The organism is Thauera butanivorans NBRC 103042 (assembly GCF_001591165.1).
In the GTDB taxonomy this organism is placed as follows: domain Bacteria; phylum Pseudomonadota; class Gammaproteobacteria; order Burkholderiales; family Rhodocyclaceae; genus Thauera; species Thauera butanivorans.
Genome location: NZ_BCUG01000014.1, coordinates 1 through 54,087 on the forward strand (window position 1 = coordinate 1; position 54,087 = coordinate 54,087).

At 67.8% G+C, this 54,087-nt stretch carries 56 protein-coding genes, 4 tRNA genes and 2 riboswitches (1 of these 62 only partly in view); of the genes, 27 read left to right on the forward strand and 33 right to left on the reverse strand.

Annotated elements, in window-relative coordinates; genetic code table 11:
- Window positions 1-177 precede the first annotated feature (177 nt).
- The 5 genes from TBU01S_RS06215 to TBU01S_RS06235 form a co-directional block, all read right to left on the reverse strand.
- Complete coding sequence (locus TBU01S_RS06215; RefSeq protein ID WP_068635777.1) at window positions 178-894, reverse strand: ABC transporter ATP-binding protein; 717 nt, start codon at window positions 892-894, stop codon at window positions 178-180.
- Window positions 891-1,640 carry an ABC transporter ATP-binding protein gene (locus TBU01S_RS06220; protein ID WP_068635778.1) on the reverse strand — a complete coding sequence of 250 codons (750 nt, stop codon included), beginning with the start codon at window positions 1,638-1,640 and terminating at the stop codon, window positions 891-893. Before TBU01S_RS06220 ends, TBU01S_RS06215 begins: the two co-directional genes overlap by 4 nt.
- Entirely contained in the window at window positions 1,637-2,584 is a 948-nt protein-coding gene (locus TBU01S_RS06225; protein WP_068635855.1) for a branched-chain amino acid ABC transporter permease, read from the reverse strand. The genes TBU01S_RS06220 and TBU01S_RS06225 overlap by 4 nt, the downstream gene beginning before the upstream one ends.
- A gap of 82 nt (window positions 2,585-2,666) precedes the next feature.
- Entirely contained in the window at window positions 2,667-3,587 is a 921-nt protein-coding gene (locus TBU01S_RS06230; protein WP_068635779.1) for a branched-chain amino acid ABC transporter permease, read from the reverse strand.
- A gap of 149 nt (window positions 3,588-3,736) precedes the next feature.
- The gene (locus TBU01S_RS06235; RefSeq protein ID WP_068635780.1) at window positions 3,737-4,897 is read right to left on the reverse strand and encodes an ABC transporter substrate-binding protein; all 1,161 of its coding nucleotides are present in this window, start codon (window positions 4,895-4,897) and stop codon (window positions 3,737-3,739) included.
- Between the two features lie 269 nt (window positions 4,898-5,166).
- Between TBU01S_RS06235 and ruvA the strand changes: the two genes are divergently transcribed.
- From ruvA to TBU01S_RS06250, 3 genes are read left to right on the forward strand one after another with little or no spacing between them, the layout of a single operon-like run.
- Entirely contained in the window at window positions 5,167-5,766 is a 600-nt protein-coding gene (gene ruvA / locus TBU01S_RS06240; RefSeq protein WP_068635781.1) for a Holliday junction branch migration protein RuvA, read from the forward strand.
- A gap of 9 nt (window positions 5,767-5,775) precedes the next feature.
- On the forward strand, window positions 5,776-6,831 hold the full coding sequence (ruvB, locus tag TBU01S_RS06245; RefSeq protein WP_068635782.1) for a Holliday junction branch migration DNA helicase RuvB: 1,056 nt from the start codon (window positions 5,776-5,778) through the stop codon (window positions 6,829-6,831).
- Window positions 6,832-6,843: 12 nt separating this feature from the next.
- The gene (locus tag TBU01S_RS06250; RefSeq protein WP_068635783.1) at window positions 6,844-7,203 is read left to right on the forward strand and encodes a hypothetical protein; all 360 of its coding nucleotides are present in this window, start codon (window positions 6,844-6,846) and stop codon (window positions 7,201-7,203) included.
- 60 nt (window positions 7,204-7,263) lie between these two features.
- On the opposite strand, the gene TBU01S_RS06255 is transcribed toward TBU01S_RS06250, so the two are convergent.
- The 7 genes from TBU01S_RS06255 to TBU01S_RS06280 form a co-directional block, all read right to left on the reverse strand.
- A complete protein-coding gene (locus TBU01S_RS06255) occupies window positions 7,264-7,857 on the reverse strand; it encodes a helix-turn-helix domain-containing protein (RefSeq protein ID WP_245650862.1) in 594 nt (197 codons plus the stop codon).
- Window positions 7,858-8,001: 144 nt separating this feature from the next.
- The gene (xerC, locus tag TBU01S_RS06260) at window positions 8,002-8,943 is read right to left on the reverse strand and encodes a tyrosine recombinase XerC (RefSeq protein WP_418647507.1); all 942 of its coding nucleotides are present in this window, start codon (window positions 8,941-8,943) and stop codon (window positions 8,002-8,004) included.
- A 21-nt stretch (window positions 8,944-8,964) separates the two neighbouring features.
- On the reverse strand, window positions 8,965-9,600 hold the full coding sequence (locus tag TBU01S_RS06265; protein WP_068635858.1) for a DUF484 family protein: 636 nt from the start codon (window positions 9,598-9,600) through the stop codon (window positions 8,965-8,967).
- A gap of 5 nt (window positions 9,601-9,605) precedes the next feature.
- A complete protein-coding gene (locus TBU01S_RS24960) occupies window positions 9,606-9,728 on the reverse strand; it encodes a hypothetical protein (protein ID WP_281178411.1) in 123 nt (40 codons plus the stop codon).
- Window positions 9,729-9,825: 97 nt separating this feature from the next.
- Window positions 9,826-10,659 carry a diaminopimelate epimerase gene (dapF, locus tag TBU01S_RS06270; RefSeq protein ID WP_068635784.1) on the reverse strand — a complete coding sequence of 278 codons (834 nt, stop codon included), beginning with the start codon at window positions 10,657-10,659 and terminating at the stop codon, window positions 9,826-9,828.
- 92 nt (window positions 10,660-10,751) lie between these two features.
- Entirely contained in the window at window positions 10,752-11,624 is an 873-nt protein-coding gene (locus tag TBU01S_RS06275; RefSeq protein WP_068635785.1) for a lysophospholipid acyltransferase family protein, read from the reverse strand.
- A complete protein-coding gene (locus tag TBU01S_RS06280; protein WP_068635786.1) occupies window positions 11,621-12,487 on the reverse strand; it encodes a lysophospholipid acyltransferase family protein in 867 nt (288 codons plus the stop codon). Before TBU01S_RS06280 ends, TBU01S_RS06275 begins: the two co-directional genes overlap by 4 nt.
- A 315-nt stretch (window positions 12,488-12,802) precedes the next feature.
- Between TBU01S_RS06280 and metK the strand changes: the two genes are divergently transcribed.
- Window positions 12,803-13,966, forward strand: a complete 1,164-nt coding sequence (gene metK, locus TBU01S_RS06285; RefSeq protein WP_068635787.1) for a methionine adenosyltransferase — start codon at window positions 12,803-12,805, stop codon at window positions 13,964-13,966.
- Between the two features lie 67 nt (window positions 13,967-14,033).
- Here metK and TBU01S_RS06290 read toward each other — a convergent pair whose 3' ends face one another.
- Window positions 14,034-15,668, reverse strand: a complete 1,635-nt coding sequence (locus tag TBU01S_RS06290) for a methyl-accepting chemotaxis protein (protein ID WP_068635788.1) — start codon at window positions 15,666-15,668, stop codon at window positions 14,034-14,036.
- A gap of 263 nt (window positions 15,669-15,931) precedes the next feature.
- A riboswitch (S-adenosyl-L-homocysteine riboswitch) is annotated at window positions 15,932-16,033 on the forward strand.
- Window positions 16,034-16,145: 112 nt separating this feature from the next.
- Here TBU01S_RS06290 and ahcY point away from each other — a divergent pair.
- The 5 genes from ahcY to metF all read left to right on the forward strand — a co-directional run bounded on the left by ahcY (window position 16,146) and on the right by metF (window position 20,082).
- The gene (gene ahcY, locus TBU01S_RS06295) at window positions 16,146-17,555 is read left to right on the forward strand and encodes an adenosylhomocysteinase (protein ID WP_068635789.1); all 1,410 of its coding nucleotides are present in this window, start codon (window positions 16,146-16,148) and stop codon (window positions 17,553-17,555) included.
- Between the two features lie 64 nt (window positions 17,556-17,619).
- Window positions 17,620-17,958, forward strand: a complete 339-nt coding sequence (locus TBU01S_RS06300; protein ID WP_083953498.1) for a FitA-like ribbon-helix-helix domain-containing protein — start codon at window positions 17,620-17,622, stop codon at window positions 17,956-17,958.
- Complete coding sequence (locus TBU01S_RS06305; RefSeq protein ID WP_068635791.1) at window positions 17,955-18,401, forward strand: type II toxin-antitoxin system VapC family toxin; 447 nt, start codon at window positions 17,955-17,957, stop codon at window positions 18,399-18,401. Before TBU01S_RS06300 ends, TBU01S_RS06305 begins: the two co-directional genes overlap by 4 nt.
- Window positions 18,398-19,252 carry a TlyA family RNA methyltransferase gene (locus tag TBU01S_RS06310; RefSeq protein ID WP_068635792.1) on the forward strand — a complete coding sequence of 285 codons (855 nt, stop codon included), beginning with the start codon at window positions 18,398-18,400 and terminating at the stop codon, window positions 19,250-19,252. The genes TBU01S_RS06305 and TBU01S_RS06310 overlap by 4 nt, the downstream gene beginning before the upstream one ends.
- Window positions 19,249-20,082 carry a methylenetetrahydrofolate reductase [NAD(P)H] gene (gene metF / locus TBU01S_RS06315; protein WP_068635793.1) on the forward strand — a complete coding sequence of 278 codons (834 nt, stop codon included), beginning with the start codon at window positions 19,249-19,251 and terminating at the stop codon, window positions 20,080-20,082. Before TBU01S_RS06310 ends, metF begins: the two co-directional genes overlap by 4 nt.
- 4 nt (window positions 20,083-20,086) lie before the next feature.
- Here metF and TBU01S_RS06320 read toward each other — a convergent pair whose 3' ends face one another.
- The 3 genes from TBU01S_RS06320 to TBU01S_RS06330 all read right to left on the reverse strand — a co-directional run bounded on the left by TBU01S_RS06320 (window position 20,087) and on the right by TBU01S_RS06330 (window position 22,921).
- Window positions 20,087-20,770 carry a DNA-3-methyladenine glycosylase I gene (locus tag TBU01S_RS06320; RefSeq protein ID WP_083953496.1) on the reverse strand — a complete coding sequence of 228 codons (684 nt, stop codon included), beginning with the start codon at window positions 20,768-20,770 and terminating at the stop codon, window positions 20,087-20,089.
- A gap of 142 nt (window positions 20,771-20,912) precedes the next feature.
- Entirely contained in the window at window positions 20,913-21,329 is a 417-nt protein-coding gene (locus TBU01S_RS06325) for a hypothetical protein (RefSeq protein WP_068635794.1), read from the reverse strand.
- Between the two features lie 92 nt (window positions 21,330-21,421).
- Window positions 21,422-22,921 carry a helicase HerA-like C-terminal domain-containing protein gene (locus tag TBU01S_RS06330; protein ID WP_068635795.1) on the reverse strand — a complete coding sequence of 500 codons (1,500 nt, stop codon included), beginning with the start codon at window positions 22,919-22,921 and terminating at the stop codon, window positions 21,422-21,424.
- Window positions 22,922-23,062: 141 nt separating this feature from the next.
- Between TBU01S_RS06330 and TBU01S_RS06335 the strand changes: the two genes are divergently transcribed.
- Both TBU01S_RS06335 and TBU01S_RS06340 read left to right on the forward strand, forming a co-directional pair.
- Entirely contained in the window at window positions 23,063-23,788 is a 726-nt protein-coding gene (locus TBU01S_RS06335) for a YebC/PmpR family DNA-binding transcriptional regulator (RefSeq protein WP_068635796.1), read from the forward strand.
- Between the two features lie 88 nt (window positions 23,789-23,876).
- A complete protein-coding gene (locus TBU01S_RS06340) occupies window positions 23,877-24,770 on the forward strand; it encodes a DMT family transporter (protein WP_068635797.1) in 894 nt (297 codons plus the stop codon).
- Window positions 24,771-24,783: 13 nt separating this feature from the next.
- Here TBU01S_RS06340 and TBU01S_RS06345 read toward each other — a convergent pair whose 3' ends face one another.
- Genes TBU01S_RS06345 through TBU01S_RS23790 form a run of 3 tightly spaced genes read right to left on the reverse strand, consistent with a single transcriptional unit; the run spans window position 24,784 to window position 27,534 of the window.
- Window positions 24,784-26,142 (reverse strand): sensor histidine kinase, encoded by a 1,359-nt coding sequence (locus tag TBU01S_RS06345; RefSeq protein ID WP_068635798.1) that lies wholly within the window; start codon window positions 26,140-26,142, stop codon window positions 24,784-24,786.
- The gene (locus tag TBU01S_RS06350) at window positions 26,135-26,809 is read right to left on the reverse strand and encodes a response regulator transcription factor (protein ID WP_068635799.1); all 675 of its coding nucleotides are present in this window, start codon (window positions 26,807-26,809) and stop codon (window positions 26,135-26,137) included. The genes TBU01S_RS06345 and TBU01S_RS06350 overlap by 8 nt, the downstream gene beginning before the upstream one ends.
- Window positions 26,809-27,534 (reverse strand): PepSY domain-containing protein, encoded by a 726-nt coding sequence (locus TBU01S_RS23790; RefSeq protein ID WP_169802955.1) that lies wholly within the window; start codon window positions 27,532-27,534, stop codon window positions 26,809-26,811. Before TBU01S_RS23790 ends, TBU01S_RS06350 begins: the two co-directional genes overlap by 1 nt.
- Before the next feature lie 135 nt (window positions 27,535-27,669).
- Here TBU01S_RS23790 and TBU01S_RS06360 point away from each other — a divergent pair, with 135 nt between their 5' ends.
- From TBU01S_RS06360 to TBU01S_RS06405, 10 genes are all read left to right on the forward strand, one after another.
- Window positions 27,670-28,332: a PepSY domain-containing protein gene (locus TBU01S_RS06360; RefSeq protein ID WP_068635801.1), complete on the forward strand. Its 663-nt coding sequence runs from the start codon at window positions 27,670-27,672 to the stop codon at window positions 28,330-28,332.
- Window positions 28,333-28,437: 105 nt separating this feature from the next.
- Window positions 28,438-28,755, forward strand: a complete 318-nt coding sequence (locus tag TBU01S_RS06365) for a heavy metal-binding domain-containing protein (protein ID WP_068635802.1) — start codon at window positions 28,438-28,440, stop codon at window positions 28,753-28,755.
- On the forward strand, window positions 28,752-29,306 hold the full coding sequence (ruvC, locus tag TBU01S_RS06370; RefSeq protein WP_068635803.1) for a crossover junction endodeoxyribonuclease RuvC: 555 nt from the start codon (window positions 28,752-28,754) through the stop codon (window positions 29,304-29,306). The genes TBU01S_RS06365 and ruvC overlap by 4 nt, the downstream gene beginning before the upstream one ends.
- 96 nt (window positions 29,307-29,402) lie before the next feature.
- Window positions 29,403-29,478 (forward strand) — tRNA-Lys (locus TBU01S_RS06375).
- Between the two features lie 77 nt (window positions 29,479-29,555).
- Window positions 29,556-29,630, forward strand: a tRNA-Thr gene (locus TBU01S_RS06380).
- Window positions 29,631-29,661: 31 nt separating this feature from the next.
- Window positions 29,662-29,737, forward strand: a tRNA-Gly gene (locus tag TBU01S_RS06385).
- 185 nt (window positions 29,738-29,922) lie between these two features.
- Window positions 29,923-30,297, forward strand: a complete 375-nt coding sequence (locus TBU01S_RS06390; protein WP_068635804.1) for an antitoxin Xre-like helix-turn-helix domain-containing protein — start codon at window positions 29,923-29,925, stop codon at window positions 30,295-30,297.
- Window positions 30,294-30,995, forward strand: coding sequence for an RES family NAD+ phosphorylase (locus tag TBU01S_RS06395; protein WP_217999577.1), 702 nt, complete (start codon window positions 30,294-30,296; stop codon window positions 30,993-30,995). The genes TBU01S_RS06390 and TBU01S_RS06395 overlap by 4 nt, the downstream gene beginning before the upstream one ends.
- A gap of 112 nt (window positions 30,996-31,107) precedes the next feature.
- Window positions 31,108-31,827 carry a glutamine amidotransferase gene (locus TBU01S_RS06400; RefSeq protein WP_068635805.1) on the forward strand — a complete coding sequence of 240 codons (720 nt, stop codon included), beginning with the start codon at window positions 31,108-31,110 and terminating at the stop codon, window positions 31,825-31,827.
- A gap of 53 nt (window positions 31,828-31,880) precedes the next feature.
- The gene (locus TBU01S_RS06405) at window positions 31,881-32,213 is read left to right on the forward strand and encodes a hypothetical protein (RefSeq protein WP_068635806.1); all 333 of its coding nucleotides are present in this window, start codon (window positions 31,881-31,883) and stop codon (window positions 32,211-32,213) included.
- A 7-nt stretch (window positions 32,214-32,220) separates the two neighbouring features.
- On the opposite strand, the gene crcB is transcribed toward TBU01S_RS06405, so the two are convergent.
- From crcB to TBU01S_RS23795, 4 genes are all read right to left on the reverse strand, one after another.
- A complete protein-coding gene (gene crcB / locus TBU01S_RS06410) occupies window positions 32,221-32,604 on the reverse strand; it encodes a fluoride efflux transporter CrcB (protein WP_068635807.1) in 384 nt (127 codons plus the stop codon).
- Between the two features lie 68 nt (window positions 32,605-32,672).
- Window positions 32,673-32,739: riboswitch (Fluoride riboswitch) on the reverse strand.
- Between the two features lie 68 nt (window positions 32,740-32,807).
- Complete coding sequence (locus TBU01S_RS06415) at window positions 32,808-33,467, reverse strand: cysteine hydrolase family protein (protein WP_068635808.1); 660 nt, start codon at window positions 33,465-33,467, stop codon at window positions 32,808-32,810.
- 202 nt (window positions 33,468-33,669) lie between these two features.
- The gene (locus TBU01S_RS06420) at window positions 33,670-34,170 is read right to left on the reverse strand and encodes a MarR family winged helix-turn-helix transcriptional regulator (RefSeq protein WP_068635809.1); all 501 of its coding nucleotides are present in this window, start codon (window positions 34,168-34,170) and stop codon (window positions 33,670-33,672) included.
- Window positions 34,171-34,186: 16 nt separating this feature from the next.
- Window positions 34,187-34,570 (reverse strand): hypothetical protein, encoded by a 384-nt coding sequence (locus tag TBU01S_RS23795; RefSeq protein ID WP_157659109.1) that lies wholly within the window; start codon window positions 34,568-34,570, stop codon window positions 34,187-34,189.
- Window positions 34,571-34,663: 93 nt separating this feature from the next.
- On the opposite strand from TBU01S_RS23795, the gene TBU01S_RS06425 reads away from it, so the two are divergent.
- A tRNA-Asp gene (locus TBU01S_RS06425) sits at window positions 34,664-34,740 on the forward strand.
- A 72-nt stretch (window positions 34,741-34,812) separates the two neighbouring features.
- Here the strand turns inward: TBU01S_RS06425 and TBU01S_RS06430 are convergent.
- The 6 genes from TBU01S_RS06430 to TBU01S_RS06455 all read right to left on the reverse strand — a co-directional run bounded on the left by TBU01S_RS06430 (window position 34,813) and on the right by TBU01S_RS06455 (window position 45,506).
- Window positions 34,813-35,625, reverse strand: coding sequence for a proteasome-type protease (locus tag TBU01S_RS06430; protein WP_068635810.1), 813 nt, complete (start codon window positions 35,623-35,625; stop codon window positions 34,813-34,815).
- Window positions 35,626-35,698: 73 nt separating this feature from the next.
- Window positions 35,699-36,646, reverse strand: coding sequence for an alpha-E domain-containing protein (locus TBU01S_RS06435; protein WP_068635811.1), 948 nt, complete (start codon window positions 36,644-36,646; stop codon window positions 35,699-35,701).
- Window positions 36,647-36,716: 70 nt separating this feature from the next.
- Window positions 36,717-38,147: a circularly permuted type 2 ATP-grasp protein gene (locus TBU01S_RS06440; RefSeq protein WP_068635861.1), complete on the reverse strand. Its 1,431-nt coding sequence runs from the start codon at window positions 38,145-38,147 to the stop codon at window positions 36,717-36,719.
- A gap of 148 nt (window positions 38,148-38,295) precedes the next feature.
- Window positions 38,296-39,294, reverse strand: a complete 999-nt coding sequence (locus TBU01S_RS06445) for a transglutaminase family protein (RefSeq protein WP_083953497.1) — start codon at window positions 39,292-39,294, stop codon at window positions 38,296-38,298.
- Window positions 39,275-41,998 (reverse strand): circularly permuted type 2 ATP-grasp protein, encoded by a 2,724-nt coding sequence (locus tag TBU01S_RS06450; protein ID WP_068635812.1) that lies wholly within the window; start codon window positions 41,996-41,998, stop codon window positions 39,275-39,277. The genes TBU01S_RS06445 and TBU01S_RS06450 overlap by 20 nt, the downstream gene beginning before the upstream one ends.
- 7 nt (window positions 41,999-42,005) lie before the next feature.
- The gene (locus TBU01S_RS06455) at window positions 42,006-45,506 is read right to left on the reverse strand and encodes a transglutaminase family protein (protein ID WP_068635813.1); all 3,501 of its coding nucleotides are present in this window, start codon (window positions 45,504-45,506) and stop codon (window positions 42,006-42,008) included.
- 234 nt (window positions 45,507-45,740) lie between these two features.
- Between TBU01S_RS06455 and TBU01S_RS06460 the strand changes: the two genes are divergently transcribed.
- The 3 genes from TBU01S_RS06460 (at window position 45,741) to TBU01S_RS06470 (ending at window position 47,911) form a co-directional block, all read left to right on the forward strand.
- Window positions 45,741-46,844: a VanZ family protein gene (locus TBU01S_RS06460; RefSeq protein WP_068635814.1), complete on the forward strand. Its 1,104-nt coding sequence runs from the start codon at window positions 45,741-45,743 to the stop codon at window positions 46,842-46,844.
- Window positions 46,845-46,928: 84 nt separating this feature from the next.
- Window positions 46,929-47,249, forward strand: coding sequence for a (2Fe-2S) ferredoxin domain-containing protein (locus TBU01S_RS06465; protein ID WP_068635815.1), 321 nt, complete (start codon window positions 46,929-46,931; stop codon window positions 47,247-47,249).
- Window positions 47,246-47,911 (forward strand): alpha/beta hydrolase, encoded by a 666-nt coding sequence (locus TBU01S_RS06470; RefSeq protein ID WP_068635816.1) that lies wholly within the window; start codon window positions 47,246-47,248, stop codon window positions 47,909-47,911. Before TBU01S_RS06465 ends, TBU01S_RS06470 begins: the two co-directional genes overlap by 4 nt.
- Window positions 47,912-47,951: 40 nt before the next feature.
- Here the strand turns inward: TBU01S_RS06470 and TBU01S_RS06475 are convergent, their stop codons facing one another.
- Together TBU01S_RS06475 and TBU01S_RS06480 are read right to left on the reverse strand one after the other, a co-directional pair.
- A complete protein-coding gene (locus TBU01S_RS06475) occupies window positions 47,952-49,379 on the reverse strand; it encodes a sensor histidine kinase (protein ID WP_068635817.1) in 1,428 nt (475 codons plus the stop codon).
- Complete coding sequence (locus tag TBU01S_RS06480) at window positions 49,376-50,053, reverse strand: response regulator (protein WP_068635818.1); 678 nt, start codon at window positions 50,051-50,053, stop codon at window positions 49,376-49,378. Before TBU01S_RS06480 ends, TBU01S_RS06475 begins: the two co-directional genes overlap by 4 nt.
- A gap of 81 nt (window positions 50,054-50,134) precedes the next feature.
- On the opposite strand from TBU01S_RS06480, the gene TBU01S_RS06485 reads away from it, so the two are divergent.
- Entirely contained in the window at window positions 50,135-51,208 is a 1,074-nt protein-coding gene (locus TBU01S_RS06485; protein ID WP_068635819.1) for an ABC transporter substrate-binding protein, read from the forward strand.
- 46 nt (window positions 51,209-51,254) lie between these two features.
- Entirely contained in the window at window positions 51,255-52,322 is a 1,068-nt protein-coding gene (locus tag TBU01S_RS06490; RefSeq protein ID WP_068635820.1) for an AbrB family transcriptional regulator, read from the forward strand.
- A 28-nt stretch (window positions 52,323-52,350) separates the two neighbouring features.
- Here TBU01S_RS06490 and TBU01S_RS06495 read toward each other — a convergent pair whose 3' ends face one another.
- Both TBU01S_RS06495 and TBU01S_RS06500 read right to left on the reverse strand, forming a co-directional pair.
- Complete coding sequence (locus TBU01S_RS06495) at window positions 52,351-52,785, reverse strand: acyl-CoA thioesterase (protein WP_068635821.1); 435 nt, start codon at window positions 52,783-52,785, stop codon at window positions 52,351-52,353.
- Between the two features lie 193 nt (window positions 52,786-52,978).
- A protein-coding gene (locus TBU01S_RS06500; protein ID WP_068635822.1) for a CoA-binding protein crosses the window boundary here: on the reverse strand, window positions 52,979-54,087 show its final stretch. Its footprint extends 1,594 nt past the window's final position; only the last 1,109 of its 2,703 coding nucleotides appear in the window; its start codon lies off the right edge, out of view; its stop codon occupies window positions 52,979-52,981.

Below are 54,087 nucleotides of genomic sequence, written 5' to 3' on the forward strand. Positions count from 1 at the left end.
GGGTCGTAGGAGCGGGTCGTAGGAGCGGGTCGTAGGAGCGGGTCGTAGGAGCGGGTCGTAGGAGCGGCTTCAGCCGCGAACAGGGGCTGGTGGTGGTTGCCCAAGCGTTGTTTTCGCGGCTGAAGCCGCTCCTACGGGGTGCCGCGAGACACCTGCGGGGGGTTGGCAGTGCACCGCTCAAACCCCCAGATAACGGCTCCACAGCTCCCGCTGCGCATCCAGCTCGGCCGAGTTGCCCTGCCAAACGATGCGCCCACGCTCCAGGATCAGGTTGCGGTCGGCGAGCGGCAGCAGCTTTTCCACGTATTTGTCGACCACCAGCGTGGTCTGGCCCTGGGCTTTCAGCAGGGCCAGACAGCGCCAGATTTCGTCGCGGATCACCGGCGCCAGGCCTTCGGTGGCTTCATCCAGGATCAGCAGCCGCGGATTGGTCGACAGCGCACGGGCGATCGCCAGCATCTGCTGCTCGCCGCCGGAAAGCTGGTTGCCCATGTGGCCGGCGCGCTCGGCCAGGCGCGGGAAGAGTGCGTAGAGGCGGTCCAGCGTCCAGGGCTCGGCTGCACCGTTGCGCCGGTCGGCGAAGGCAATCAGATGCTCACGCACGCTCAGGTTCGGAAAGCACTGCCGGCCTTCGGGCACGATCGCCACGCCGAGGCGGGCGATGTGGTCGGAGCGCGCGGCATGGATGGGCGTGCCGTCGAACAGGATCTCGCCCTGGCGTGGGCGCAGGCCGCCGACCAGGGTCTTGATCGTGGTGCTCTTGCCCATGCCGTTGCGGCCCATCAGGGCGACGACTTCACCCGGGCGGATGTCGAAGTCGAGCCCGAACAGCACCTGGCTGGCGCCATAGCCAGCCTCCAGGCCGCGGCAACGCAGCAGCGGCGTCGTACTCATGCGTGCGCCTCCGTGCCCAGGTAGACCGACTGCACTTCGGCATGCCCCCTGACGTGGGCGGCGTCACCCGAGGTCAGCACCCGGCCATAGACCAGCACCGAGATGCGGTCAGCAAGGCGGAACACCGCGTCCATGTCGTGCTCGATCAGCAGGATGGCGGTTTCGCTGCGCAGCCGGCCGATCAGCTCGATCATCTGCACCGAATCCTCCGGCCCCATGCCGGCCATCGGCTCGTCGAGCAGCAGCAGCCGGGGGGCTGCAGCCAGCGCCAGGGCGAGATCGAGCCGCTTCTGCATGCCGTGCGGCAGCACGCCGGCGGGGCGGTCGAGCACCGCGCCGAGGCCGGTCCTGTCGGCCAGCGCCAGCGCCGCATCCGCCAGCGCGGTCTCGGCTTCGCGCCGCCGCAGGCAGCGGAAGCTGGAGCCGGCCTGGGCCTGCACCGCCAGCAGCAGGTTGTCGCGCACCGAGTCGTTGCGGAACACGCTGGTGATCTGGAAGCAGCGTGCCAGACCGTGGCGCACGCGCTGGTGCGGCGCCAGCGTGGCCAGGTCGACGCCGTCGAGCACGATACGGCCGGCGTCGGCCGGCAGCAGGCCGGAGATCAGATTGACCAGAGTCGACTTGCCGGCGCCGTTGGGGCCGATCAGGGCGTGGATCTCGCCCCGTTCCACCGCCAGGTCGACATGGTCGGTGGCGAGCAGGCCGCCGAAACGCTTGACCAGGCCTTCGGCCACGAACAGGCTCATCGGTTGGCCTCCCGGCGCTCGAACAGCGCCGCCAGGCCCTGCGGCGCATGGAACACGGCGAGCAGCAGCAGCACACCGAGCGGCCAGTGCCAGTAGTCGGTGTGCATCTTCAGCGCCTCTTCCAGCACCAGCCACAGCGCCACGCCGAGCGGCGCGCCCCAGCGCCGGCCGAGGCCGCCGAGCATCACCATCACCAGCAGCAGCGCCGACTGCGTCCAGTGCATGATCGCCGGGCTGACGAAAGCGTTGTGGCTGGCGAGCAGGCCGCCCGCCAGCCCGGCCACCGCGCCGGCGGCGACGAAGCCGGCGAGCTTGAGCCGATACACCGGGTAGCCGAGCGCGACCATGCGCGTCTCGTTGTCGCGGATGCCGCGCAGCGCATGGCCGTAGCGCGAATGGGCGACGCGGCTGAAGCCGGCGAACACCAGCGCGGCGATCGCCAGCACCACCCAATAGAAGACGTCCGGATGCACGCCGTCCAGCCAGGCACCCATCTCCAGCGAGGTATACAGTCCGTAGCCGTCGTCGCCGCCATAGGTACGCAGCGACACCGCCAGGTAGTACAGCATCTGGGCGAAGGCCAGCGTGATCATGATGAAATACACCCCGCGCGTGCGCAGCGACACCGCGCCGATGAGGGCGGCGGACAGACCGGCTACGACCAGGGCGCCGCCCCAGGCCAGCCAGGCGGACGAGAAGCCGGCCTCGACCAGCGCGACCACGGTGTAGGCGCCGACGCCGATGAAGCCGGCGTGCCCGAGCGCGGCCATGCCGCCGTAGCCGAGGATGAAGTTGAGGCTGCTGGCGGCGATGGCGACGATCAGCAGCCGGCGCACGAAGCCGACGTAGTATTCCAGCCCCAGTGCCGGCGCCAGCAGCGGGAACAGCGCCAGAATCGCCAGCACCAGCCACGGCAGGCGGCGGACGAAGCCCGGGAAGCGCACCGCGAAGGGCTGCCGCGGATGTTCGGCTGCGGCGGAAGCAACACGGGATGGAGCGAAAACGGGACGATTCACGCTGCGCACCTCAGGCCCGGGCCGGGAACAGGCCCGCCGGCTTCAAGGTCAGCACGGCCGCCATCAGCACGTACATGGCGATGCCGGCCAGCGCCGGCCCCAGGTCCGCCGCCACCGCAGGCGGCAGCACCGCGCGCAGCGCCGGCGGCAGGAAGGCGCGCCCGGCAGTATCGACCAGGCCGACCAGCAGCGCGGCGACGAAGGCGCCGCGGATCGAGCCGATGCCGCCGATGACGATGACCACCAGCGCCGGGATCAGGATCGCTTCGCCCATGCCGATCTGCACCGAGCTGATCGGCGCCATCAGCGCACCGGCCAGCGCCGCCAGCGCGGCGCCGAGCGCGAACACGAAGGCGAACACCGTGCCCACGCGCACCCCCATGAACTCCGCCATCTGGCGGTTCGAGGCGCCGGCGCGCACCAGCATGCCGATGCGCGTCCTGTTGACCAGCAGATAGAGCCCGAGCGCGACCAGCAGGCCGGCGCCGATCAGCAGCAGGCGGTAGGACGGATAGGGCAGGCCTTCGGCCAGTTGCACCGGCCCGGCCAGCACCGCCGGTGTCGAGGCCATCAAGGGCGCGACGCCCCAGATCGCCTTCACCACATCGTCGGCGATCAGGATGATGCCGAAGGTCGCCAGCACCTGCACCAGATGGTCGCGCCGGTACAGGCGGCGGATCACCAGCACTTCGAGCAGCGCCGCGACCGCCACGGTCACCAGCGCCGCCGCCGCTACCGCAAGCACGAACATGCCGCTGGCCTCATGCACGCGCGCGGCGACATAGGCGCCGGCCATGTACAGCGAACCGTGGGCGAGGTTCATCGTGTCCATGATGCCGAACACCAGCGTCAGGCCGGCGGCGATCAGGAACAGCATCAGGCCGTAGCCGAGACCGTTGAGCAGTTGCTCGAAGACGAAGATGGCATCCATCTGAGGTGAACCGGGCTGAGATGCAGATCGCGGCCTGCGCCGTGGCCGCCCGGCATGCAGCGGGCGGGCGTGTTCGGAATGCGGGCCGGGCATGCTGCGGCGCCCGGCCAGGCGCGCCGCGGCACACGCAGCACGGCAGGCGGCGGAGCTTACATTCTGCAGGCGCCGACGTAGGCGTCCTGGTGCTTCTCCAGCGTGATGCCGACCAGCTTGTTGGTCAGCCGGCCTTCGGCGTCCTTGCCGACTTCGCGCAGGTAGTAGTTCTGCACCGGGTAGTTGTTGGCGCCATAGACGAAGTCGCCGCGCACCGATTTGAAGCTCGGTTTCTTCAGCGCCTTCAGCACCGCCTCGCGGTCGTCCACCTTGCCGCCGGCGTCGCGCACCGCGGCGTCCATCGCCATCAGCGTGTCGTAGGCCATCGCCGCATACACAGAAGGGTAGCGGCCGTCGTACTTCTTGCGGAAGGCGGCGACGAACTCGGCATTGGCCTCGCCCGGCAGGTCGTGCGTCCAGTGCGCGGTATTGAGCACGCCGACCATCGGCTCGCCGACGGCCTGGATCACGTCCTCGTCGGCGGAGAAGCCCGGCGCGATCAGCGGCACGTCCTTCAGGCCGCCGCCGACGAACTGCTTGACGAAGTTGATGCCCATCGCGCCGGGCAGGAAGAAGAACACCGCGTCCGGCTTGGCGGCGCGGATCTGCGCGATCTCGGCGGCGTAGTCGATCTGGCCGAGCCGGGTATAGATCTCGTCCTTCACCGCGCCCTCGTACAGGCGTTTGAAGCCGTTCAGATGGTCCTTGCCCGCCGGGTAGTTGGGCGCGATCAGCACGACGTTCCGGTAGCCCTTTTCGTTGGCGACCTTGCCGGCGGCCTCGTCGTAGGTGTCGTTCTGGTACTGGGCGAAGAAATAGGGATTGCACTTGTCGCCGGCGTAGGCGCTGGGGCCGGGGTTGCTCGACAGATAGGGCACCCTGGCCGCAAACAGTGCGGGGCCGACCGCCAGCGCGGCGTTCGAGCCGATCGGGCCGGTGAAGAAGTCGATCTTGTCGCGCTGCAGGTAGCGGGCGACGAGCTGGTTGGCCTGTTCGGGGCTGCCGCCGAAGTCGGTGCGCAGGAACTCCGCCGGCTGGCCGCCGAGTTTGCCGCCCAGCTTCTCGATCGCCAGCTCGAAACCGTCGCGCGCCTCGGCACCGAGCGCCGAGAACGGGCCGGAAATGTCCAGCGCGATGCCGACCTTGATGTCGGCGGCGTGGACGGTAGCGGCGGCACACAGCGCCAGGATGGCGGCCAGGTTCTTCATCTGCGGCATGCGGAAGTCTCCTCGATCGTTTCGACAGGGCGGCACCGCGCCAAGCCTGTGCGGGAAAACCGGCGCAGGCAGGGCACAATCGCGCGAACGGGCCAGATTCTAGCCCGAGCGCACTGGCCGGCAGAAGGAAAATGCCCGTGAAGGCGGCTGGACCCCGCGCCCGAGGCCAGCGTAACGGGCTGTATGAATTTTCACTCATGGCAGCGGGCACCGACAGGCGCCGCTGCTAGACTTGCGCATCCCCATCCGTCCCGCCCGGAACCACGATCATGATCGGACGCATCACCGGCATCCTGCTCGAAAAGAACCCGCCCCAGATCCTCGTCGACGTGCATGGCATCGGCTACGAGATCGACGTGCCGATGAGCACCTTCTACGGCCTGCCCGCCATTGGCGCCCAGCTCAGCCTGCATGCGCACCACGTGGTGCGCGAGGATGGCCACTTCCTGTTCGGCTTCGCCACCGATGAGGAACGCACCACCTTCCGCCAGTTGCTGAAAGTGTCCGGCGTCGGCGCGCGCATGGCGCTGGCGGTGCTGTCGGGGATGTCGGTGAACGACCTCGCGCAGGCGGTCGCACTGCAGGAAAGCGGCCGGCTGGTGAAGATACCCGGCATCGGCAAGAAGACCGCCGAACGCCTGTTGCTGGAACTGCGCGACAAGCTCGGCAAGGCGTTGCCGAACCTGGCCGGCACCAGGCTCACCGCCGCGCCGGGCGCCCTGCCCGATGCCCGCAGCGACATCCTCAACGCGCTGCTGGCGCTGGGCTACAACGAGCGCGAGGCGCTGGGCGCAATGAAGGGGCTGGATGATGGAAGCGGTGTTTCCGAAGGCATCCGCCAGGCGCTGAAACTGCTGTCCAAGGGCTAAACTACCGCCATGATCGAGACCGACAAGCTGCGCGCCGGCAGCCCCGAGCGCCTGATTTCCGCCCAGCCCGCCGACCGCCAGGAAGATGCGATCGAGCGCGCGCTGCGGCCCAAGCGGCTGGCCGAATACGTGGGCCAGGCCAAGATCCGCGAACAGCTCGAAATCTTCATCCAGGCCGCGCGCCGCCGCGGCGAGGCGCTGGACCACGTGCTGCTGTTCGGCCCGCCCGGCCTGGGCAAGACCACGCTGGCCCACATCGTCGCCGCCGAAATGGGCGTCAACCTGCGCCAGACGTCCGGCCCGGTGCTGGAACGCGCCGGCGACCTCGCCGCACTGCTGACCAACCTCGAGCCGCACGACGTGCTGTTCATCGACGAAATCCACCGCCTGTCGCCGGTCGTCGAGGAAATCCTCTACCCGGCGCTGGAAGACTTCCAGATCGACATCATGATCGGCGAAGGGCCGGCGGCACGCTCGGTCAAGCTCGATCTGCCGCCCTTCACACTGGTCGGCGCCACCACTCGTGCCGGCATGCTGACCAACCCGCTGCGCGACCGCTTCGGCATCGTGTCGCGGCTGGAGTTCTATACGGCGGAGGAGCTCGGTTTCATCGTCGGCCGCTCGGCACGGCTGCTCAACGTCGAGATCGACGATCCGGGCGCGCTGGAGATCGCCCGCCGCGCGCGCGGCACGCCGCGCATCGCCAATCGCCTGCTGCGCCGCGTGCGCGACTATGCCGAAGTGAAGGCAAACGGCCACATCAGCGCCGCAGTGGCCGACGCTGCGCTGGGCATGCTGGACGTCGACGCCCTCGGGCTGGACCTGATGGACCGCAAGCTGCTGTCGGCAATGCTGGAAAAGTTCGGCGGCGGCCCGGTCGGCCTCGACAACATCGCCGCCGCGATCGGGGAATCGACCGACACCATCGAGGACGTCATCGAACCCTACCTGATCCAGCAGGGCTACCTGCAGCGCACGCCGCGCGGGCGCATGGCGACGCATTCGATCTGGCAGCATTTCGGCCTGGCGCCGCCGCGCACCGGCGGCGATCTGTTCGACGCCTGAACGGCCTCCGGCATGCGCTCGCTGCAGATGGTGATGTTCATGCTGTGCCTGCTCGGCGGGCTGTTCCTGCTGGCGCAGGCGCCAGCCTTCTTCATGCCCGGCCGCGACCCCGCCATCGGCCTGCAGTTCGACGCAGCATCCTCGCGCCTGCTCGGCGCCGGCCTGCTGGCACTCGCTGCCGCGGGCGGGCAATACCTGCGGGCCATGTATTACCACGGCGAGAAACGCAGACTGGCCGGCACAGTTGCACAGCAGCGCCGCTATTCAGCCGTGCTGCTGCTTGCAGTGGCACTGATCGGCAGCGCGCTCTGGAATGCGGAACCCGGTGCAAATCCGGACTACCGGGTGCCTGCCGCCGTGACCGCACGGTGACCGAGGGGTGCCCGCGCGCACGCCGGCCGCGGCCACGAACACACCCCATCCCCAGCGGACTCAGGCATCGGCGCCGATGCCCTCCGCCTTTCCCTGCGCAGCCTTGCGTACCCCGCCGTATGCGGGCATCAGCTTGCGGGCGCGGTCGGCGGCATCCATCAGTTCGACCAGTTCGCGCGAACTGAGGAGCGAGCCGAAATGCTTGATGGCTGCCTTGGTGATGAACAGGTGGCCATTCTCCCGGCGTTCGATCCAGCCCAGTTCGACCAGGCGGCCAATCTTCCTTCTCACGGTCTCGCGCGGCAGATCGGTCGCCGCCGCGATGGAATAGGCATTGCACGGACGCAGACGGCAACCGTCGAACCAGGACGAGTCGAACGCAAGGTCCGAAGATGCCTCGAGCATGCCATCGACCCACTTGCTGTCGTGCTCCAATACCCCTATATTATGCAAGGCTATTTCGCCCAACAATATCGGCAGCAGGATGTCGCGATCGAATTCCTCGAACCAGCGACGCAAGTTGCGGATCTGATGACGGACGAGCAGCAACGCCACTGCGCGTGTTGCACAGAGCGACGCTCCAGGGGTCGGCTTCCCGGCATCGGCCACACCTTCCCGGATGAAGAACGCCCTGGGGACGGCTTTGTTTGACATGAACTCCTGAGCCAACAGGCTGCGCCGAATTGGCTATATACCGTTCTTATAGTAACCGATGGAGCATAACCCAGCGCTTTGCCAGCAACATATTCAAAAGTCCCCAACTTGGGTAAATGCGCGAAGACTGGTAGCTGCGCCCATTCATTTGCGCGCGCGCGGATGAGCTTTGTCGTAAACCTGTGCAAGATGCTGGAAGTCGAGATGAGCATAGACCTGCGTGCTCCGAATGCTGGCATGGCCGAGCAATTCCTGGACGGCCCGCAGGTCCCCGCTCGACTGCAGCAAGTGGCTGGCGAAGCTGTGCCGGAGCATGTGCGGATGGACATGCACGCCCAGCCCACCCTGCCTGGCCCGCGCTGAAAGGCGGCTGCGGATGCCACCCGGCGACAAGCGCGAGCCCGTGCGCGAAACGAAGACGGCAGGCTCGTGCCGCGGGGCGACGGAATCCCGCACCGCCAGCCAGGCGCGCAAGGCTTCCAGCGCCTTGCCGCCCACCGGCACGCTGCGCTGGCGCTGGCGTTTGCCGGTCACGGTAACCATGGCCTCGGCGAGATCCAGCCCGCCGCCGACATCGAGCGACGCCAGTTCGGCGAGCCGCAGGCCGGACGAGTAAAACAGCTCGAACATCGCCTGATCGCGGATGTCGAGCACGCCATCGCCCGCCTCGCCGTCGAGCAGGGCCTTCGCCTGGTCGGGAGACAGCACGCGCGGCAGGGTCACGGCAGATTTCGGTGCCTGGATGCCATCCACCGGATTGGCCGCCAATCCCCGACGGCGGACGAGCCAGCGATAGAAGCCGCGCCAGGCGCTGAGATGGCGCGCGATCGAGCGCCCCGTCAGCCCCTCGCCGTGCAGGCGGGCGACGAAGCGCCGGATGTCGTGCGGAGCAAGCGCGGTCGCTTCCCTGCCGTCGGCGAGGCGCAGCAAGGCCTGCAGATCGCGACGATAGGCCCGCAGCGTCAGCGGCGCCGCGCGGCGCTGGCTGGCAAGCCAGTCCAGCCAAGCTTCCACGGCGGGCGGCAGCGGCACGCAGACCTCCACTGGCCCGGCCTCCATGCCCGCATCTCGGCGCTCATCGGCCATGTTGCCGCCTTGCCGGCCTGGTCAGGCGCGCCCGGTCGACAAGGCGGCAGCGGCCAGATCGCCGAGACGGCTCAGGTAAAGCGTGCCCATGTCGGCATAGAAACGCTCGGCTTCGGCGCTGCCCAGTGCAAGCACGCCGAAAGCCGCGCCGCGCCGCAACGGGATCAGCGCGACCGAACGCACATGCGGCGCGACTTCGCCGAAGCAGGCCAGCAATTCCATGTTCTCGGGCGCACCGCAATAAGGATTGCGCAGGGCGTCGAGCTGGCGGCGCAGCGGCTCGCCGAGGCTCGAAGCATCGCCGTCCAGGCCCCAGGTCTCGAGTGCGACGTACGGCACCGAAAAGTCTTCCTGCAGGCTGCCGACCAGCACGCGGCGAACGGCATCGGTACTGCCGGCCTCCATCAGGGCAAGCGCAAGGCGATGCACCTTGGCGCTGATGTCGTCGTTTTCCTCGCCGAAACGGATCAGTTCGGCGAGCTTCTGTTCGAGCTGGCGGATCTTGTCGCGCAGCGCGTGCAGCTGGCGCTCGGCGAGCGAGATGGCCTGGCCGCCGTGCTGCGGATGCGGCACGGTGAGCCGGGTGAACAACTCGCCGTGCTGGGCGAGGAAATCGGGGTTGTCGCGCAGATAACGGGCGACATCGTCAGCATTCATGTCCATCACTCCGGCCGGGCGCGCAGATTGCCCGGCATCAACTGTTCGGCTGTTTCGGCAATCAAATGAGAGACACCGTTCGCCCTGAGCCCTTCGACTACGCTCAGGACAGGCTTGTCGAAGGACATTGGCACCAGCTGGGCTTCGACAAGCCCAACCCGAACGGTATTTGATTCCCAAGTCAATATCACTACTCGCCGTCCGGGCTCAGGGCGAACGGCAAAATCACTCAAGCTCCATCTCGCCTTCGAAAACGCTCACCGCCGGCCCGGTCATCAGCACCGGCGTATCCGGCCCTGCCCAGGCGATCTCCAGTTCGCCGCCCCGGGTCTCGACCCGTACCGGCGACTCCAGCAGGCCGCGCAGCATGCCGGCGACCACCGCCGCGCAGGCGCCCGTGCCGCAGGCCAGCGTCTCGCCGGCGCCGCGCTCGAACACGCGCAGGCGCACGCGATGCGGCTCGAGCACCTGCATGAAACCGGCATTGACCCGCGCCGGGAAGCGCTGGTGGCGCTCGATCAGCGCGCCCTGTTCGGCCACCGGCGCGGCATCGACGTCGGCGACGACCTGTACTGCGTGCGGGTTGCCCATCGACACCGCGGTGATCGCCACCGTGACCTCGCCCACCGGCAGCGGCTGCACGACCGCGTCGGAATCGGACAGGAAGGGGATCCGGGCCGGCGCCAGCTCGGGCACGCCCATGTCGACGGTGACCAGGCCGTCTTCGCGCAGGCGCGGGGCGATGACGCCCGAGCGCGTCTCGACGCGGATCTCGCGCTTGCCGCTGAGGCCCTTGTCGTGCACGAAACGGACGAAGCAGCGCGCGCCGTTGCCGCACTGCTCCACTTCGCCGCCGTCGGCATTGAAGATGCGGTAGCGGAAATCGACGCCCGGCTGGCTCGCGGGTTCGACCACCAGCAACTGGTCGCAGCCGACGCCGAAATGGCGGTCGGCAATCGCCCTGACGCGGGGCGGAGTCAGCTCGACCGGCGCATGCGTCGCGTCGATGACGACGAAATCGTTGCCAAGGCCGTGCATCTTGGTGAAACGCAGCTTCATCGCAGTCCAAAAGGAGAAAGGTAAGGAGGCGGCAGACGCCCATGACCGGCGATTGTCCTCCAGCCCGCCGCTCAGCGTCCACCGGCGATGTGTCAGTAGATGCGCGGCTCGCCTTCCGGCCGGGTCTTGAAGCGGCGATGGACCCAGTAGTACTGCTCCGGCATGGTGCGCACCACGCCTTCGAGCCAGGCGTTCATGCGCCGGGTATCGGCCTCGACGTCGCCCGAAGGGAAGTCCGCCCAGGGCTCGCCCAGCTCCAGCACGTAGCCGGCGCCGCCGGGCAGCATGCGCACCACGCTGGGCATCACGGTCGCACCGGCCAGCCGCGCCAGCCGCGGCAGGCCGGTGATGGTGGCTGCCGCCACGCCGAAGAAGGGTACGAAAATGGATTCCTTGCGGCCGTAGTCGAGGTCCGGCAGGTAGTACAGCGGCCGGCCGGATTTCATCGCCTTCACGGTGGCGCGCACGCCATCGCTGCGCGCGAGCAGCAACTGGTCGTTGAAGCGGCTGCGGCCGTGATGCAGCCAGTGGTCGAAGACCTTGTTCTTCTGCGGCGCATAGACGCTGACGAAGTCGCCCTCCATCGACAGCCGCGTGCCCGCCATGTCGAGGCCGACGAAATGCGGCGTCAGCAGAATCACTGGCCTGCCCGCGTCCTTCAGCGCCTGCAGGCGTTCCAGCCCGTCGATGCGCACCAGCCGGCGCAGGCGCTCGGGGCTGGCCCACCACGCCAGGCCGCGTTCGAGCACACTGCGGCCGTTGACGGCGAAGTGGCGCCGCGCCAGCGCGCGGCGTTCGCCGTCGGACAGTTCGGGAAAGCACAGCCGCAGATTGGTCAGCACCACCTTGCGCCGCGGCGCCACCACCACGTAGAGCAGCAGGCCGAAGGCTTCGCCGATGCGCGACAGCAGCGACAGCGGCAGCCAGTGCAGCAGCCAGAACAGGCCGATGGCGAGCCGGCTCATGCGCCCCCCCCGCCGGCTGCCATTTCCCCGCCGCGCGGCTGCTTGTAGCGGTTGTAGCCCCACAGGTACTGCTGCGGGCATTGCAGGATGATGCGCTCCACTTCGCGGTTGATGATCGCCACGTCCGTTTCCAGGTCGCCGGTCAGCGCCTCGGTCGGTGCCTGCAGGCGGAACAGGTAGCCCTCGCCGCGCGGCAGGCGCTCGGCCCAGGTGTAGATCACGCGCACGCCCTTCACCGCCGCCAGCCGCGCCGCCAGCGTCATCGTCCACGCCGGCTTGCCGAAGAAGGGCGCCCACACGCCTTCGCCCTCGCCCGGCACCTGGTCGGGCAGCATGCCGACCGCCTCGTGGCTGCGCAGCGTCTTCACCAGCTTGCGCACGCCCGACAGGTCGGCCGGCGCGGTGCGCATCTGGCCGCGCGCCCTGCCCGCCTCCATCAGCGGCTGCAGCGCGGGCTTGCGCGGCGGACGATAGAGCACGGTGATCGGAATCCTCGCCGCGATGCACTGCGCGGTGATCTCGAAGCAGCCCAGGTGCGGCGTGATGAAGAGGATGCCGACGCCGTCCGCGCGCGCCTGCTCGACCAGTTCCCAGCCCTCGGTGCGCACCGCGCTGGCGACGACTTCCTCGGCCGGGCGCAGCCAGATCCACGGCAGTTCCATCGCCTGGCGGCCGGCTTCGGCGACGGCGGCGCGCAGCACCGCCTCGTCCTCGCGGCCGAGCGCATTGAACAAATTGGCACGCAGCCGCCGCGCATAGGATGGCGAGGCGCGATAGACCAGCCAGCCGGCCCAGCCGCCCAGGCGATGCAGCCAGGACAGCGGCAGGCGTGACAGAAGGCGAAACGAAAGATCGACCAGCACGTCGGAGTCGGGCCCGGAAACAGGGGAGAAGGAGCAGGCGCGAAGGCTTCGCGCCCAGGCGTGTGCATGCGGTCACACCGCGCACAGGGCCGAATGCTTACATACCCGGCGATCCCGGTCTATAATCGCGGCTCACCGCCGAGTTAAATCGACAACTTGCAGGGCGGGCGCGGCGACCGGGCAAACGGGCCCGAAACAGGTCGACCGTGCGGAAATACTGCTAAAGCGTCGGCTGCCCGACAAAAATCCCCGGAGCTGGCCGCAGACGCAAGTCATTGGCTGATCGGGGATTTTTTGTTTCTGGAGCAGTACGACATGGCTGAATTTCTGTTTACTTCCGAGTCCGTTTCCGAAGGCCATCCGGACAAGGTGGCGGACCAGGTGTCCGACGGCGTGCTCGATGCCATCCTGGCCGAAGACCCCAGGGCGCGCGTCGCCTGCGAAACCCTGGTGTCGACCGGCCTGGTGGTGATCTCGGGCGAGATCACCACCACCGCCCACCCCAACTACCGCGAGATCGCGCAGGACGTCATCCGCCGCATCGGCTACGACAACTCCGACATCGGCTTCGACTACAAGAGCTGCGCGGTGCTGGCGGCGATCAACCGCCAGTCGCCCGACATCGCCCAGGGCGTGGACAACGCCAACGACGACCCGCTCGACCAGGGCGCCGGCGACCAGGGCATCATGTTCGGCTACGCCACCACCGAAACCCCCAGCCTGATGCCGCTGCCGATCTACTACGCGCACCGCGTCATGCAGCGCCAGGCCGAAGTGCGCAAGGACGGCCGCCTGCCCTGGCTGCGCCCGGACGCCAAGAGCCAGATCACGGTGAAGTACGTCGACGGCAAGCCGGTGGCGATCGACACCGTGGTGGTATCGACCCAGCACGACCCGGACGTCACCCAGTCGCAGATCCACGAAGCGGTGGTCGAGCTCATCATCAAGCCGGTGCTGCCGCCCGAGTTGCTCCAGGGCACGGTGCGCTATCTGGTCAACCCCACCGGCCGCTTCGTGGTCGGCGGCCCGCACGGCGACTGCGGCCTGACCGGGCGCAAGATCATCGTCGACACCTACGGCGGCGCGGCCCGCCACGGCGGCGGCGCGTTCTCGGGCAAGGACCCCTCCAAGGTCGACCGCTCGGCCGCCTACGCCGGCCGCTACGTGGCGAAGAACATCGTCGCCGCCGGCCTGGCCGAGCGCTGCGAAGTGCAGATCGCCTACGCCATCGGCGTCGCCCGCCCGGTGTCGCTGATGGTCAACACCTTCGGCACCGGCAGGATCGCCGATGAAAAGATCGTCGAACTGGTCGGCAGGCACTTCGACCTGCGGCCGAAAGCCATCATCCAGACCCTCGACCTGCTGCGCCCGATCTACTCCCGCACCGCCGCCTACGGCCACTTCGGCCGCGACGAGCCGGAGTTCGGCTGGGAGCAGACCGACAAGGCCGCGGCGCTGAAGGCCGACGCCGGGCTGTAAGCCTCATCCTGACGACGAGGCCGCTTCCGGCTGCGAGGCCGGGGGCAGCCTCTCCTTCGTGGCACGATCAGGCCGGCACGCGGAAACGGCCCACCGCCTGTTCGAGCGTATCGGCCAACGCGGCCAGCTCTTCCGCGCGATTCAGCGAATCCCGCGTGGCGCCATGATTGGCCTCGCTCATGCGCGCGATCTGCTCGACGCTGCCGGCGATCTCCGTACTGGCCTGGCGCTGCTCTCCCAGCGCCACGTCGATCGAGCCGACGGCCGCGCGCACGCGCACGGCACCATCCTCGATTGCCGCCACGGCGGCCCGCGCCCGCTCGGCGCTTTCGGCCCCCTGGCCCGCCAGCTTGCACCCGTCCTCCATCGTGTGGACGGCCTGGCGCGCACTGGCCTGCACACGTTCGATCATGGCATTGATTTCATGTGTCGACTGCCGCGTCCGCTCGGCGAGCTTGCGCACCTCGTCCGCAACCACGGCAAAACCCCGCCCCTGCTCGCCCGCCCGCGCCGCTTCGATCGCGGCATTCAGCGCCAGCAGGTTGGTCTGCTCGGCGACCCCCTCGATGACCTGCGCGATGTTGGAAATGCTCTCGGCGCTGACGCCGAGGTCCGCCACGACCGCTGCGGAGTCGCTCATGCGCTGGGCAACCTGGCCGATCACTGTCACTGCCCCGTTGATGATCGCAACGCCGTCCCGCACCTGGCGCTCGGATTCTCCGCCCAGGCGGTCCGCATCGCCGGCGTGTTCCGCGACCACGGCAATGCTGGTGCTGAGTTGTTCGACCGCGGCGGCGATCGACTGCGCCGCATCGGTCTGGGCCAGCGACGCCGTGGCGACCTTCTCTTCGTTGTCGCGCAGCAGCGCCGTGGCACGCACGAGTTGCTCGGCATCGGCGCGGATGCCGCGTATGGTGGTCTGGAGTCCGGCCTGCATGTCCCGCATCGCAGCGAGCACGCTCCGTGCGTTGCCGCCCGCCACCGCGACCGGCTGCTGCAAGTCGCCATCGGCAATGCGGCGGGCGACCTGCGCCGCATAGACCGGCTCCCCGCCCAGGCGGCCAAGCAGGCTGCGCGTCACCAGCACCGACGCCAGGACGCACACCAGCAACGCGGCGCCGCCCAGCACTGCCACGGCCATCCGGCTGCGCTCCAGCGCCTGGACCGATTCGACGCGCATGCCGGCGGTCAATTGCTCCAGGTACGCGATCTGTTTCAACAGCCCGGCGCGGATCTCGCGCCAGGCCGGCGTCTCGCTGCGCACCAGCAGCTCGCGCGCACCGTGCGAATCGCCTGCGCGCACGCTTTCGATCACCTGTGCCTGCAAGGGCGCCCAGCGCTGGGCGGTCTTCTGCATCTCCGCCGCGGCCCCGGCGCCGCCATCGAGCACCCGAGCGTGCTGCACGGCGCGGCCGAAGGCCTCGTCGAACTGCCTCCTCGCGCCGTCGAAGTTCTCGTAGGCCTTCGGGTTGCCCGGATCGAGCACGATGTTGCGCAGCGCCTGCCCCATCTGGAGCCCGTTCGCGTATGCGCGCATGACGTCGCGCTCGACCGCAAGCTCGGTATCGATGAAGCCGGACAGACGCGCAGCCCCTGACTGCATCTGCCACAGTGCGGCGCCCAGGGCGAACAGCAGCAAGCCACAGGTTGCCGCTGCCAGCAGGATCAACTGCGAGCGGACGGAAAGTGTCTTCAATGTCATGTGCCTCCCCTCATGCCTCCATCGGCGGCGATCCGCCCCCACCACAGCGGGGCTGAAGAATGAAATAAGAAAATTCTGATGAAGAATATCGGCAATCCGATCGGAAGCTGTAGGCACGACTTCACGCCCGGCACCTGCCTCGCACTCCGCGAACTGCCAGCACGGGATCGGCGCACGCGAACCCCGTCATTGCCGGCATGAACGGCGACGCCGGACGAACTGCGCTACGCACTACCGCGCCAAGCGCCGTATAATGCTGACCTCGTTCCGAGGAGCGCTGCGAGGCGCCGGGCCCTGTGGCCCAGCCCCCAGGCTCGGAAACCCGCGGCTTGCCGCCGCGGAGGTTTGAACGGCGCTCGCCCGAAACACCTTCGTGTGTCGTCCGAAGGCGTTTCTCCCTCAACCCTGCCGGGTTCGGGATGCCGGGTGAGCCGCACGCCATGCCCCTTCCCTCCCGGCCATAGCACGGAGCATCACATGAACGCTGTGGCTGATTTCAAGGATTTCGTCGTCGCCGACCTGTCGCTCGCCGACTGGGGCCGCAAGGAAATCCGCATCGCCGAAACCGAAATGCCTGGCCTGATGGCGATCCGCGAGGAGTACGCCGCCCGCCAGCCCCTGAAGGGCGCGCGCATCACCGGTTCGCTGCACATGACCATCCAGACCGCGGTGCTGATCGAGACGCTGACCGCGCTCGGCGCCGAAGTGCGCTGGGCCTCGTGCAACATCTTTTCCACGCAGGACCACGCCGCCGCCGCCATCGCCGCCTCGGGCGTGCCGGTGTTCGCGGTCAAGGGCGAATCGCTCGCGGACTACTGGAACTACACCCACCGCATCTTCGAATGGGCTGACGGTGGTTTCTCGAACATGATCCTCGACGACGGCGGCGATGCCACGCTGCTGCTGCACCTGGGCGCACGCGCCGAGCAGGATCTGTCGGTGCTCGACAAACCGGACAGCGAAGAAGCCGAAGTGCTGTTCGCCAGCATCAAGGAAAAGCTGAAGACCGACCCGAGCTGGTATTCCACCCGCCTGGCACAGATCAAGGGCGTCACCGAGGAAACCACCACCGGCGTGCACCGCCTGTACCAGATGCACGCGCGCGGTGAACTGAAGTTCCCGGCGATCAACGTCAATGATTCGGTCACCAAGTCCAAGTTCGACAACCTGTACGGCTGCCGCGAGTCGCTGGTGGACGGCATCAAGCGCGCCACCGACGTGATGATCGCCGGCAAGATCGGCGTGGTGCTGGGCTACGGCGACGTCGGCAAGGGCTGCGCACAGTCGCTGCGCGGCCTCGGCGCCACCGTGTGGGTCACCGAGATCGACCCGATCTGCGCGCTGCAGGCGGCGATGGAAGGCTTCCGTGTCGTCACCATGGAAGAAGCTGCCGCGCTGGGCGACATCTTCGTCACCACCACCGGCAACGTCGGCGTGATCGCCCACGATCACATGAAGGCGATGAAGAACAACGCCATCGTCTGCAACATCGGCCACTTCGACTCCGAAATCGAAGTCGCCAGCCTGCGCCAGTACCAGTGGGAGAACATCAAGCCGCAGGTCGACCACATCATCTTCCCCGACGGCAAGCGCATCATCCTGCTGGCCGAAGGCCGCCTGGTGAACCTGGGCTGCGCCACCGGCCATCCCAGCTTCGTCATGAGCAACTCCTTCGCCAACCAGACGCTGGCACAGATCGAGCTGTTCGCCAAGACCGCCGAGTACCCGGTCGGCGTCTACGTGCTGCCCAAGCAACTCGACGAAATGGTCGCCCGCCTGCACCTGAAGAAGATCGGCGCCAGGCTGACCGTGCTGAGCCAGGCCCAGGCCGACTACATCGGCGTGCCGGTGGAAGGGCCGTACAAGCCCGAGCACTACCGCTATTGATTGACGGTCCTGCGCACAGGCTCCACAATGGCTCCATAATGGAGCCATTGTGGAGCCGAAAATCATGCCGAATCTCTCGATCAAGAACGTACCGGAAGCACTTGCCGAGCGCCTGCGCCAGCGCGCAGCGCTCAACCACCGTTCGCTGCAGGGCGAGTTGATGGCCATCATCCAGCAGGCGCTGGACACGCAAGTGGCGGAATCTCGGCCGACGGCCGCTGTTACGAACGCGGCGGCCGGCGGATACACGGCCGCTGGCCACGCCGCAGCGCGCATGCGGCCGGCAGCGGGCAGCAAGACCATCGCGCAGATCGCCGCGGAGCACCGCGCGCGCCATCCCGTACCGCTGGCCGCGAGCCCGCGCGCGGTGGACATCCTGCGCGCCGAGCGCGACAGCCGATGAGCACCGCGCTCAACCCGCTGATCGTCGCCGAAGCGCCGGCGCCCTACCCTGTCGCCCCGCCGCTGGTGGTCGATTGCAGTGTGCTCGCGGCACTGCTGTTCGACGAGCCGGAACGCGAACTCGCCGCCGAACACCTCGGCGGACGCATGCTGCATGCGCCCTGGCTGCTCGACGTCGAACTCGCCAGCGTGGCAAGCAAGAAGGCGGATGCCGGCGAGCTGGCCGCGGCCGAACAGGGGCTGGCGGATTACCAGGCGCTGGCGATCCATCGCCACCCGGTCGACCCGCCGGCCCTGCTCGATCTCGGGCGGCGCTATCGGATCACCGTCTACGATGCAGCCTACCTGTGGCTGGCGGAAAACCTGGGTGCTCCGCTGGCTACCTTCGACCGGCAACTGGGCCGCGCGGCCCAGCAGCATCTGCAGGGCCGGGGTACGGCATGAGCATGAACTCCTTCCACCGCCGCAGCCAACGGCCAGCCCCCGCAGCGAAGGCGGCTGCTCCCGTCCCGCGCAGCGGCAACCGCGCCGACCAGCATCTGGTGGAACAGGGGCTGGCGCCGTCGCGCACCGCGGCACGGGCGCTGATCGAAGCCGGGCGGGTGAGCTGGGACGGCCGGCCGGTGGCCAAGCCCGCGCAGGAGCTGCCCGCCTCCGCGCGGCTGCAGGTGGCGCCGGACGACAGCGACCGCTTCGTCTCGCGCGGCGCGCTCAAGCTCGAAGGCGCGCTCACGCACAGCGGGCTCGACGTACACGGCACGGCCTGCCTCGACATCGGCCAATCCACCGGCGGCTTCACCGACTGCCTGCTGCAGGCCGGCGCGGCGAAGGTGGTCGGCGTCGAAGTCGGCCACGGCCAGCTCCATCCGCGCCTGGCGGCCGACCCGCGCTGCGTCACGCTCGAAGGCATCAACGCCCGCCATCTGGACGCCGCTGCGCTGGGCGAGCATTTCCCGCCACAGGGCTTCGACCTGCTGGTGTGTGACGCCAGCTTCATCTCGCTGACGCTGCTGCTGCCGCAATGGCCCGCGCTGCTGTCTCCGGGTGGCCACGTGCTGGCGCTGGTCAAGCCGCAGTTCGAGGTCGGCCCGCAAGGCCTCGGCAAGGGCGGCATCGTGCGCGACGCTGCCTTGTACGCCGACGTCGAAGCCCGGCTGCGCGCCGCCGCGCATGCGGCCGGGCTCGCCATCCTCGATTGGTTCGACTCGCCGATCACCGGCGGCGACGGCAACCGCGAATTCTTCTTTCACGCCATCCGCAGACCGGACGGCGGCAATCATCCGAACACGCCATGAACCACACCGAAATCTCGATCGAATTCTTCCCGCCGACCACCGCCGAAGGTGCCGAAAAACTGCGCGCCACCCGCGACCGGCTGGCGGCGCTGAAGCCGTCCTTCTTCTCCGTCACCTACGGCGCCGGCGGCTCGACCCGCGAGCGCACCTTTGCCACCGTCAAGGAAATCGCCGCCGCCGGCTTCGAGGCCGCGCCGCACCTGTCCTGCGTCGGCTCGACCCGCGACAGCATCCGCGAAATCCTGCAGGAATACGCCGAGGCCGGCATCCGCCGCATCGTCGCGCTGCGTGGCGACCTGCCTTCGGGCGTGGGCGATGCGGGCGAGTTCCGCCACGCCAACGAGTTGGTCGAATTCATCCGCACGGAGACGGGCGAGCGCTTCATCATCGAAGTGGCCGCCTACCCGGAATGGCATCCGCAGGCACGCAGCCCGAAGGACGACCTGCTCGCCTTCAAGCGCAAGGTCGAAGCCGGCGCCAATTCGGCGATCACGCAGTATTTCTACAATCTCGACGCCTATCTGCACTTCGTCGACGCGGTATGCAAGCTGGGCATCGACATCCCCATCGTGCCCGGCATCATGCCGATCGGCAGCTTCAGCAAGCTGGCGCGCTTCTCGGACGCCTGCGGCGCCGAAATCCCGCGCTGGATGCGCCGCAAGTTCGAAGCCTACGGCGACGACACCGACTCGATCCGCGCCTTCGGCCTGGACGTGGTCAGCGAACTCTGCAGCAAGCTGATCGCCGCCGGCGCGCCCGGCCTGCATTTCTACAGCATGAACCAGGCCGGCCTCACCACCGACATCTGCAAGCGGCTGGGCCTGGCCTGAATTGCTAAAACCTCGGATTGATGCTCAAGGACATCATGGCCGACAGCTGGCACAAGAGCCTTCCCGAGCCCTGCTGCAATTCATTGAAAGCATCCTGCACGGCTTGCATATCGCGCTGACTGGTGGGCTCATGCTCGATGATGCCTGCGGCCCTCAGCCGTGCGACCACATCACTGGTCAATAGAAAAGTATCCTTCCCGACCAGACGCAAGAATCCGGCAGCCGAGCGCCCGCCCAAGCGCGCGCCGCGTTTGGCCAGCAAGCGCCACAAGCCGATGATGTCAGCACTCGGCCAACTGGCAATGAACTCGCCAAAACTGCTCCCCCGCTCCTGGCGAACGTCCAGGATGAACTGGGCGTTTCTAGGGATGGTCTGCAGTTTCGTCCGATCGCGAATGATCCGCTCATTCTTCATATAGCCGTCTATCTGTTCCGGACCGAGCAGCACCATTTTCTCCGGCACAAAACCCCAGAAGGCTTTCTCAAACTCGGGCCACTTGGCATCGACCACCGAGTGCTGCATGCCGGCCTGGAATACCCGCTGGCTCATGGCAGAAAGATAGCGGTCATCGCCCTTCTGCTTCAACTCTTCAGGCGCAAGCGCCCGGGGCAGAAAAGCCTCCATGGCCTCATCAGAGTCGAAACGCTGGCGTACCGTGCCGTAAAGCCATTCATAGTCAAGCATCATGCCTTGTTCGCTCCGTTTCATCATCTAATCCCCATCGAATGAGAGATTGCCAGGATCAACCATACTTGGGGCCTTTGACGAGCGGCTGTTTGCGATTGATATACAGGGCTAAAGTTCGGATCAGACGACGTCGAGCTCATTGCTATGCTTTTTTGACCTCGATAAACCACTTGGGCTGCATGGCATCGAAATCCTGGCGGATGTTGGATGGCAGGTAGCTGGCTGAATCCAGCACGAAAGATCGGCCACCTGCACGTTTGAAAACAACCCAATGCCAAAAGTCCCTGCCTTCTTCCCGATGGTACTTGATGGACAGCAATGCCAGATCGGGCAATGCCTCCCAGGATTCAAACGGGATTTCTTCGTCGGAAGCCTCGACACCTGCGCTCGACAGCATACGCCGGACATATTGCGTATCCGACCATAGCGATTCATCCGAAGCGTGGATACCCATAGCATTGGCTTCGGCCTTCATCTCCGAGTACGTCTTGCCCAGAATGTTGGCAACCGACGCGATTCCGCATCCGCTGGTTTCTTCCTGTACTACCGGTTTGAGCACCCGGCTCCCCTTTAATGCATAACGTTCGAGCTCACTGTCTTGCCACCTGAAATGCTCAGCACGCCACGATCCCGAGCCTGCCCGCCCCCCCCTCAACGCTTACCACCGAACAGCGACCCCAACAGGCCGCGCACGATCTGGCGGCCCAGGTTGCTGCCGATGGTGCGCGTCACCGTCTTGGCCGCGATCTGCACCAGGCCGTCGCGCTGGCCGCCGCGTGGGCCGGTGGAGCCGAACAGGATGTCGTTGAGCGCGCTGCCGCCATCGCCGCTGCCGGCGGCACCCGGTTTCGCCTGCGCGGCGGCGGACTTGCTGTCGGCCTGGGCGCGCAGGATTTCGTAGGCCGACTCGCGGTCGAGCGCTTTCTCGTAGTGGCCGTAGATGAGCGAGCCGGTGATCGCCGCCTGGCGTTCGGCCGCGCTCAGCGGCCCGAGGCGCGAATCCGGCGCGATGACGAAGCAGCGCTCGGTGATCTGCGGCCGGCCTTTTTCGTCGAGGAAGGACACCAGTGCCTCGCCCACGCCCAGTTCGGTGATTGCGGCCGCGGCGTCGAAGGCCGGGTTGGGGCGCATGGTGTCGGCGGCGGTCTTGACCGCCTTCTGGTCGCGCGGCGTGAAGGCGCGCAGCGCGTGCTGCACGCGGTTGCCGAGCTGGCCGAGCACGGTTTCGGGGACGTCGAGCGGGTTCTGGGTGACGAAATAGACGCCCACGCCCTTGGAGCGGATCAGGCGCACGACCTGCTCGATCTTCTCGACCAGCGCCTTGGGCGCGTCGTTGAACAGCAGGTGGGCTTCGTCGAAGAAGAACACCATTTTCGGCTTGTCCGGGTCGCCCACTTCCGGCAACTGCTCGAACAGTTCGGACAGCATCCACAGCAGGAAGGTGGAGTACAGCTTGGGCGAGTTGTACAGGCGTTCAGCAGCGAGCACGTTGATGATGCCGCGGCCGTCGGCGTCGGTCTGCATCAGGTCGGCGATGTCGAGCATCGGCTCGCCGAAGAACACATCGCCGCCCTGTTGCTCCAGCGCCAGCAGGTTGCGCTGGATGGCGCCGATGGAGGCGGTGGAGATGTTGCCGTATTCGGTGGTGAAGGTCTTCGCGTTCTCGCCCACGTACTGCACCATCGCGCGCAGGTCCTTGAGGTCGAGCAGCAGCAGGCCGTTGTCGTCGGCGACCTTGAACACCAGCGTCAGCACCCCGGTCTGGGTGTCGTTGAGGTTGAGCAGGCGGGATATCAGCAGCGGCCCCATGTCGGAGATGGTGGCGCGCACCGGGTGGCCCTGCTCGCCGAACACGTCCCAGAACACCGTGGTGTTGGCGCGCGGCGTGTATTCGGTGATGCCGATCGCGGCCAGGCGCTGCATCAGCTTGTCGGATTTCGCCCCCGCCGCGCCGATGCCCGACAGGTCGCCCTTGACGTCGGCCAGGAACACCGGCACGCCGATGCTGGCGAAGGATTCGGCGAGCTTCTGCAGCGTCACCGTCTTGCCGGTGCCGGTCGCGCCGGTGATGAGGCCGTGGCGGTTGGCGAGGCGCGGCAGCAGGTGGATTTCGGCGTCGGCGGTCTTGGCAATCAGCAGCGCTTCGGTCATCGCATCACTCCGGGGGCATGTGTTCGTCGGGGGCTTTCGCATCGCGTCCGAGTTTATCAGGGCGCACGCGGCATGCGGCGTGCCGCCGCCGGGTTGTATACTGCGCAACTTTCAACCGCTTACGGCAGTATCGAGGGTCTTATGGCTGGTCATTCGAAGTGGGCCAATATTCAGCACCGCAAGGGGCGCCAGGACGAGAAGCGCGGCGCCGCGTTCTCCAAGCTGGCGAAGGAAATCACCGTCGCCGCCAAGATGGGCGGGGGCGACCCCGGCTTCAACCCGCGTCTGCGCCTGGCGGTGGACAAGGCCAAGGGCGTCAACATGCCCAAGGACAAGATCGACAACGCGATCAAGAAGGGCACCGGTGAGCTCGAAGGCGTCAGCTACGAGGAAACCCGCTACGAAGGCTACGGCATCGGCGGCTCGGCGGTGATGGTCGATTGCCTGACCGACAACAAGACCCGCACCGTCGCCGACGTGCGCCACGCCTTCTCCAAGTACGGCGGCAACATGGGCACCGACGGCTGCGTGGCCTTCCAGTTCAAGCACTGCGGCCAGTTGCTGTTCGCCCCGGGCACCGACGAGGATGCATTGATGGAAGCGGCGCTCGACGCCGGCGCCGAGGACGTCGTCGCCAACGACGACGGTTCGATCGAAGTCATCACCGGCCCGTGGGAATTCACGGCGGTGAAGGAGGCGCTGGAGCAGGCCGGTTTCAGCGCCGAATTCGGTGAGGTGACGATGAAGCCGGAAAACACCATCGAACTGTCCGGCGACGAGGCCGTGCGCATGCAGAAGCTGCTGGATGCGCTGGAAAGCCTGGACGACGTGCAGGAGGTCTACACCTCGGCGGAGATCGGCGAGTAAGCTGGCGGCCATCGACCCGCAAACACCCGACAGCGGCGCCCAGCGCCGCTTTCTTTTTTCTCCGGCCCCTCTGCCCCCACTCCCGATCATGCCGTCTCCCGCCTCTGCCTCGCCCTGGGTTCAGCGCCTGATCCCGCTGCTGTTCGTGCTGCTGTGGAGCACCGGCTTCATCGGCGCCAAGTTCGGCCTGCCCTATGCCGAACCGCTGACCTTCCTCGCCTCCCGCTACGTGCTGGTGATCGCGCTGATGACGATGCTGGCGCTGGCGATGCGCGCACCCTGGCCGGCCAGCCCGCGCGAAGCCCTCCACATCGGCGTCACCGGCCTGCTGGTGCACGCGCTGTACCTGGGGGGCGTGTTCATGTCCATCGACCGCGGCCTGCCGGCCGGCGTGTCGGCACTGGTGGTCGGCATGCAGCCGCTGCTGACCGCGGCCTGCGCCGGCCTGCTGCTGGGCGAGCGCGTATCGCCGCGCCAATGGCTGGGGCTGGCGATGGGCTTTGCCGGCGTCGGCCTGGTGGTCGGCAGCAAGGCAACGGTGGACGGCGTCGCGGCCGACGCCCTGCTGCACATGCTGACGCCGGCACTGGCGGCACTGGTCGGCATCACCGCCGGCACGCTGTACCAGAAACGCTTCTGCCCGCGCTTCGACCTGCGCACCGGCTCGGTGGTGCAGTTCGTGCCGACGCTGGCAGTCACCGCGCTGCTCGCCAGCCAGACCGAAACGATGGCCATCGACTGGAGCGGCGAATTCGTCTTCGCCCTGCTGTGGCTGGTGCTGGTGCTGTCGCTGGGCGCGATCAGCCTGCTCAACCTGCTGATCCGCAGCGGCAGCGCGGTCAATGTCGCCAGTCTGTTCTACCTCACGCCGCCGACCACTGCGCTGATCGCCTGGGCGATGTTCGGTGAAACGCTGAGCGGCCTCGCGCTCGCAGGCATGGCCGTGGCAGTGGCCGGCGTCTGGCTGGCGCGCAAGGCCTGATGGCGGCCGCGCCTCAGACCGGCAGGCGCAGGCTGGCCTGCAAGCCCCCCAGCGCTGCACTGCGTTCGAGCGCAAGCGCGCCATCGTAGGTCGCGGCAATGTCGGCGGCGATGGCCAGCCCCAGCCCGCTGCCTTCCACCGCTTCGTCGAAGCGCTGCCCCCGGCGGGCCGCCCGGCCGATCTGCTCCTCGTCCAGGCCGGGGCCGTCGTCCTCCACCGTGATGACGAGCGTCCCCGCACCACCGCCCTTCGGCGCCTCGCGCCAGGCATTCAGCCTCACTCGGCTCGCCGCCCATTTTCCGGCGTTGTCGAGCAGATTGCCGAGCATTTCCTCGATGTCGGCACGGTCGCCACGCCAGGCCAGGCCATTGGCGACGTCCACTTGCCAGTCCAGCATCCTGTCCTGGTGCAGGGTCTGCATCAGCTTCACCAGCGGCACCAGCACACCCGCCACCTCCAGCTTGCCCTGCACACCCTCGGCCGCCGCCGCGCTGGCGGCACGAACCAGATGGCGGTCGATCAGCGCCGACATGCTGTCGACCTGGCGACGCACCATCTTGCTGCTCACCGTGGCGGAGCCGCCTGCTTCAGCCCCCAGCAGGGTCAGCGGCTTCTTCAGTGCATGGCTCAAGTCCGCGGCATGGGCCCGCGCCCGCATCACCAGCCGGCTGTTGCGCAACAGCATGTCGTCCAGTTCCTCGGCCAAGGGGTCGAGATCGGCGCCATAACCGCGCCCGATCATGCCGCCGCCGATCTCCACTTCGGCCACGCGCTGGCGCAGGCGCCGCAAGGGCCGCAGGCCGATGCGCACCTGCACCCAGGTGGCGGCCATCCAGCCCAGCATCAAGGCCAGCACCGCCACTGCCAGGCCGCGATCGAAGCGCATCAGATCGCGCACCACCGGCTCCTGCGGCCCATATACCTCCAGCACGAAAACCTGACCGCCCAGTTCAAGCGTGCGCACCAACCCGAGCAGGCGCTCGCCCCTCGGCCCCTCGGCCTCCAGCGCACCGGATGGCACGGCCTGCCCGTGCAGCACGCCGGCGTCCCACTGGGAGCGGGAACGCAGGACGACAGCCTCGCCCCCCCGCCTGCGCAATTGCCAGTACCAGCCGGAAAAAATCTGCTCGAACACGTCCGCCGCGCGCGAGCGTTCTTCACCCACGCCGCCGCCCGGCAAGATCCTCAGGCGGCTCTCGATCCGCTCGGCACGCGCTTCCAGGCTTTGCATGAAACCGCGCACCACGGTGTCGTGCACCATCCCGCGCAGAACCCATCCGCCGGCCCCCGCCACCAGCACCGCCGCCAGCATGCCGAGCACGCCCAGGCGCAGCGCCAGGCCGAACCCGGCCCATCGCCGCGCCTCAGTCACGGAACTCCGGCTCCGAGACGAGGCGGAAACCCAGCCCACGCTCGGTGACGAGCAAGCCCGGCGGCAGCTTGCGCCGGATGCGTCCGACCAGCACGTCCACGGTGTTGGAATCCGGCTCGAGGTCGCGCGCATAAACGTGCTCGCCGATCTCGGCGCGGCTCACCACTGCGCCCTTGCGGTGCATCAGGTAGGCGAGGATGCGATGCTCCTGCGCGGTCAGCGCCAGGGGCTCGCCATGCAGGCTGAAACGGCCGGCGAAGGTGTCGTAGCTCAAATCGCCCGCCTGCAGCACGGGGTCGGCATGCCCGCCCGCACGGCGCAGCAGCGCCTTGATGCGCAACACCACTTCCTCGTGCTGGAAGGGCTTGGTCAGGTAGTCGTCGGCACCGGCACCGAAGCCCGCCAGCTTGTCGCTCCAGCGCCCTCGCCCGGTGAGGATCAGCACCGGAAACACCCTCCCCGCCTCGCGCCAGTGGCGCAGCACCGAAATACCATCCAGTTGCGGCAGACCGAGATCGAGCACCGCCGCATCGTAGTCTTCGGTGCAACCGAGATAGGCCGCCTCGCGGCCGTCGCCGACGGTTTCCGCCACCAGGCCGGCTTCACCCAGCAGCGCGGCCAGCCTTTCCGCCAGCGCCGCATCGTCCTCTACGATCAGCACCCGCATCAGTCGGCCTCCTCCACGCGCAGCACGCGGCCATCCTCGGCATCGACCTCGAGCTCGACGACCCGGCCGCTGTGCAGGCGGATCTCGACCTCGTAGAAGTAGCGTCCGTTGCGGTCGTGCTCCAGCTCGGCCTCGAGCACGTGGCCGGGGTAGCGGGCCTGCAGCAGATCGAGCACCGAAGGCATGTCCATCAGGCGATGCAGGGCCGCGCCATGCTGTGCATCGTCGCCGAGCACCTCGCCGCTGCGCGCATCCACGGTCAGTTCGCGCATGCGCTCATCGGGCATGCGCAGCTTCACTTCGTAGACCAGCCTGCCATGCGTGTCGCGCTCCATCTCGACGTCGAGCACCATGCCGGGCCAGCGCGCCAGCACCTTGCGCAAAACCTCGCCCACCGGCGGCAAGGCCTCATCGACGGCAGGCGCTTCGGCCTGGACCACGGCACCGCTGACCGCATCGGCATGCAGTTCCAGCTTGCGTCCCGTACCGTCGATCAGCTTGATCTCGTAGTACGCGCGGCCATCACGGCCTTTCTCCAGTTCGACGTCCAGCACACGGCCGTCGTAACGCCTGGCCACCTCGGCAAGGATTTCCGTCAACGGACGATAGCGTCCAGCCTCGACCGCCTGGCGCACCACATCCTGCTCGGCCGCACGCGCGGGCAGGATCCCACACATCGCCGCCAGCATCAGGCACAGCAGGAGTCGACACGGTTTGTCACACATACCGGAATGTTTGGGTGCACGCCTTAAACGGAACATGAACGAAGGCTTCAGACGGCATTTAAGAAACCTTTGACATATTGATACCCAAGCCGATACAGCGCGGCTTGCACGATTTTCATCCCAAAGGAGTCCGTCATGTTCCCCGTCGCAAAAACCACTCTCTTCCGCCCCCTCGCCGCCGCCCTGTTCACTGCCGCATTGCTGGCGCCTACAGCCCATGCCGCCAGCAATGCCGGCGAAGCGCTGAGCCGCATCGAGGCCGACGGCTACGTCGCCACGCACGAACTGGCGCTGCGCCACGGCCTATGGACGGCTTCTGCGACGACACCGGACGGCAAGCTCATCTCGGTGATCCTCGACCCCGCCAACGATACCGTGACGCCAGTGAGCCGTGACGCCTTCGGCACCACCCTGCCCACTGCCCAGGCGGCCAAGGATGCGCTGCAGCTCGCAGGTTACCGCAACATTCGCGACATCGAATTCGACGACGGCTTCTGGGAAGCCGAAGCACGCAAGCTGAACGGCGAAAAAGTCGATCTCGTGCTGCACCCGGTCACGCTGGAAGTGCTCAGCGAAGTGGGCGAATACACTGCCAGCAACAGCACTGCGGGCGGCACCCGGCTGACGGCAAGCGAAGTCCGCGCAGCGCTCGAAGCCGCCGGCTATCGCGCCATCCGCGATCTCGACTTCGATGACGGCGTATGGGAAGCCGACGCCACCAACCCCGCCAACCGCCGCGTCGAACTCAAGATCGACCCGGTCAGCGGCCAGGTGCTGCGCGAAAAGCTCGACGACTGAGCTGGAGCGCATCCTGAAACACAGGCGCAGAAGGCCTGGAGGCCTTCTGCGCTTGCGCTGCCGTAGAATGGCCGCTCCAATCCAAGCACATCACGGAGCACGACCATGCTGATGACCACCACCGCTTCGCTCGACGGCCATCCGGTGCGCCAGTATCTCGGCGTCGTCAATGGCGAAGCCATCATCGGCGCGAACATCTTCAAGGACATGTTCGCGTCGATCCGCAACGTCGTCGGCGGCCGCGCCGGTGCCTACGAGCGCACGCTGTCCGACGCCCGCCGCATCGCGATGGACGAGATGCAGGCCGAAGCGAAGAAGCTCGGCGCCAACGCGGTCATCGGCATCGACGTCGACTACGAAGTGCTGGGCGCGGACAACGGCATGCTGATGGTGTGCGTCAGCGGCACCGCCGTGCAGGTTTGAGCGGCATTTCCGCCTCGCGCAGCGTCGCCACCCGCATCCTGGGGCTGGACCCCGGACTGCGCATCACCGGCTTCGGCCTGGTGGACCAGCTCGGCAGCCAGCTGCGCTACGTCGCCAGCGGCTGCATCAGGACCAAGGACGGCGAACTGCCCGGCCGCCTCAAGACCCTGCTCGACGGCGTGCGCGAAGTCATCGCCACCTATCAGCCCGACGTCGTCGCGGTCGAGAAGGTCTTCGTCAACGTCAACCCGCAGTCCACGCTGCTGCTGGGCCAGGCGCGCGGCGCGGTGATCTGCGGCGCGGTCTCCTGCGAACTGCCGGTGGCCGAATACACCGCGCTGCAGGTCAAACAGTCGGTGGTCGGCTACGGCAAGGCGGCCAAGGAGCAGGTACAGCACATGGTGCAGCGCCTGCTGGCGCTCGATGCCTGCCCCAGCCCCGACGCCGCCGACGCGCTCGCCTGCGCCATCTGCCATGCGCACGGCGCGCAGGGGCTCGGCGGCATCGCAGGCCTCGGCACGCGGCGGCGCGCGGGCCGCATCCTGGCCTGAGTAAAAAATATCTGCGCGGATATTGCGCCGGACGGCGAGCCTCTCTATAATTCGCGGCTCTTGATCGACGGAAACGCCGATCCGCCGCAAGGCACCGGGGGTATAGCTCAGTTGGTAGAGCAGTTGACTCTTAATCAATTGGTCCAAGGTTCGAGTCCTTGTGCCCCCACCAGACAGCATGAAAGGCCGATTCGAAAGGGTCGGCTTTTTCAATCCCGGCCCTGAACGGTCCGGGAGCAGGCAGGAACTGCCCATGTGGCTCAGTGGTAGAGCACTCCCTTGGTAAGGGAGAGGTCGGCAGTTCGATCCTGCCCATGGGCACCAGGTTGCAGTACCTGGCCAGCCAAGGTTTTACGCGGGAATAGCTCAGTTGGTAGAGCGCAACCTTGCCAAGGTTGAGGTCGCGAGTTCGAGACTCGTTTCCCGCTCCAGAACGGCGCAGCCACGCACGAGATCGGTGGACTGCAGGGAAAAAGGAGCTTCGGCTCCTTTTTTCGTTTCTGAACACTGCAAACTCCTCGCGCAAAGCACACTGGCCACAGTTTTTACGTGAAAATATTCGACACCCGATCGATAATATTTCCGTGGAAACAATTCCACCCATCAGGGGAGCGCCATGAAGCAAGGTGCAGCAAGCAAAGCCAACCCCGGTGAAGTGCTGGCGAAGGCCACGGCCAGAGCGGGCCATCTGCTGGGGCTTTCAGGTGCGGCGATCGCACGTACCATCGGCGTCAGCGAGCCTACCGTCTCGCGCATCCTGAAAGGCGACAAGCGCATCGATCCTGAATCGAAAGAAGGCGAGTTGGCGCTGCTTCTGGTGCGCGTCTACCGGTCGCTGGATGCGCTGGTGGGCACGGACGACCGGAAGCGCCTCGCATGGATGAACAGCCCCAATGATGCGCTCGGCGGAGAGCCCCGCAAGCTTGTCCAGAAGGCCGAAGGGCTGGTCGCCACGCTGAACTACCTCGACGGCATGCGGGCACCCTCGTGACGGCCTGGGACTCGAGCTGGTTCGATGGCTCGATTTCCGTGCACAGCATGGATGCGTGGCGCGGCGTCGAAGCGCAACATGTGGTTTCCACGATGCGCCTGGTGGATACACCGGAAGAACAGGGCCTGCTGGAATCGCTACTGGAAGGCAGCAAGCCGGCACTACCGCATACGGCCCGCCCCAAGCATTACCTGTTGATCACCCCGTTCCGCTACAACCCCACCCACGCGAGCCGCTTCCGCGCCCCCAGGTCGAAAGGCCAGTGGTACGGCGCCGAGAACATCTACGGCGCATGCGCCGGGGTCGCATATTGGCGGCACCGGTTCATCATCGACAGCGCGGGCCTGCAGGACGAAGTGTTGCTCACCGAGCACAGCTTCTTCCGGGCCAGCATCAAGGGACTGTCCATCGACCTGATGTCCAGGCCCTGGGTGCAGGCGCGCGCCGCATGGACACATGGCGGCGACTACAGCGCTACCCACGCCGTGGCCGTCGCTGCCCGGGAACGCGAGGTACAGTGGCTGAGCTACGAGTCGGCGCGTGCCCCGACGGAGCGCTGCGCCGTGGCATTCGACCCGGACAGCCTCTTCGAGCCCGGCCCATCCCTCGATCGGACGATCCAGCACTGGGCCTGCAAAGCCTCCCGGAGGTCGGTGATGTTCACCGGGAATGGCCAGAGCTTCGTCTGGAACTTCTGATGCCGGCCAACGAAGACTGGCATGCGTCCAGCAAACGCCGAGGAGCGCCGCCTGCCCGCCGGATCGCTAAACTTGCAGGCATTCCATTCCTTCTCCAATACAACCACGCTCCATGCAGAAGCCCATCCTCATCGCCGTCACCGGCGAACCTCATCCCGAAATCCGCCATTCCCGAGATTCGGCAGGCGATTTCAGCGACTGGATTGCCGCCGGATTGGGGCCATCCACCCCGCACCGTTGCCTGGATGCACGCACCAGCCCGGCCCTGCCGAATCCGGTGGACATCGCGGGCGTGGTCGTCACCGGCTCGCACGCGATGGTGAGCGAGCGCGCCGCCTGGAGCGAGCGGCTGGGGCAATGGCTCAAGCGCTGCGTGGATGCGGAGGTGCCGGTGCTCGGCATCTGCTACGGCCACCAGCTGCTCGCCCATGCGCTGGGCGGACGGGTCGGCGACCATCCGGCGGGATTGGAGATCGGCACCCACGCCGTGGAGTTGACACCTGCCGCCCGGCAGGACCCCTTGTTCGCGGCCTTGCCCGAAAGTTTCCCTGCCCAGTTCGTGCATCGGCAATCGGCGCTGGAGCTGCCGCCCGGCGCCACCCGGCTGGCACGCAATGCGCATGAGCCGCATCAGGCGTTTCGCATCGGCAAATGCGCCTGGGGCGTACAATTCCACCCCGAGTTTTCCGCTGCCGCGATGCAAGGCTATCTCGACCGGCTCACCCCGGCATCCGGCGCCACCGCCCATCCGACACCCGAAGCAGCCAGCCTGCTGGCGCGATTCGCCGTGCTGGCACTCGACGGCCCGCAAGGCAGCCGGGAAGGCACGTAGGCGGCCCATCACGGCACGACCCAGAAACACTGACCGACGAACACACGGCCACCATGGACGTCACCCCCGACCTGCTGCCTGAGAAAACCCAGCGCGGCAACATCTGGCGGCTTGCCATCGCGCAGGCACTGGCCGGCGCGAACGCGGTGGTGCTGGAGAGCCACCGGCCAGAAGAGAAGACGCGGGTGCAGTCGTTCAACGACTTCATCGTGTTCGGCCTGATGGCGCTGGGTTCGTTCTCGTCGGGCGGACTGCTGCCGGCCTATGGCTGGAACACGGTGCTGTGGGTGTCCTTCGTGCCGCTCGTGCTCGCAGTGGTGGCACTTGCGCTGGCGGCGAGGCGGCAAATGCCCGACGCCGCCGGCACACCTTCCACGAATGGATGACGCCGCATCACGAAGACCGCAGCCACGCCACCGTAGCGATGCCCAGGAGCGTCATCACCACCGACCCCGCGACATGAATGGCGACCGCGCCCATCGCCCCTGCGTACAGGCCCCGCTGCAACAGATGAACGATCTCGGCCGAGAAGGTCGAGAAGGTGGACAGCCCACCGCAGAAACCGGTGATGACCAGCAGGCGCCATTCGGGCGACAGGCTGGGCATCTGGGCGAAAAAGGCCACGGCCAGGCCGACCAGGTAGCCCGCGATCAGATTGGCCGCCAGCGTGCCGGGCGGCATGGCGGGAAACAGGCTGTTGAGCTTGAGACCCAGGCCCCAGCGCAGGAGGCCGCCGAGCACCGAGCCCACGGCAATGGCGATGATGGGTTTCCACATTGCTGAATCGTCCTCATCATTCTTTTGTCATCGAGGACAGGCAGCGCATACCTACGCGGCCTGCCCGGCCAATCGTAGGCATCATCAGCCGCACGCTGCGGCGGTTAATGGAGGAATGCCATCTCCGCCCGCCAGTATAGCGCCTCACGACAAGCGCCAGCACCAGCATGGGCCGCAGTTCGGCCGTCACGTAGAAACCAGGTTCAAACATGGTCCAGGGTTTCGAGCAATTCTTCCGTCGTCATGCTGCGGCCAAAGTGATGCACGACCTGCCCGATGACGTGCGCCTGCTGCTGCGCAGTGAATGCGGGGGCGGCATCGCTGATCACGGTGACTTCATAGCCGAGATCGTGTGCGTGGCGCAGCGTCGATTCGACACAGACATGCAGGGCGAAGCCGAGCAGGTACAGATGGTCGATGCCGTTGTTGCGCAGGTAGGGATCCAGGTTGGAGTTGGTGATGACGCTGGCCCCCGAACGGCCCGCGACGACGAACTCTCCACGCCGGGGTGCGAAAGGCTCCGGAAAGCGCACGCGCTCGGCGTCGCGCCAGGTACCGGCAGCAGGTATGGCCCCCTTGAGGCCCGACTTGCCATCGCCCTTGCCGAAAACCAGGTAGCCGGGGTCTTCGGTCAGCATCAGGCCCGCATGCACGATGTTGGCATTCAAGGCCCTGGCACGCGCGATGATTCTTGCGGCATTTGCCACGGCGGCGTCGAACAGGGCCCGGTCCTGCATCATGCGCTTGAGCGGCCCGGTTGCGTCCAGCCATTCGTTCTGGAACTCGATGAACACGAAGGCACTGCGGGCAAGCCCGGACCTGCCGACGGGCGCCGGGGATTCGGTGGAATGAGTTGCGGTCATGCTTGATCTCCTTGGTGAAGGCACAAAGAACGGCCGGGGCGTCGCGGTTCCGCGCATTTCTGCTGATGGCATGTACGTGTTGGCGACAGGTATTCGGTGCGGCACTCATTCGAACACTGAAATACAGCCAACTACATATTTACCGCAATGATGTGTCCTGTGTCTTGAAAGCTTCCTATCCAGCTGTCCGGATGTCCTGGAACTACTGCGTCACGCCTGCCTGATGCAGCCTGCCCATGAGATGCTTCAGCAGTTGCCGCTCCTCCGCGCTGAAATGGCGCATCAGGTTCGCCACCCACGCGTAATGCGCGGGCAAGGCCTTGCCCAGCAGCGCATCGCCCCGCTCCGCCAACCGCAGCAGCCAGGCGCGGCGGTCGCGCGGATCGGGTTCGCGCTGGCACAAGCGTTCGCCCTCCATGCGGTCGATGATGCGCGTCATGGTCTGCGAAGTGACGCCCACACCCTGCGCCAGCGCGCCCACGCTCAGGCCCGCGGGGTTGCGCTTGAGCAGGATCAGCACGAAGAACTGCGACTGCGACAGGCCGCCATTGCGGGCGAGGTTGCTCTCGAAGGCAGACAACATCTCCTTGGTGGCAGAGGCCCAGAGCAGCCAGGTGTGCAGGCCATCGACGTCAGGGTTGCCATAGGCTTCCCCGAAGGCCGCGAGGGTGTCGTAGCTGGGCAGATCCTTGAGTTCGAACATGGAATTCATCCTTGGCTTAAATGTAGCTTACTACATGAATAGGCCAAAGCACGAATCCGATTTCCAGATCCGCTGAATGCCACGGGCGCAGCCCCCGGCGGCAGTCCTCTTCAGGCACAGGCGCCGAGGCCAGTTCCGAACCGGTAGCCGCACGCCACGCGCCAAGGAAACGAAACTGGCCCGGCTCGGGCGCACGGTGCGGGACGGCTGCCAGCGCTTCGCCGCCTGATACCAGCTTGTATTCAATAACCAAAGGATGTCCGGTCGGTGAGCGGGGCTGATCGGACAGTTTCCATGCTTTCGAACGCGGATCGGCATGAGCTGGAAGCCTTGCCGCCAAGTGTTGCCAGCCCTCGGGCATTCGTGGATAATGCGCCGCACTGATGTCGCGGAGCTTCATGAAGCTCCGCCAGATCAAACAGTTACAGATGGGCTCAGGCGTTCTGCCGGCCCTTTCGGTTTCAAGGTCGGGGCTCGAGCGGGCCTCGATTCAGGAGTGGTAGTTCAGTTGGTTAGAATACCGGCCTGTCACGCCGGGGGTCGCGGGTTCGAGCCCCGTCCACTCCGCCATGCTCATCCCGGGAAAGGGCTGCGATCACACGCAGCCCTTTTCTTTTTTCGTCCCACTGCATCCATCCTGCGTCATCCCTTCTTGCCGGCGGCTTCGCATACGGCCGTCTCGCCCATGTCCCGCACACGCGGACGCGGCACGGCTTCCTGCGGCCAGGTCGCCCAGTCGGGATCGGGCAGTTCGGCGAACACCCGGCGCAGATTGGCGCCCCACTGGTTGTGGATCATGTCGAAATAGGGGTTGTCGCCGTCGATGCTGACATGGCGCGTCACCTTCAGGCTGTCGCGCCTGTAGATCAGCAGGTCCAGCGGCAGGCCGACGGACAGGTTCGAGCGGATCGTCGAGTCCATCGAGATCAGCGCGCACTTGGCCGCCTCGTCGAGCGAGGTGCGGCAATTGACCACCCGGTCGACGATCGGCTTGCCGTACTTGGATTCGCCGATCTGGAAGTAGGGCGTGTCGCTGGAAGCCTCGATGAAGTTGCCTGCGGCATAGATGCTGAACAGCCGCGGCGGCTCGTCGGCGATCTGGCCGCAGAGGATGAAGGAGGCGTTGAATTCGACGCCGAACTGCTGCAAGGCCTCGGCATCGCGCTGATGCACGCGGCGAATGGTGTCGCCCACCAGGCGCGCGCATTCGAACATGGTCGGCGCGCTCCACAGGCTCTGCCGGTCCTGCACCGCCGCGTGCTCGCGCAGGATGTTGATGACCGCCTGGGTGATGGCGAGGTTGCCGGCGCTCATCAGCACCAGCACCCGGTCGCCGGCACGCTCGAAGACGGTCATCTTGCGGAAGGTGTTGATATGGTCGACGCCCGCGTTGGTGCGGGAATCGGACAGACAGACGAGTCCTTCGTCGAGGCACATCGCAACGCAATAGGTCATGCGGGCAGTCCTGTCGGGTCATTGTTCGGCGCCGCCGGCCCACGAGCAAACCGGGGGCGCCGCCAGGAAGCGTTCAGGCGGCGACCGGAACGAGAAAGTTGTCGCCGATGCGGTCGCCCAGCCGGTTGATGCGCTCCAGGAAGCGCTCGAGCCAGGGATGCAGGCCGGTGTCGAAGATGTCGTCCATGCGGCCGTAGTGCAGCGTGGCATGGAGCTCGCCGGCCTGGCGCGCGGCTTCGGCCGAGTGCAGGTTGGCGATCTCGCCGAGGATGTCGTTGACCTCGTCGACGCAGGCATGCAGCGAACGCGGCATGGCGTGGTTGAGGATCAGCAATTCGGCGACCTTGTAGGGGGTGATGACGTCGCGGTAGACGTGGCGGTAGGTCTCGAAGGCCGACACCGAGCGCAGCAGCGCGCCCCACTGGTAGTAGTCGGTGGTGCCGGTCGGACTCTCGGTCTGCGGCAACAGGTTGTGGTACTTCACGTCGAGCAGGCGCGCGGTGTTGTCGGCGCGTTCGAGGAAGGTGCCCAGGCGCACGAACTGGAAGGCATCGTCGTGCAGCATGGTGCCGAAGGTGACGCCGCGCAGCAGGTGGGAGCGGAACTTGACCCACTCGAAGAACTCGCCGAGGTCGGTCACCTGCAGCTTTTCCGGGGTCATGTCGCGGATTTCGAGCCAGGTGGCGTTGGTGGTTTCCCACATTTCCGCGGTCAGCGTGCCGCGCACCGCGTGCGCATTCTCGCGCGCCGCGCGCAGGCAGTTCCACACGCTCGACAGGTTGTCGCGGTCGAGCACGACGAACTCGATGACGTCGCGCGCCGTCAGCGGCCGTCCGCTGCGGGCGTAGGCGTCGGTCAGTTCGCTGATGGCGAGGATCGCGCCCCAGCCGTCGTCGCTGCTGCCGTTGTTGCGCGGCAGCAGCGACATCCGGTAAGAAACGTCGAGCATGCGCACGGTGTTCTCCGCACGTTCGGTATAGCGCGCCATCCAGTAGAGGTGATCGGCGGTACGGCTCAGCATGATCGTTCTCCCGGTTTCATCGGATATGGGGTACGGACGGGGACAAGCGGCTGAAGGCAGGTGAGCGGCCTCAGCCGACCACCCAGGTATCCTTGGTGCCGCCGCCCTGCGAGGAATTCACCACCAGCGAGCCGGCCTGCATCGCCACCCGCGTCAGGCCGCCGGGCACCATGCGGATCTCCTTGCCGCCCGACAGCACGAAGGGGCGCAGGTCGATGTGGCGCGGCGCGATGCCGGCTTCGACGAAAGTCGGACAGGTCGACAGCGACAGCGTCGGCTGGGCGATGTATTTCTCCGGCGCGGCGATGATGAGCTGGCGGAAATGCTCGATCTCGGCCTTGGTCGCCGCCGGCCCGACCAGCATGCCGTAGCCGCCGGCGCCATGGACTTCCTTCACCACCAGCTCGGGCAGATGGGCGAGCGTGTAGGCGAGGTCCTCCTCGCTACGCAGCATGTAGGTGGGCACGTTGTTGAGGATGGGTTCCTCGCCCAGGTAGAAGCGCACCATCTCCGGCACGTAGGGGTAGATCGACTTGTCGTCGGCGACGCCGGTGCCGACCGCATTGGCCAGCGTCACCCGGCCGGCGCGGTAGGCCGACATCAGGCCGGGCACGCCGAGCATGGAGTCGGCGCGGAACACCTGCGGATCGAGGAAATCGTCGTCGATCCGGCGGTAGATCACGTCCACCCGGCGCGGCCCCTGGGTGGTGCGCATATACACCGTGTCGTCCTTGACGAACAGGTCCTGGCCTTCGACCAGTTCGACCCCCATCTGCTGGGCGAGGAAGCTGTGTTCGAAGTAGGCGCTGTTGTAGGCGCCCGGCGTCAGCAGCACCGCGGTGGGGTCGAGCACGCCCTCGGGCGCGACCGCGCGCAGCGTCTCCAGCAGCAGATCGGGATAGTGCTCCACCGGCTGCACGCGGTAGCGCGAGAACAGGTCGGGGAACAGCCGCATCATCATCTTGCGGTTTTCGATCAGGTAGCTGACGCCCGAGGGCACGCGCAGGTTGTCCTCCAGCACGTAGTACTCGCCCTTGCCGTCGGCGCCCGCCGCGCGCACCAGGTCGATGCCGGCGATCATCGCGTACAGCCCGCCAGGCACGTCCACACCCTTCATCTCGGTGCGGAACTGGGCGTTGTTCAGCACCAGTTCGGACGGCATGCGGCCGGCGCGGAGGATTTCCTGATCGTGATAGACGTCGCTCAGGAAGGCGTTGAGCGCCCTCACCCGCTGGCGCAGGCCGGCTTCGAGTGCCGTCCATTCGTCGCCCGGAATGATGCGCGGCAGCAGGTCGAACGGAATCAGCCGCTCCTTGCCACCGTCGGCGCCATAGACGTTGAAGGTGATGCCGACGCGATGGAAGGCGACGTCGGCTTCGCCGCGCTTGCGCTCGATGCGTTCGCGCGGCATCCGTTCGAGCCAGTCGGCATAGCTGCGATAATGCGCGCGCACCGAGCCGTCGGCGGCATGCATTTCGTCATAGGGTTTCGCTACGGTCATCTTGATGTCTGCGATCATTGTCGGGCTCCCTTGCGCGCTACCACAGCAGAAAGCGTGCCAAGCGTCCTGACGCGCGCGGAATACCGCACATCGGCGCAATCGGCCGGCACGCCTCCGACTGGTGCGCACCAGCCTGGCATGCGATGCATCATGCTGGTGCATGGCGTTCGCCGGATGCCGGGAGCGGAACCGGCATCACCGTCACCGCGACGTCCACGGCATGGCTGGCACCGCCCAGGATCACGCCGCGCAGCGGGCAGACGTCGCCGTAGTCGCGCCCCCAGGCCAGCGTGACGTGGCCCTGTGCCGGCTGCACGGCGTTGGTGGGATCGAACTCCACCCAGCCGATGCCCGGGCACCACACCGCGACCCAGGCGTGCGAAGCGTCGGCGCCGATCAGCCGCGACTGCCCCGGCGGCGGCTCGGTGAGCAGGTAGCCGGACAGGTAGCGCGCCGCCAGCCCCAGCGCGCGCAAGCAGGCGATCATCAGATGGGAAAAGTCCTGGCACACGCCGTGGCGTTCGGCGAAGACCTCGGCCACCGGCGTGGCGACGCTGGTGGCCGCCGGATCGAAGCGGAATTCGGCATGGATCAGCGAGGACAGCGCCTGCGCCGCTTCCAGCAGCGGCCGGCCGGGCGTGAAGCAGCGCGCGGCATAGGCAGCATAGGTCGCGGTTTCCTCGCCGAGCTGCACGAAGGGCGAGGCGAAGCGGTACTGGCCGGCGTCGCGCGCATCGACCTGCAAGGGCGCGTGGCCCGACAGCGCATCGCGCAGATGGTCGCGCGCGGCTTCCCACGGCAGGCTCTGCGCCGGCTCGGGCCAGTCCTGCGTCTGCACGCCGACGACGCTCACCGCCTGCACGCTCAGCCGTTCGTGCGGCACATACAGGCCGAAGCGCGTCGTCGGGTTGCCGAAGAAGTCCAGGCGCTCGCTGCGCGTGGACGGCTCGGGCGAAATCGCCAGGCGATGCGCGAACAGGCGCTGGCGCGGCATCGCACGCGGGCTCAGATGGGCGATCTGCTGCGACAGCAGCACCGGGCTGGCGTAACGGTAGGTGGTGTCGTGGGTGATCTCGTAGCACTGCTCCGACGGCCCGGCAGCGGCCGGCGCGGAAGCGGAAGGCTTTTCAGCGCGAGGCGGTTGCATGGCTGCGCGCATCCAGATGGGTGAAATAGCGGTGGGAAATGCCGTCGGCCAGCGCATTGCCGACGTCCCAGATGCGCCGCAGCAGCAGAGCAATGGTTTCCCGCGCCTCCGCCACGACTGGCTTGCGGGGATCGAGCGCCAGCCAGTCGAAGCAGTCGCTGTCGCGCTCGGCATCCAGTTCGGCCAGCAGCGCCTGCAAGGGCTCGCCGAGCAAGCTGCCGTCCGGCAGGCGGGCGACGTGCTCGATCAGCGACTCGATCTGGTAGCGCAGCGCGCGCGGATTGTCGGGGTCGAACATCACCAGTTCGGCGACCGGCCGTGGCGCAAGTCCGCGCGCGTTGCGGCTGCGATAGCGGATCTCGCCGTCGGTGACGGCCAGCAGCGCCTCCAGCGCGCCCTGCTCCGGCACCGTCAGCAGCGCTGCCAGCGCCGAAGTCAGGAACTGCAGACGCTCGATGCGGCGGCCGATGGACAGGAAGCGCCAGCCGGCATCGCGCGGCATGCTCTCGATGACGAAGCCCGACAGCGTCACCAGCGACAGCAGCGACTCGTCCAGGCGATGCATCGCTTCGCCCAGGCCTGGCGCGGCCGGCGCAGGCGTGGCGAATTCGGCCAGGCGCTTGTAGATGCGCCAGCTGTCCGGCGACAGCCGGTCGCGCAACTGGGCCGCCAAACGCAGCACGCCACGCAGGCTGGTCACCACGCTGCCGCTCTGGCGCTCGTCGAACAATGCGCCCGCCAGCCGCTCGATGCCGCACTCCGCAGCAAGAGGGCCATCTTCGGGCGGCGGCACAGCGCCATCCTGCGCCGCCGCCTCTCCCCTGGCGGCCCTCTCCCGGGCGGCCCCTTCCTGGGCCCCCTCTTCGCCGGCGGACAGCCGCAGGCCGCAGCGCTCGCACAGGCTGGCCAGCGCGACCAGCGTCGGCGTCGCCCATGGCCCGGCGTCATCGTCGCGCGCCTTCGCCACGGGGCGATCGAACTCCACCAGGCCGCCGAGCCGCCTCAGGGTTTCCCGCCCCAGGCGTGCCGAACCGTCGGCTCGCTCGCTGTAGCGGCCGAGCCAGAAGAAGTTCTCGGCGACCCGGCTCGCCAGGCCGGGCAGCGGCATGTCGAGCTCGCGCGGCGCGAGCTGGCCGGGGATGACTGGCATGGCGGACACCGGCCGGCGCACCGTCGATGCGGCGCCGCCCAGCACCCAGGCATCCTTGCTGCCGCCGCCGTGCTGCATCGACACCACGCGCATGTCGGTTTCAGGGGCGACGCGCACCAGGCCGCCCGGCATCACGCGGAAGCCGTCGGCCGAGGCGGCGACGAACACCCGCAGGCCGATGTTGCGCGCCACCAGCCCGCCGGCGGCCTCTCCAGCCGCCTCCCCGGCCGCCTCCTTCTCGTCGGCCAGCACCGGCGCCTGCGAGATATTCACCATTTCCTGCGCGACGAAGTCGAAAGGCCGCTCGGCGATGTGCCCGGCCAGCGCCGCCAGCTCCGCCGGCGGCAGGTCGCGGCAGAACACCGGCCCGCCGTGCATCGCCGGGTAGGCCGGCTTGACCACCAGTTCGTCCAGTCGCGACAGCGCATGGGCACAGGCCGCGGCCTCGCCGCACCACCAGGTCGCCACCGACGGCATCTTCAGCTTCTGCCCGAGCAGGTGCTCGGCCAGCCGCGGCAGATAACCGAGCAGCGCGCCGGTTTCCAGGATGCCGCTGCCGAGCGCGTTCGCCACCGTCACGCCGCCGGCACGCACCGTCGCCACCAGCCCGGCCACGCCGAGCGCCGAGTCGTCGCGCAGTTCCAGCGGGTCGCACCAGATGTCGTCCACCCGGCGCAGGATCACATGCACCCGGCGCAGGCCGTCCAGCGTGCGCAGGAAGACCTGTTCGTCGCGCACCGTCAGGTCCTGGCCTTCGACCAGCGGAAAACCCATCTCGCGGGAGAGGAAGGCGTGCTCGAAGTAAGTCTCGTTGTACGGTCCGGGCGTCAGCACCACGATCAGCGGCGCCTCGTCTTCTCCCGCCCCCTGGGGTGCCAGCGCGGCGAGGCTGTCGCGGAAGTCCTCGAAGAAGGGCGCCAGCGGCTGCGCGCCGGCCGCGCGATAAAGCTCCGGCAAGGCGCGCGCCACCACGCCGCGGTTCTCCAGCGCATAGCCGGCGCCCGATGGCGCCTGGGTGCGGTCGGCCACCACCCACCAGCGGCCGTCGGGCGAGCGCGCCAGATCCACCGCATACAGGTGCAGGAACAGGTCGCGCGGCTGCTTGGCGCCCACCAGCGGCCGCAGGAAGCCGCTGTGGCCGTAGATCAGCGCGGGCGGGATCAGCCCTTGCTGCAGCAGGCTCTGCTCGCCGTAGAGGTCGGCGAGGATCAGGTTGAACAACGTGGCGCGCTGGATGACCGCGGCCTCGATCTGCGCCCATTCCGCCGCCGGCAGGATGTAGGGCAGCAGGTCGAGCTCCCACGGCCGCTCGAAGCCGCGCGGGTCGGCATACACGTTGTAGGTGATGCCGTTCTCGTGCACCAGGCGGCGCAGCGCCGTCCGCCGCGCTTCGGTCTCGGCCGGCGGCATCGCCGCCAGCCGGTGGAAGAAATCGCGCCAGTGCGGCCGCAGCACCACCACGCTGCCGATGCGCTGGCACAGTTCGTCGTAGCGGTCCGGCCGCGCAGCGTAATGGGCGAGCAGTTCGGGCGGGCTCTGCGGCTGAAGCTGCATGGCGTCCTCAGGCCTGGCGGCGCAGGTCGAGTGTGAAAGGGAAGTCGGCGTTGCGCAGCGCCGACGCAGGCACGATGCGGCCAGGCGTGTGGCTGGTGGTGGTGAAACGCGCCAGGCGCCGGCCTTCGGCCTCGTAGGGATTGACCGGGTAGACCTCGTAGTTGCGCCCGCCCGGATGGGCGACGTGATACATGCAGCCGCCCATCGAACGCTGCATCCAGCCATCGACCAGGTCGAACGCCAGCGGCGCATGCACGCCGATGGTCGGATGCAGGCAGGACGGCGGCTGCCAGGCGCGGTAGCGCACGCCGGCGACGAACTCGCCGACGATGCCGGTGGGCTGCAGCGGTATCGCGCGGCCGTTGCAGGTGAGCACGTGGCGGTCGTCGTTGAGACCGCTGACCTTGACCTGCAGGCGCTCCACCGAGGAATCGACGTAGCGCACCGTACCGCCGGCCGAGCCTTCCTCGCCCATCACGTTCCAGGGTTCGAGCGCCATGCGCAATTCGACCTGCACGCCGCGCGCGGCGAACTCGCCGTATTTCGGGAAGCGGAACTCGAAATGCGGCGCGAACCAGCCGAACTCCATCGGGTAGCCAAACTCGCGCAACTCGTCGATGACGTCGCGGAAGTCCTCCGCCACCCAGTGCGGCAGCAGGAAGCGGTCGTGCAGCTCGGTGCCCCAGCGCCGCAGGCGGTCCGGCGCGTAGGGCTGCTGCCAGAAGCGGGCGATCAGCGCGCGCAGCAGCAGTTGCTGCGCCAGGCTCATGCGCGCATGCGGCGGCATCTCGAAGGCGCGCAGTTCCAGCAGGCCGAGGCGGCCGGAGGGGCCGTCCGGGCTGTAGAGCTTGTCGATGCAGAACTCGGCGCGGTGGGTGTTGCCGGTGGTATCGATCAGCAGGTTGCGCAGCAGGCGGTCGATCAGCCAGGGCGGCACCTGCACGCCGGGATCGGGGAACTGCTGGAAGGCGACTTCCAGCTCATGCACCGAGTCGTGGCGCGCCTCGTCGACGCGCGGCGCCTGCGAAGTGGGGCCGATGAACAGGCCGGAAAACAGGTAGGACAGGCTGGGGTGGTTGTGCCAGTAGCTGACCAGGCTGCGCAGCAGGTCGGGCCGGCGCAGGAAGGGCGAATCCCCCGGCGTGGCGCCGCCGAGCACGAAGTGGTTGCCGCCGCCGGTGCCGGTGTGGCGGCCGTCGAGCATGAACTTCTCGGTCGCCAGGCGCGACTGGTGGGCTTCCTCGTACAGCGTGGTGGTGCGCTCGACCAGTTCGTCCCAAGAGCCGGCCGGGTGGATGTTGACCTCGACCACGCCGGGGTCTGGGGTGATGCGGAAGTGCGACAGGCGCGGGTCGGACGGCGGCTCGTAGCCTTCGAGCACGACCGGCAAGGCGAATTCCTCGGCGGTGGCCTCGACCGCGGCGACGACTTCGAGATAATCCTCCAGCACCGTGGTGGGCGGCATGAAGATGTACAGCAGGCCGCCGCGCGGCTCGGCGCATATCGCGCTGCGGGTGATCCAGCCGGCGGACTCGAAGGGAGCGGGCCGGCGCGCCGGGTCGTAGCGCTCGTCGCGGCTGGCCAGCGTCGCGGTGTCGGCACCGGGCAGCGCCATCGACGCGCTCGCCGCCTCGCCGTCGACCTCATGCTGGCCGCCATGCTCGGCACGGCCGGGCGTCCAGGCACCGGAATGCGCCTCGAAGCCGAGGCCGCTGTCGGCACCGACCGCCACGCCCGCCGGACGCAGCTGATGGCGCAGTGCCGCGTGCGCCGGCAGCGCCGGGAAAGCCTGGTTGGGATCCGTCTGATGGACCCACGGATAGTCGCCCTCGCCGGCCCAGGGCTGGGAGTCCAGCGGCAGGCGGTAGCCGATCGGCGAATCGCCCGGGATCAGGTACAGGCGCTCGGCGCGCAGGAACCACGGCCCGCTCTGCCAGCACCGCGGGCCGGTGTGGCTGCGCACGATCGGCAGCACGTGGCCGATGACTTCCTTCAGGCCCTGGTCGAAGATCCTGGTCAGGCGGGCGCGCTCAAGCGGGTCGTCGACGCGCGAGTCGTGCGGATCGACGTTGGCCGGCAGCTTGCGCTCGCGCCACAGGTAGTACCAGGCGTCCTCGTAGGCCGGCATCATCCACTTGCCGGCGACGCCGAGGCGTTCGGCGACGCGGGCGAGAAAGTCGCGCGCGACCGCCTCGTCCGCCCGGGTGCCGGAGAGCTCGCGCGCGAACAGCTCCGGGTCGCGCCACAGCGGCTCGCCGTCCTTGCGCCAGTAGCAGTTCAGCGACCAGCGCGGCAGTTGCTCGCCCGGATACCATTTGCCCTGGCCGAAATGCAGCAGGCCCTGCGGCGCGTAGTGGTCCTTGAGGCGGAACATCAGGTTCTCGGCCAGCGTGCGCTTGCTGGGCCTGGAGACGTGGCTGGAATGAGGATCGCGCTCGAAGGGGTCGAGCGCATCGCCGTTCCAGGCCGCGCCGTCGCGGTCGTCGAGCGACACGAAGGTCGGCTCGCCACCCTGGGTCAGGCGCACGTCGTTGGCGTCCAGATCGCCATCGATGCGGTGGCCGAGCGTCTCGATCGCCGCCCACTGTTCCTCGGTGTAGGGCTTGGTGACGCGCGGCGCTTCCCACACCCGCTCGACCTTCATGTGGTGCTCGAACTCGCATTCGCACTCGTCGGTGAAGCCGGTGATCGGCGCCGCCGAGGACGGTTCGGGCGAGCAGGCGAGCGGAATGTGGCCTTCGCCGGCGAACAGGCCGGACGTCGGGTCCAGCCCGACCCAGCCGGCGCCGGGCAGGTAGACTTCGCACCAGGCGTGCAGGTCGGTGAAATCGACTTCGGTGCCGGACGGGCCGTCGAGCGATTTCACGTCGGGCGTGAGCTGGATCAGGTAGCCCGACACGAAGCGCGCTGCCAGCCCCAGATGGCGCAGCAACTGCACCAGCAGCCAGGCCGAGTCGCGGCAGGAGCCGCTCGCCAGCGTCAGGGTTTGTTGCGGCGTCTGCACGCCGGGCTCGAGCCGCACCAGATAGCGGATGTCCTGCTGCAGGCGCTGGTTGATCGCGACCAGGAAATCGACGCTGGGGAGTGGCTCCCGCGGAATCGACTCCAGATAGCCATGGAACTTCGGTCCCAGCACGTCGGCCGGTGCCTTGACCAGGTAGGGCTCGAGCTCGACGAGCTGCTCGTCCTCGTAGCTGAACGGAATCTTCTCGGCGTGGGGCTCGAGGAAGAAGTCGAAAGGGTTGATCACCGACATCTCGGCGACCAGATCGACCTCGACGCGGAACTCGGAGGTCTTTTCCGGGAAGACCAATCGCGCCAGGTAATTGGACTGCGGGTCCTGCTGCCAGTTGATGAAATGCTCCGCCGGCGCCACTTTCAGCGAGTAGGCGTGGATCGGCGTGCGGCAGTGGGGCGCCGGGCGCAGGCGAACGACCTGTGGCGACAGCGCCACCGGGCGGTCGTAGCGGTAATGGGTGATGTGGTTCAGCTTGACGTGGATGGACACGAGAGCCTCGCAGGACACGGTTGAGCGACAGCCTGCTTCACAGCAAGAACCATGCACATCCGCAAACCGTGGCCGCGCCCGCCCGATTCGCCGGCTGGCGGCGGCGGCCGCGCACCTGGAATGCACATCGCGCACCACGGCAGTGCATCGACCGCAGCCCTCGGGGAACTGGCAGAATCCCGGGGGTTCGGACATCGGGGCACCGCATGTGCAGGCTCCTCGTCCCTCTACGCCATGAACCGGAACACGTCCCCCGCCTCGCTGCCCCGCAACCTCGCCATCGCCTATGCGGCGCTGATGGCCTACGCCTGCCTGTATCCGCTGACGGGCTGGCGCGACAGCGGGCTGCCGCTGTTCGACTATCTGTGGGCGCCATGGCCGCGCTACTTCATCCTCGAAGACTTCCTGTTCAACATCCTCGGCTACCTGCCCTTCGGCTTCCTCGCCGCCGCCGCGCTGCCGGCGGGCAGATCGCCCTGGCGCGGCGTCGCACGGATCACCCTGCTGGCGGCGCTGCTGAGCCTGGGCCTGGAAACCCTGCAGAACCTGCTGCCCAGCCGCATCGCCAGCAACCTCGACGTCGGCGCCAACACCCTGGGCGGCCTGCTCGGCGCGATGCTGGGGATACGCTGGGGGCAGGACTGGTTCGGCCCCGGCGGCATCATCCATCGCTGGCGCACGGCCTGGATCATCGGCGGCCGCACCGGCGAAGCCGGCCTGGTCCTGCTCGGCCTGTGGCTGCTGAGCCAGCTCAGCGCCACCGACCTGCTGTTTTCCAGCGGCAATCTGCGCAGGCTGCTCGACATCACCGCGCCGCTGCCCTTCAGCCCCGAGCGCTTCATCGCCTTCGACACCGCGCTGACCGCAGCCTCGATCCTGGCCGTCGGCCTCTTCGCGCGCTGCATGATGCGCGCACGCAACCCGCTGCCCATCGTGCTGCTGCTGGCGCTGGGCATCGGTGCCAAGAGCCTGGCCACCGCCACCTTCTTCGAGCCCGGCGCACCGCTGGCCTGGCTGACGCCGGGCGCCGAGCGGGGACTGGCGATCGGCAGCGCGCTGCTGGCCGCCGCCTTGCTGCTGCCCCGCCTCGCCCAGCACGCACTGGCCGGCACCGCGCTGCTGGGCGCCACCGCCCTGGTCAACCTGATGCCCGACAACCCTTACCTGGCCCACAACCGGCAGCTCGCCCAGCTGAGCAACGTGCTGAACTTCCATGGCCTGACCGAATGGGTCGACAGCCTGTGGCCCTTCATGGCGCTGGCCTACCTGTCGGCGCTCGGCCTGTGGCGCGGCGAACATCTGACCGCAAAGGCAGGCGAACGGCGCCAGGGCCTATAATCGCCACTGCCTTTCCGCTTGGCCGGCCCGCTCCCGCGCCGGCCCGTCCCCGATCTGCGCCCCTTTGCGAAACCACCGGACACCATGAGCTATTTCAAGCACCACGTCTTCTTCTGCTGCAACCAGCGCGCCGGCGGCGAAACCTGTTGCAACGACCATCGCGCCAGCGAACTGCAGGCCTACGCCAAGGACCGCTGCACCTCGCTCGGCCTGCGCGGCAAGGGCAGCGTGCGGATCAACAAGGCCGGCTGCCTGGGCCGCTGCGACGACGGCCCGGTGCTGGTGGTCTACCCTGACAATGTCTGGTACACCTTCGTGGACGAGGAAGACATCGACGACATCATCGACAACCATCTGGTGCATGGCCGCATCGTCGAGCGCCTGCGCCTGCCGGAGGAAGCATGAGCCGCTCCCTGCCCACCGAGTCCGCGCTGCTGCGCGGCGCCGAAGGCCACATCGAAGTCCTGATCGACGCGCCGGAAACCGTGCGCGGCATCGCTCTGGTGTGCCACCCACACCCGCTGTTCGGCGGCGCCAACACCAACAAGGTGGCGCACACCCTGGCGCGCTGCTACCGCGACCTCGGCTTCGCCGCGATCCGGCCGAACTTCCGCGGCGTGGGCCAAAGCGAAGGCAAGCACGACGAAGGCATCGGCGAGACCGATGACATGCTGTCGGTGATCAGCTGGGCGCAGTCGCGCTGGGGCAGCCTGCCGCTGGCGCTGGGCGGCTTCTCCTTCGGCGGCTACGTGCAGGTGCGTGTCGCCAACCACCTCGCCGACGGCATCGCGCCGCCGCGGCAACTGATCCTGGTCGGCACCGCCGCCGGCGACACCACCGGCAGCGGCCGCCGCTACCAGACGCCGACGGTGCCGAAGAACATTCCGACGCTGCTGATCCACGGCGAGAACGACGAAACCGTGGCTCTGGCCAACGTACTCGAGTGGGCGCGGCCGCAGGAGCTGCCGGTGATCGTGGTGCCGGGCGCCGACCATTTCTTCCACGGCAAGCTGCACATCATCCGCGAGCTCATCGCCCGCAACGTAGCCCACGCCGACCACGGCTGAACGCACCCGCCGGCGGAATGCCCGGCCGGGCCACCGCCGCTCATCGCCTGGCGTCCGTGGACATCGCCGGCTTGCAGGCGAGTTCGACCTCGACGCACAGGCCACGCCCGCCGGGGCCGTCCTTCATGCTCACGCGGCCGCCGTGGGCATCGCAGATTTCGCGCACGATCGACAGCCCCAGGCCGCTGCCCTCGCTGTTGCCCTGGCCGAGGATGCGATAGAAGCGATGGAACACGTTCTCGCGCTCGGCCTCGGGAATGCCGGGCCCCTGGTCGCAGACGCTGATCATCGCCTGCCCGTCGAAGGCGGCCAGCGCCAGCGTGACCTGGCTCTCGGCCGGGCTGTAGCGGATCGCGTTGTCCAGCAGGTTGGCCACCATTTCGCGCAGCATCGGCCCGTTGCCCTCGATCGGAACGCTGCGGCCCAGCCCTTCGAAGGCGAGATCGATCCCCCTGGTCAGGGCCAGCGGCACCAGGTCCATCGCCACGTCCTTCACCAGCGCATCGAGATCGACGGTCGTGCGCTCGCCGATGAAACCGTCGTCGGACTCTGCGCGCGACATCGTCAGCATCTGGTTGACCAGCCGCCGGGCGCTGCGGATGCTCCTGTGCAGGCCGGCAAAGGTGTTCAGCATCTCTTCCGGGTCGGACAGCCGCAGGCCGTATTCGGTCTGGGTGCCGAGAACGGCGAGCGGGGTGCGGATCTGGTGCGCGGCATCGGCAAGGAAGCGGCGGCGGGCGACGAGCATGGCCGACAGCCGTTCCATGTGGTGGTTGATGGCGTCGATCAGCGGCGCGACTTCGCTCGGCACCTTGTCCGCCACCACCGGCATCAGATCCTCGGCATCGCGCCGGCGCATGGTATCGCGCAGTTCGAGCAGCGGACGGAAGGCCGAATCCAGCGCCAGCACCATGACGATACCGCCCACCAGGATCAGCGCGAGCTGGAAACGCATGCTGTCCAGGAACAGGTCGCGGGCGAGTGCATTGCGGGTGTCGGTGGTTTCCGCGAACAGGATCGTCACCCGGTCATCGACCGGCACCGCGGGGTCGTAGAGCCGCTTGCGCATCGCCGCCAGGCGCACCGCATAGCCGCGATAGGCGGCATCGGAAATACGGACTTCGCCGATGTCCGGCAACTCCTGCGGCGGCAGCAGGTCGCCGTAGCCGGTCAGCACCGTGCCGGCAGCGTCGATCACCGCGTGGTAGATGCGCTCCTGCGCGGCATCCTCGAACGCGGCATAGGGAATGTCGAGCTGTATTTCGCCGTCGAGCGAATGCACGCGCTCGGCCACGGCGCGGATCGAAGCAGTGAGTGCGCTGTCGTAAGCGCGGTTGACGCCTTCGAGCGCACTGCGGTAGGACAGCAGCGCATTGATGCCCAGCAGCACGGCCAGCGGCGGCAGCAGCCACAGCGCGATGCGCCGGCGCAGACTGCCACGGGCCGGATGCTCGGCGTGCGACCTCAATCCTTGCCCGCCTCGGTCAGCAGGTAGCCGAGTCCGCGCAAGGTGCTGATGGCGACGCCCGAGCCTTCGAGCTTCTTGCGCAGGCGGGAGATGTAGATCTCGATGGCCTCGACGCGGGCATCGGCATCGAAGTCGAACACCTTCTCGAACAGGGCCTCGCGCGCCACCGGGCGGCCGCTGCGCGACAGCAGGACCTCCAGTACCGCCAGTTCGCGCGGCGTCAGCGCCAGCGTCCTGCCGTCGACCCATGCCAGCCGGGCCGTGGTGTCGAACTTCAGCCGGCCGATGCGCACCATCGGCACGAGGTTGCCGCTGCGACGCAGCAGCGCCTTGATGCGGGCTTCCAGCTCGGCGAAATCGAAGGGCTTGGCCAGGTAGTCGTCGGCACCGAGGTTGAGGCCGCACACGCGGTCCTCGGTGGCGCCACGCGCCGTCAGCACCAGCACGGGGGTGGGTGGGCCCTGCTGGCGCTCGCGCAGGCGGCGCAGCACGTCCAGCCCATCCATGCCGGGCAGCGACAGATCGAGAATCACCAGATCATAGGACTGCGTGCGCAGCGCAAGGTCGGCGTGGTCGCCGCGTTCGAGCACGTCGACCACGTAGCCGGCCTGGCACAGGGTCCTGCGGACCCATTCGGCCAGTTCGGTATGGTCTTCGACGAGCAGCAGGCGCATGGGATTGAAAGTGAGCAGAAAGCCGGACGTGGGAATATTGACTCAAAACGGCAACAGGGCCAATCGACCCGGCGCACAAAAATGGACAAACCCCGGATACGCTGGACGCTTGCGATCCTGCTCGGCCTGGCGTGCGGCAGCACGCCTGCGCAGGAGCCGCTTTCGCGGGCTCAGCGCGAGGGCAAGGTCGTCATCTACGCCAATACCGACCAGAGCATCGTCCAGCCGCTGATCGACGATTTCGAGGCCAGCCATCCGGGCATCCGGGTCGAATACCACGACATGAACTCGACCGAGCTGTATCAGCGCATCGTCGCCGAGACGGCCGCCGGCACGCCGCATGCCGATGTCGCCTGGAGTTCGGCGATGGACCTGCAACTGAAGCTGGTCAACGACGGCTACGCCCAGCCCTACCGTTCGGCGCAGACCGCGGCGCTGCCGGCCTGGGCCTCGTGGAAGAGCGAGGCCTTCGGCACCACCTACGAACCGGCTGTCATCGTCTACGACCGGCGCGCGCTCTCTGCCGATGAAGCGCCCGACACCCACAGCGCCCTGATCCGGCTGCTCGACGACCAGCCCGAACGCTTCCGCCACCGCATCGCCAGCTACGACCCGGAACGCTCCGGCCTCGGGCTGCTGCTGCATACGCAGGACGCGCAGGCGAATCCGACCGCCTTCTGGAGGCTGGCGGAGCAGATGGGCGCGCTGGGCCTGGAGCGCCACGTGTCGACCGAGGACATGCTCGACCGCATTGCCGCCGGCAAGGTGAGGATCGCCTACAACGTGCTCGGTTCCTATGCCAGCAAGCGCGCCCAGCAGGATTCCGCGCTGGGCGTGATCTGGCCGCGCGACTACACGCTGGTGCTGTCGCGCGTCGCCTTCATCATGCGCGACGCGCGCAATCCGCCGGCGGCCCGCCTGTGGCTGGACCACACGCTGTCCGTGCACGGCCAGGCCTTGCTGGTGAAGAACCTCGGGCTGTTCTCGATCCGTACCGACAACGACGCCGACACCGCGACGGCAATGCTGCGGGCAAGGCTGAGCCATGCCTTCCGGCCGATCGCGATCGGCCCCGGCCTGCTCGCCTATCAGGATCAGGCCAAGCAGCGGGCCTTCCTGCGCCAGTGGGCCGAAGCGACGCGCTCCCCGCTCTGAACACGCCACGACCGATCGCCACAGGCACATCCCCCCTCTCCTTTCCATGCCCCTGCCACTCCACCCGCTCGCTTCGACCTTCTCCGGCTGGCGCCGCATCGTCCCCACCCTCGTCATCGCCACCCTTGCCGGCTGGCTCGCCCAGACCGCGACGCTGCCGCTGCCGTGGATGATCGGCCCGCTGTTCGCCATCGCCGGCTTGCGCATGGGCGACCTGCCGCTACGCCCGTTGCCGGGCGGGCGCCAGGCCGGACAATGGGCCATCGGCACCGCGCTCGGCCTCTATTTCAGCCCCGCGGTCCTCGCCGAACTCACCGAGCATGCGGTGCTGGTGACGACGGTGGCGTTCGCCGCGCTCGCAGTCGGGTTCGCCTGCGCGATGTTCACGCGGCGCTTTGCCGGCGTCGACACGCCGACCGCCTTCTTCGCCTCGCTGCCCGGCGGCGCCTCGGAAATGGCGACGCTGGCCGACCGCTTCGGCGGCGCAGTCGACCGCATCGCGGCCGCGCACGCGCTGCGCGTGATGATGGTGGTATCGGTGGTACCGATTGCGCTGAGCTTCTCCGGCGTCCACGGCACCGACCTGTATACCCCGCTGATACGCGAGGTGGACATGGCACGCCTGCCGCTGTTGGTCGCCGCCGGCCTGGCCGGGGTGGCGCTGTTCCGCGTGCTGCGCATCGCCAACGGCTGGGTGCTCGGCTCGCTGCTCGGTGTCGCGCTCGCCACCAGTTCCGGCATCGAGTTGTCGGCCCTGCCGGCCTGGATGGTCAATGGCGGCCAGTTGCTGATCGGCTGTTCCCTCGGCTGCCGCTTCTCGCGCGAGTTCTTCCGCGCCGCGCCGCGCTTCATGGCGGTGGCCGCGCTGTCGGCAGTGCTGTCGATCGTGCTCTGCCTTGCGCTCGCCGCGCTGTTCGCTGCGGCCACGGAAGTTCCGCTGGCGACGCTCGCGCTCGCCGCCGCGCCGGGCGGCGTGGCCGAGATGTGCATCACCGCCAAGGTGCTGCAGCTCGGCGTGCCGCTGATCACCGTCTGCCACGTGCTGCGCGTCGTCGTGCTGACGCTGGGGGCGCAATGGACCTTCGGCCTGTTCCGCCGCCTGATCGCGGCCTGAGCATCGCCCGGGCCGCCACGGCGCGGGCCTAGCCGCGTTCGCCCGGCGCCGGGCCGCCGGCCGCGGGTGAAATCAGGCGCGGCCGCCCGCCCTGGTCGAGGGCAACGAAAACGAAGCTCGCGTCGGTGACCTTGACCTGCTCCTCGCCGTCGCGCGAACGCCGCCAGGCTTCGACCTCGATCGTCATCGAGCTGCGGCCGACGCGCACGATCTCGGCGTGCAGGCTGACCTCGTCGCCGATGAATACCGGACGCAGGAAAGTGATGCGGTCCACCGACACGGTGGCACAGCGGCTGCGCGCGCGGCGCGCGGCGACGTTGCCGGCGGCAAGGTCCATCTGCGCCATCAGCCAGCCGCCGAAGATGTCGCCGGCGGGATTGGCGTCGGCGGGCATGGCGATGGTCCGGATCGCGGGCTCGCCGCGGGGCCTGGAAAGCTCGGGGTTGGGGGAAACGTCGTTCATGTCGGCAATGGAAGGTCAGGGCGTGTAGCGCTGCCTGGGCAGGAAGGGCAGGTCATGGTGAAACACATGGGCGTGAATGTCGACCGCCGCCATGCGGCACGCCATGAATCGCAGGGACGCGGGGACTGCGCCGGGTTTCGGCAACAGCACCGTTCTCCCTGCCGGCTTCATGGCGTGCCTCCCGGCGGCGGGGTCAACTGACGAAGCGGCACTTCGACGCGGGCGTGCGCGTATCCATGTTGCGCCCGCGGTTCAAGTGGTCGTCGATCTCGGCGGCGCAGCCGAGCATGCGCGCATACAGGAACAGGGTGAACGCAGCCGATTCGAGCGCGGCTTCGCCGACTTCGCCGGCGCGCCACGGTTGCCAGGTCAGGCGCAGCAGCAGCGCGGCGATCACCGCGTCGATATTGACGCAGTACACCGTGCGCGACACCCCGGCCTCGTGCAGTGCGTGCACCAGCGCATGATAGAAGTCGTGGAAGACGTTGGCCTCGCCGCGCGCGGCCATCAACTCGCGGATGAAGACTTCGCGCGGGTCGAGGTTGACCGGCCGGTCCTTGAACACCGGGTGATTGACGCCGGGGATCTTGCGCAGTTCGGCGCTGCCCGCAGCGCGGCGCTCGGCCTTGTAGTTCGCGTAGTCTTCGGCGCAGCGCCGCGCCAGCGCCGCGACGTCGATGCCCTGCGCCTCTGCCGGGTCGTCGAGGCCGGTGTCGCGGAACTGCTCGATCAGGAACTGCACGCCCTCGAAGCCATTGCCGCCATGGGCGTAGCCGGTGTGGCTCAGAAAACCAACGAGCGCCTTGTTGAGCTGCACGCGCTGCGGCATTTCCGGCCCGTCGGCCGACACCGCGCCCTTGGCGCCCTGGGCGGAGATCGTGCCGGGGCCGTTGGTGAGCATGATGCCGATCAGGGTCTGGAGGGCGAACAGGTCGGCCTCCGCCGGCGCGCGCCCGAGCAGCGCGCGGCAGGCGAGTTCGGTCAGCGAGGTTTCGCCGAGCAGTTCGGCTTCGCCGACGCCGCAGAAGCTGCCCGGCTCGTGCGCAGCCGCCGGCGCCGAGGCGCCGATCATGGTGCCGATCAGTTGCATCCACCACGGCAGGCACTCGACGGTCAGGCGCGACACGCGCTTGCGCATCAGCGGTCCCCAGCCGAGCGTCGTCGTGATCGCGGCGAGTACCGCATCGGCGCTGACCGGCCCGTCTAGCTCCCGCAGGAAGCGCACGAACACCGACCGCGCGCCGCGCGCGGCCAGCCCGGCGAGCATCGCCTCGGCGCGCGGGTCGGCGGACGGCGCACGCA

Excerpts from the sequence above, each read along its gene's own strand:
- TBU01S_RS06430 (WP_068635810.1), bottom strand. The coding sequence starts at position 35,625 with ATGACCTATTGCGTTGCGATGTGCCTCGACGAAGGACTCGTCTGTCTG.
- TBU01S_RS06400 (WP_068635805.1), top strand. The coding sequence starts at position 31,108 with ATGCAGAAGCCCATCCTCATCGCCGTCACCGGCGAACCTCATCCCGAA.
- TBU01S_RS06435 (WP_068635811.1), bottom strand. The coding sequence starts at position 36,646 with ATGCTGAGCCGTACCGCCGATCACCTCTACTGGATGGCGCGCTATACC.
- TBU01S_RS06465 (WP_068635815.1), top strand. The coding sequence starts at position 46,929 with ATGAGCTATTTCAAGCACCACGTCTTCTTCTGCTGCAACCAGCGCGCC.
- TBU01S_RS06215 (WP_068635777.1), bottom strand. The coding sequence starts at position 894 with ATGAGTACGACGCCGCTGCTGCGTTGCCGCGGCCTGGAGGCTGGCTAT.
- TBU01S_RS06255 (WP_245650862.1), bottom strand. The coding sequence starts at position 7,857 with ATGTCAAACAAAGCCGTCCCCAGGGCGTTCTTCATCCGGGAAGGTGTG.
- TBU01S_RS06490 (WP_068635820.1), top strand. The coding sequence starts at position 51,255 with ATGCCCCTGCCACTCCACCCGCTCGCTTCGACCTTCTCCGGCTGGCGC.
- TBU01S_RS06415 (WP_068635808.1), bottom strand. The coding sequence starts at position 33,467 with ATGACCGCAACTCATTCCACCGAATCCCCGGCGCCCGTCGGCAGGTCC.
- TBU01S_RS06310 (WP_068635792.1), top strand. The coding sequence starts at position 18,398 with ATGAGCATGAACTCCTTCCACCGCCGCAGCCAACGGCCAGCCCCCGCA.
- TBU01S_RS06320 (WP_083953496.1), bottom strand. The coding sequence starts at position 20,770 with ATGATGCTTGACTATGAATGGCTTTACGGCACGGTACGCCAGCGTTTC.
- TBU01S_RS06460 (WP_068635814.1), top strand. The coding sequence starts at position 45,741 with ATGAACCGGAACACGTCCCCCGCCTCGCTGCCCCGCAACCTCGCCATC.
- TBU01S_RS23790 (WP_169802955.1), bottom strand. The coding sequence starts at position 27,534 with ATGTGTGACAAACCGTGTCGACTCCTGCTGTGCCTGATGCTGGCGGCG.
- TBU01S_RS06330 (WP_068635795.1), bottom strand. The coding sequence starts at position 22,921 with ATGACCGAAGCGCTGCTGATTGCCAAGACCGCCGACGCCGAAATCCAC.
- xerC (WP_418647507.1), bottom strand. The coding sequence starts at position 8,943 with ATGGCCGATGAGCGCCGAGATGCGGGCATGGAGGCCGGGCCAGTGGAG.
- TBU01S_RS06350 (WP_068635799.1), bottom strand. The coding sequence starts at position 26,809 with ATGCGGGTGCTGATCGTAGAGGACGATGCGGCGCTGGCGGAAAGGCTG.
- ahcY (WP_068635789.1), top strand. The coding sequence starts at position 16,146 with ATGAACGCTGTGGCTGATTTCAAGGATTTCGTCGTCGCCGACCTGTCG.
- ruvA (WP_068635781.1), top strand. The coding sequence starts at position 5,167 with ATGATCGGACGCATCACCGGCATCCTGCTCGAAAAGAACCCGCCCCAG.
- TBU01S_RS06250 (WP_068635783.1), top strand. The coding sequence starts at position 6,844 with ATGCGCTCGCTGCAGATGGTGATGTTCATGCTGTGCCTGCTCGGCGGG.
- TBU01S_RS06275 (WP_068635785.1), bottom strand. The coding sequence starts at position 11,624 with ATGAGCCGGCTCGCCATCGGCCTGTTCTGGCTGCTGCACTGGCTGCCG.
- TBU01S_RS23795 (WP_157659109.1), bottom strand. The coding sequence starts at position 34,570 with ATGAAGCTCCGCGACATCAGTGCGGCGCATTATCCACGAATGCCCGAG.
- metF (WP_068635793.1), top strand. The coding sequence starts at position 19,249 with ATGAACCACACCGAAATCTCGATCGAATTCTTCCCGCCGACCACCGCC.
- TBU01S_RS06335 (WP_068635796.1), top strand. The coding sequence starts at position 23,063 with ATGGCTGGTCATTCGAAGTGGGCCAATATTCAGCACCGCAAGGGGCGC.
- TBU01S_RS06495 (WP_068635821.1), bottom strand. The coding sequence starts at position 52,785 with ATGAACGACGTTTCCCCCAACCCCGAGCTTTCCAGGCCCCGCGGCGAG.
- crcB (WP_068635807.1), bottom strand. The coding sequence starts at position 32,604 with ATGTGGAAACCCATCATCGCCATTGCCGTGGGCTCGGTGCTCGGCGGC.
- TBU01S_RS06485 (WP_068635819.1), top strand. The coding sequence starts at position 50,135 with ATGGACAAACCCCGGATACGCTGGACGCTTGCGATCCTGCTCGGCCTG.
- TBU01S_RS06230 (WP_068635779.1), bottom strand. The coding sequence starts at position 3,587 with ATGGATGCCATCTTCGTCTTCGAGCAACTGCTCAACGGTCTCGGCTAC.
- TBU01S_RS06340 (WP_068635797.1), top strand. The coding sequence starts at position 23,877 with ATGCCGTCTCCCGCCTCTGCCTCGCCCTGGGTTCAGCGCCTGATCCCG.
- TBU01S_RS06290 (WP_068635788.1), bottom strand. The coding sequence starts at position 15,668 with ATGACATTGAAGACACTTTCCGTCCGCTCGCAGTTGATCCTGCTGGCA.
- ruvB (WP_068635782.1), top strand. The coding sequence starts at position 5,776 with ATGATCGAGACCGACAAGCTGCGCGCCGGCAGCCCCGAGCGCCTGATT.
- TBU01S_RS06360 (WP_068635801.1), top strand. The coding sequence starts at position 27,670 with ATGTTCCCCGTCGCAAAAACCACTCTCTTCCGCCCCCTCGCCGCCGCC.
- metK (WP_068635787.1), top strand. The coding sequence starts at position 12,803 with ATGGCTGAATTTCTGTTTACTTCCGAGTCCGTTTCCGAAGGCCATCCG.
- TBU01S_RS06440 (WP_068635861.1), bottom strand. The coding sequence starts at position 38,147 with ATGACCGTAGCGAAACCCTATGACGAAATGCATGCCGCCGACGGCTCG.
- TBU01S_RS06470 (WP_068635816.1), top strand. The coding sequence starts at position 47,246 with ATGAGCCGCTCCCTGCCCACCGAGTCCGCGCTGCTGCGCGGCGCCGAA.
- dapF (WP_068635784.1), bottom strand. The coding sequence starts at position 10,659 with ATGAAGCTGCGTTTCACCAAGATGCACGGCCTTGGCAACGATTTCGTC.
- TBU01S_RS06420 (WP_068635809.1), bottom strand. The coding sequence starts at position 34,170 with ATGTTCGAACTCAAGGATCTGCCCAGCTACGACACCCTCGCGGCCTTC.
- TBU01S_RS06405 (WP_068635806.1), top strand. The coding sequence starts at position 31,881 with ATGGACGTCACCCCCGACCTGCTGCCTGAGAAAACCCAGCGCGGCAAC.
- TBU01S_RS06450 (WP_068635812.1), bottom strand. The coding sequence starts at position 41,998 with ATGCAGCTTCAGCCGCAGAGCCCGCCCGAACTGCTCGCCCATTACGCT.
- TBU01S_RS06480 (WP_068635818.1), bottom strand. The coding sequence starts at position 50,053 with ATGCGCCTGCTGCTCGTCGAAGACCATACCGAACTGGCCGAATGGGTC.
- TBU01S_RS06220 (WP_068635778.1), bottom strand. The coding sequence starts at position 1,640 with ATGAGCCTGTTCGTGGCCGAAGGCCTGGTCAAGCGTTTCGGCGGCCTG.
- TBU01S_RS06445 (WP_083953497.1), bottom strand. The coding sequence starts at position 39,294 with ATGCAACCGCCTCGCGCTGAAAAGCCTTCCGCTTCCGCGCCGGCCGCT.
- TBU01S_RS06305 (WP_068635791.1), top strand. The coding sequence starts at position 17,955 with ATGAGCACCGCGCTCAACCCGCTGATCGTCGCCGAAGCGCCGGCGCCC.
- TBU01S_RS06390 (WP_068635804.1), top strand. The coding sequence starts at position 29,923 with ATGAAGCAAGGTGCAGCAAGCAAAGCCAACCCCGGTGAAGTGCTGGCG.
- TBU01S_RS06365 (WP_068635802.1), top strand. The coding sequence starts at position 28,438 with ATGCTGATGACCACCACCGCTTCGCTCGACGGCCATCCGGTGCGCCAG.
- TBU01S_RS24960 (WP_281178411.1), bottom strand. The coding sequence starts at position 9,728 with ATGTCCTTCGACAAGCCTGTCCTGAGCGTAGTCGAAGGGCTCAGGGCG.
- TBU01S_RS06300 (WP_083953498.1), top strand. The coding sequence starts at position 17,620 with ATGCCGAATCTCTCGATCAAGAACGTACCGGAAGCACTTGCCGAGCGC.
- TBU01S_RS06265 (WP_068635858.1), bottom strand. The coding sequence starts at position 9,600 with ATGAATGCTGACGATGTCGCCCGTTATCTGCGCGACAACCCCGATTTC.
- TBU01S_RS06235 (WP_068635780.1), bottom strand. The coding sequence starts at position 4,897 with ATGCCGCAGATGAAGAACCTGGCCGCCATCCTGGCGCTGTGTGCCGCC.